53 protein-coding genes and 1 pseudogene (1 of these 54 running past the window's edge) are annotated in these 57671 nt (G+C 53.5%); 35 read left to right on the top strand and 19 right to left on the bottom strand.

Translation table 11 applies throughout. The annotated features are described in order from the left end of the window. The 15 genes from glnS to ACX9GU_RS19480 all read left to right on the top strand — a co-directional run. Positions 1-922: the 3' portion of a glutamine--tRNA ligase gene (gene glnS / locus ACX9GU_RS19550; RefSeq protein ID WP_473192619.1), read on the top strand. 743 nt of this gene lie to the left of the window's left edge; the window shows 922 of its 1665 coding nt (coding positions 744-1665); the start codon falls outside the window, past its left edge; it ends in the stop codon at positions 920-922. Positions 923-1435: 513 nt separating this feature from the next. After that, positions 1436-1624, top strand: a complete 189-nt coding sequence (locus ACX9GU_RS19545; protein ID WP_473192618.1) for a DUF4762 family protein — start codon at positions 1436-1438, stop codon at positions 1622-1624. Between the two features lie 206 nt (positions 1625-1830). Then, positions 1831-2499: a thioredoxin domain-containing protein gene (locus ACX9GU_RS19540; RefSeq protein ID WP_473192617.1), complete on the top strand. Its 669-nt coding sequence runs from the start codon at positions 1831-1833 to the stop codon at positions 2497-2499. After that, a complete protein-coding gene (locus ACX9GU_RS19535; protein ID WP_473192616.1) occupies positions 2499-3446 on the top strand; it encodes an ABC transporter in 948 nt (315 codons plus the stop codon). Before ACX9GU_RS19540 ends, ACX9GU_RS19535 begins: the two co-directional genes overlap by 1 nt. Before the next feature lie 24 nt (positions 3447-3470). Further along, positions 3471-5603, top strand: coding sequence for a peptidase domain-containing ABC transporter (locus ACX9GU_RS19530; RefSeq protein ID WP_473192615.1), 2133 nt, complete (start codon positions 3471-3473; stop codon positions 5601-5603). Positions 5604-5611: 8 nt separating this feature from the next. Beyond that, on the top strand, positions 5612-6763 hold the full coding sequence (locus tag ACX9GU_RS19525) for an efflux RND transporter periplasmic adaptor subunit (protein ID WP_473192614.1): 1152 nt from the start codon (positions 5612-5614) through the stop codon (positions 6761-6763). Further along, positions 6756-8711: an ABC transporter permease gene (locus ACX9GU_RS19520; protein ID WP_473192613.1), complete on the top strand. Its 1956-nt coding sequence runs from the start codon at positions 6756-6758 to the stop codon at positions 8709-8711. The genes ACX9GU_RS19525 and ACX9GU_RS19520 overlap by 8 nt, the downstream gene beginning before the upstream one ends. After that, entirely contained in the window at positions 8711-10084 is a 1374-nt protein-coding gene (locus tag ACX9GU_RS19515; RefSeq protein ID WP_473195218.1) for an efflux transporter outer membrane subunit, read from the top strand. Before ACX9GU_RS19520 ends, ACX9GU_RS19515 begins: the two co-directional genes overlap by 1 nt. Positions 10085-10106: 22 nt before the next feature. Further along, the gene (locus tag ACX9GU_RS19510; RefSeq protein ID WP_473192612.1) at positions 10107-11357 is read left to right on the top strand and encodes a beta-ketoacyl-[acyl-carrier-protein] synthase family protein; all 1251 of its coding nucleotides are present in this window, start codon (positions 10107-10109) and stop codon (positions 11355-11357) included. A gap of 2 nt (positions 11358-11359) precedes the next feature. Then, positions 11360-12160, top strand: coding sequence for a hypothetical protein (locus ACX9GU_RS19505; protein WP_473192611.1), 801 nt, complete (start codon positions 11360-11362; stop codon positions 12158-12160). A gap of 17 nt (positions 12161-12177) precedes the next feature. Continuing rightward, positions 12178-12426: an acyl carrier protein gene (locus ACX9GU_RS19500; protein ID WP_473192610.1), complete on the top strand. Its 249-nt coding sequence runs from the start codon at positions 12178-12180 to the stop codon at positions 12424-12426. Between the two features lie 4 nt (positions 12427-12430). Then, positions 12431-13165, top strand: coding sequence for an SDR family oxidoreductase (locus ACX9GU_RS19495; RefSeq protein ID WP_473192609.1), 735 nt, complete (start codon positions 12431-12433; stop codon positions 13163-13165). 594 nt (positions 13166-13759) lie between these two features. Further along, positions 13760-15148 carry a chitoporin ChiP gene (gene chiP / locus ACX9GU_RS19490; RefSeq protein ID WP_473192608.1) on the top strand — a complete coding sequence of 463 codons (1389 nt, stop codon included), beginning with the start codon at positions 13760-13762 and terminating at the stop codon, positions 15146-15148. Positions 15149-15198: 50 nt separating this feature from the next. Next, positions 15199-15525 (top strand): ChiQ/YbfN family lipoprotein, encoded by a 327-nt coding sequence (chiQ, locus tag ACX9GU_RS19485; protein ID WP_071682264.1) that lies wholly within the window; start codon positions 15199-15201, stop codon positions 15523-15525. 18 nt (positions 15526-15543) lie between these two features. Then, complete coding sequence (locus ACX9GU_RS19480) at positions 15544-18207, top strand: beta-N-acetylhexosaminidase (RefSeq protein ID WP_473192607.1); 2664 nt, start codon at positions 15544-15546, stop codon at positions 18205-18207. Between the two features lie 182 nt (positions 18208-18389). Here the strand turns inward: ACX9GU_RS19480 and fur are convergent, their stop codons facing one another. From fur to ybfF, 4 genes are all read right to left on the bottom strand, one after another. Then, positions 18390-18836, bottom strand: coding sequence for a ferric iron uptake transcriptional regulator (gene fur / locus ACX9GU_RS19475; RefSeq protein WP_021805300.1), 447 nt, complete (start codon positions 18834-18836; stop codon positions 18390-18392). A 325-nt stretch (positions 18837-19161) separates the two neighbouring features. Beyond that, positions 19162-19701: a flavodoxin FldA gene (fldA, locus tag ACX9GU_RS19470; RefSeq protein WP_021805299.1), complete on the bottom strand. Its 540-nt coding sequence runs from the start codon at positions 19699-19701 to the stop codon at positions 19162-19164. Positions 19702-19904: 203 nt separating this feature from the next. Beyond that, a complete protein-coding gene (gene ybfE / locus ACX9GU_RS19465) occupies positions 19905-20192 on the bottom strand; it encodes a LexA regulated protein (protein ID WP_021805298.1) in 288 nt (95 codons plus the stop codon). A 247-nt stretch (positions 20193-20439) separates the two neighbouring features. Next, a complete protein-coding gene (gene ybfF, locus ACX9GU_RS19460; RefSeq protein ID WP_261457069.1) occupies positions 20440-21222 on the bottom strand; it encodes an esterase in 783 nt (260 codons plus the stop codon). Between the two features lie 240 nt (positions 21223-21462). On the opposite strand from ybfF, the gene seqA reads away from it, so the two are divergent. Together seqA and pgm are read left to right on the top strand one after the other, a co-directional pair. Beyond that, positions 21463-22005 (top strand): replication initiation negative regulator SeqA, encoded by a 543-nt coding sequence (gene seqA, locus ACX9GU_RS19455; RefSeq protein WP_021805296.1) that lies wholly within the window; start codon positions 21463-21465, stop codon positions 22003-22005. A 77-nt stretch (positions 22006-22082) separates the two neighbouring features. Then, positions 22083-23726, top strand: coding sequence for a phosphoglucomutase (alpha-D-glucose-1,6-bisphosphate-dependent) (gene pgm / locus ACX9GU_RS19450; protein WP_071682262.1), 1644 nt, complete (start codon positions 22083-22085; stop codon positions 23724-23726). Between the two features lie 81 nt (positions 23727-23807). Here pgm and ACX9GU_RS19445 read toward each other — a convergent pair whose 3' ends face one another. The 6 genes from ACX9GU_RS19445 to ACX9GU_RS19420 form a co-directional block, all read right to left on the bottom strand. Beyond that, positions 23808-24617, bottom strand: coding sequence for a methyltransferase domain-containing protein (locus tag ACX9GU_RS19445; RefSeq protein ID WP_473192606.1), 810 nt, complete (start codon positions 24615-24617; stop codon positions 23808-23810). A gap of 64 nt (positions 24618-24681) precedes the next feature. Further along, entirely contained in the window at positions 24682-25380 is a 699-nt protein-coding gene (locus ACX9GU_RS19440) for an AAA family ATPase (RefSeq protein ID WP_473192605.1), read from the bottom strand. A gap of 24 nt (positions 25381-25404) precedes the next feature. Next, positions 25405-26400 carry an AvrD family protein gene (locus ACX9GU_RS19435; protein ID WP_473192604.1) on the bottom strand — a complete coding sequence of 332 codons (996 nt, stop codon included), beginning with the start codon at positions 26398-26400 and terminating at the stop codon, positions 25405-25407. Positions 26401-26403: 3 nt separating this feature from the next. Then, positions 26404-26667: a hypothetical protein gene (locus tag ACX9GU_RS19430; RefSeq protein WP_473192603.1), complete on the bottom strand. Its 264-nt coding sequence runs from the start codon at positions 26665-26667 to the stop codon at positions 26404-26406. Then, on the bottom strand, positions 26661-27401 hold the full coding sequence (locus ACX9GU_RS19425) for an SDR family NAD(P)-dependent oxidoreductase (protein WP_473192602.1): 741 nt from the start codon (positions 27399-27401) through the stop codon (positions 26661-26663). Before ACX9GU_RS19425 ends, ACX9GU_RS19430 begins: the two co-directional genes overlap by 7 nt. Continuing rightward, positions 27398-28771, bottom strand: a complete 1374-nt coding sequence (locus ACX9GU_RS19420; RefSeq protein WP_473192601.1) for a class I adenylate-forming enzyme family protein — start codon at positions 28769-28771, stop codon at positions 27398-27400. The genes ACX9GU_RS19425 and ACX9GU_RS19420 overlap by 4 nt, the downstream gene beginning before the upstream one ends. 342 nt (positions 28772-29113) lie before the next feature. Here ACX9GU_RS19420 and ACX9GU_RS19415 point away from each other — a divergent pair, with 342 nt between their 5' ends. The 6 genes from ACX9GU_RS19415 (at position 29114) to ACX9GU_RS19390 (ending at position 37083) form a co-directional block, all read left to right on the top strand. Further along, positions 29114-30331, top strand: a complete 1218-nt coding sequence (locus ACX9GU_RS19415) for an MFS transporter (RefSeq protein ID WP_473192600.1) — start codon at positions 29114-29116, stop codon at positions 30329-30331. A 60-nt stretch (positions 30332-30391) separates the two neighbouring features. Then, positions 30392-31588: a helix-turn-helix transcriptional regulator gene (locus tag ACX9GU_RS19410; protein WP_473192599.1), complete on the top strand. Its 1197-nt coding sequence runs from the start codon at positions 30392-30394 to the stop codon at positions 31586-31588. A gap of 139 nt (positions 31589-31727) precedes the next feature. Further along, positions 31728-32867, top strand: a complete 1140-nt coding sequence (locus ACX9GU_RS19405; protein ID WP_473192598.1) for an efflux RND transporter periplasmic adaptor subunit — start codon at positions 31728-31730, stop codon at positions 32865-32867. Positions 32868-32869: 2 nt separating this feature from the next. Beyond that, positions 32870-35914 carry an efflux RND transporter permease subunit gene (locus ACX9GU_RS19400; RefSeq protein ID WP_473192597.1) on the top strand — a complete coding sequence of 1015 codons (3045 nt, stop codon included), beginning with the start codon at positions 32870-32872 and terminating at the stop codon, positions 35912-35914. A 207-nt stretch (positions 35915-36121) separates the two neighbouring features. Then, complete coding sequence (locus ACX9GU_RS19395) at positions 36122-36775, top strand: PadR family transcriptional regulator (RefSeq protein WP_473195217.1); 654 nt, start codon at positions 36122-36124, stop codon at positions 36773-36775. Next, positions 36775-37083 carry a DUF3861 domain-containing protein gene (locus ACX9GU_RS19390; RefSeq protein ID WP_021805293.1) on the top strand — a complete coding sequence of 103 codons (309 nt, stop codon included), beginning with the start codon at positions 36775-36777 and terminating at the stop codon, positions 37081-37083. The genes ACX9GU_RS19395 and ACX9GU_RS19390 overlap by 1 nt, the downstream gene beginning before the upstream one ends. On the opposite strand, the gene kdpE is transcribed toward ACX9GU_RS19390, so the two are convergent. The 6 genes from kdpE to ACX9GU_RS19360 all read right to left on the bottom strand — a co-directional run bounded on the left by kdpE (position 37080) and on the right by ACX9GU_RS19360 (position 45141). Further along, the gene (kdpE, locus tag ACX9GU_RS19385; RefSeq protein WP_024529329.1) at positions 37080-37769 is read right to left on the bottom strand and encodes a two-component system response regulator KdpE; all 690 of its coding nucleotides are present in this window, start codon (positions 37767-37769) and stop codon (positions 37080-37082) included. The two genes, ACX9GU_RS19390 and kdpE, sit on opposite strands and share 4 nt — an antisense overlap. A gap of 18 nt (positions 37770-37787) precedes the next feature. Beyond that, positions 37788-40481, bottom strand: a complete 2694-nt coding sequence (gene kdpD, locus ACX9GU_RS19380; RefSeq protein ID WP_473192596.1) for a two-component system sensor histidine kinase KdpD — start codon at positions 40479-40481, stop codon at positions 37788-37790. Positions 40482-40680: 199 nt separating this feature from the next. Continuing rightward, positions 40681-41250 carry a potassium-transporting ATPase subunit KdpC gene (gene kdpC / locus ACX9GU_RS19375; protein WP_473195216.1) on the bottom strand — a complete coding sequence of 190 codons (570 nt, stop codon included), beginning with the start codon at positions 41248-41250 and terminating at the stop codon, positions 40681-40683. Positions 41251-41268: 18 nt separating this feature from the next. Continuing rightward, the gene (kdpB, locus tag ACX9GU_RS19370; RefSeq protein WP_473192595.1) at positions 41269-43338 is read right to left on the bottom strand and encodes a potassium-transporting ATPase subunit KdpB; all 2070 of its coding nucleotides are present in this window, start codon (positions 43336-43338) and stop codon (positions 41269-41271) included. Positions 43339-43363: 25 nt separating this feature from the next. After that, positions 43364-45052 (bottom strand): potassium-transporting ATPase subunit KdpA, encoded by a 1689-nt coding sequence (gene kdpA / locus ACX9GU_RS19365; RefSeq protein ID WP_473192594.1) that lies wholly within the window; start codon positions 45050-45052, stop codon positions 43364-43366. Continuing rightward, a complete protein-coding gene (locus ACX9GU_RS19360) occupies positions 45052-45141 on the bottom strand; it encodes a K(+)-transporting ATPase subunit F (RefSeq protein ID WP_037375124.1) in 90 nt (29 codons plus the stop codon). The genes kdpA and ACX9GU_RS19360 overlap by 1 nt, the downstream gene beginning before the upstream one ends. A gap of 430 nt (positions 45142-45571) precedes the next feature. On the opposite strand from ACX9GU_RS19360, the gene ACX9GU_RS19355 reads away from it, so the two are divergent. From ACX9GU_RS19355 to nei, 12 genes and pseudogenes are all read left to right on the top strand, one after another. After that, the gene (locus tag ACX9GU_RS19355) at positions 45572-45778 is read left to right on the top strand and encodes a YbfA family protein (protein ID WP_024529334.1); all 207 of its coding nucleotides are present in this window, start codon (positions 45572-45574) and stop codon (positions 45776-45778) included. 128 nt (positions 45779-45906) lie between these two features. Then, positions 45907-46074: pseudogene (locus tag ACX9GU_RS19350) on the top strand (DUF1722 domain-containing protein); the annotation flags it as partial. A 15-nt stretch (positions 46075-46089) separates the two neighbouring features. Further along, positions 46090-47514, top strand: a complete 1425-nt coding sequence (gene phrB, locus ACX9GU_RS19345) for a deoxyribodipyrimidine photo-lyase (RefSeq protein WP_473192593.1) — start codon at positions 46090-46092, stop codon at positions 47512-47514. A gap of 22 nt (positions 47515-47536) precedes the next feature. Further along, positions 47537-48517 carry an MBL fold metallo-hydrolase gene (locus ACX9GU_RS19340; RefSeq protein WP_059200164.1) on the top strand — a complete coding sequence of 327 codons (981 nt, stop codon included), beginning with the start codon at positions 47537-47539 and terminating at the stop codon, positions 48515-48517. A gap of 17 nt (positions 48518-48534) precedes the next feature. Beyond that, the gene (locus ACX9GU_RS19335; protein ID WP_059201989.1) at positions 48535-49278 is read left to right on the top strand and encodes a type 2 GTP cyclohydrolase I; all 744 of its coding nucleotides are present in this window, start codon (positions 48535-48537) and stop codon (positions 49276-49278) included. Between the two features lie 224 nt (positions 49279-49502). After that, the gene (gene pxpB, locus ACX9GU_RS19330; RefSeq protein WP_473192592.1) at positions 49503-50159 is read left to right on the top strand and encodes a 5-oxoprolinase subunit PxpB; all 657 of its coding nucleotides are present in this window, start codon (positions 49503-49505) and stop codon (positions 50157-50159) included. Continuing rightward, on the top strand, positions 50153-51079 hold the full coding sequence (gene pxpC / locus ACX9GU_RS19325) for a 5-oxoprolinase subunit PxpC (RefSeq protein WP_024529340.1): 927 nt from the start codon (positions 50153-50155) through the stop codon (positions 51077-51079). Before pxpB ends, pxpC begins: the two co-directional genes overlap by 7 nt. After that, positions 51076-51813 carry a 5-oxoprolinase subunit PxpA gene (pxpA, locus tag ACX9GU_RS19320; protein WP_473192591.1) on the top strand — a complete coding sequence of 246 codons (738 nt, stop codon included), beginning with the start codon at positions 51076-51078 and terminating at the stop codon, positions 51811-51813. Before pxpC ends, pxpA begins: the two co-directional genes overlap by 4 nt. A 66-nt stretch (positions 51814-51879) precedes the next feature. Next, the gene (locus ACX9GU_RS19315; protein WP_021805279.1) at positions 51880-52611 is read left to right on the top strand and encodes a DUF969 domain-containing protein; all 732 of its coding nucleotides are present in this window, start codon (positions 51880-51882) and stop codon (positions 52609-52611) included. Beyond that, on the top strand, positions 52608-53615 hold the full coding sequence (locus ACX9GU_RS19310) for a DUF979 domain-containing protein (RefSeq protein WP_473192590.1): 1008 nt from the start codon (positions 52608-52610) through the stop codon (positions 53613-53615). Before ACX9GU_RS19315 ends, ACX9GU_RS19310 begins: the two co-directional genes overlap by 4 nt. A gap of 8 nt (positions 53616-53623) precedes the next feature. After that, positions 53624-54268 carry a pyroglutamyl-peptidase I gene (gene pcp / locus ACX9GU_RS19305; RefSeq protein ID WP_473192589.1) on the top strand — a complete coding sequence of 215 codons (645 nt, stop codon included), beginning with the start codon at positions 53624-53626 and terminating at the stop codon, positions 54266-54268. Between the two features lie 72 nt (positions 54269-54340). Next, positions 54341-55132 carry an endonuclease VIII gene (gene nei, locus ACX9GU_RS19300; RefSeq protein WP_473192588.1) on the top strand — a complete coding sequence of 264 codons (792 nt, stop codon included), beginning with the start codon at positions 54341-54343 and terminating at the stop codon, positions 55130-55132. Positions 55133-55155: 23 nt separating this feature from the next. On the opposite strand, the gene ACX9GU_RS19295 is transcribed toward nei, so the two are convergent. The 3 genes from ACX9GU_RS19295 to ACX9GU_RS19285 all read right to left on the bottom strand — a co-directional run bounded on the left by ACX9GU_RS19295 (position 55156) and on the right by ACX9GU_RS19285 (position 57601). Further along, positions 55156-55638 (bottom strand): GNAT family N-acetyltransferase, encoded by a 483-nt coding sequence (locus ACX9GU_RS19295; protein WP_473192587.1) that lies wholly within the window; start codon positions 55636-55638, stop codon positions 55156-55158. Next, positions 55629-55913 (bottom strand): type II toxin-antitoxin system TacA family antitoxin, encoded by a 285-nt coding sequence (locus ACX9GU_RS19290; protein ID WP_071683113.1) that lies wholly within the window; start codon positions 55911-55913, stop codon positions 55629-55631. The genes ACX9GU_RS19295 and ACX9GU_RS19290 overlap by 10 nt, the downstream gene beginning before the upstream one ends. Positions 55914-56311: 398 nt before the next feature. After that, entirely contained in the window at positions 56312-57601 is a 1290-nt protein-coding gene (locus ACX9GU_RS19285; RefSeq protein WP_021805275.1) for a citrate synthase, read from the bottom strand. Positions 57602-57671 lie beyond the last annotated feature (70 nt).

Genomic DNA, 57671 nt, shown 5'->3' with positions numbered 1-57671 from the left:
CACCATCCCTTGCCATCCGCGTCAGTACGAGTTCTCACGCCTGAATCTCGAATACGCCATCATGTCCAAGCGTAAGCTGAGCCAACTGGTGACCGAGAAGATCGTTGAAGGCTGGGATGACCCACGTATGCCAACCGTGTCCGGCCTGCGTCGTCGTGGCTATACGGCCGCCTCCATTCGCGAGTTCTGCCAGCGTATCGGCGTCACCAAACAGGACAATAACGTCGAGATGATGGCGCTGGAGTCCTGTATTCGTGACGATCTGAATGAGCACGCACCGCGCGCCATGGCCGTGCTGGATCCGGTGAAGGTGATCATCGAGAACATGTCGCAAGACGTGGAAATGGTGACCATGCCTAACCACCCGAACCAGCCGGAAATGGGCAGCCGTGAAGTGCCTTTCAGCCGCGAAGTGTATATCGATCGTGCAGACTTCCGTGAAGAAGCCAACAAGCAGTACAAACGCCTGGTGCTGGGCAAAGAAGTGCGCCTGCGTAATGCGTATGTGATCAAGGCTGAACGCGTGGAGAAGGATGCAGAAGGTGAAATCACCACCATTTTCTGCACCTACGATCCTGAGACGCTGAGCAAAGATCCTGCCGATGGTCGCAAGGTGAAAGGCGTGATCCACTGGGTATCTGCGGCACACGCCTTACCGGCAGAAATTCGCCTGTACGATCGTCTGTTCAGCGTGGCTAACCCGGCGGCGGCAGAGGACTTCCTCGCCACCATCAACCCGGAATCGCTGATTGTCAAGCAAGGCTTTGTTGAGCCAAGCCTGGCAGCTGCCCAGCCGGAAAAAGCCTACCAGTTCGAGCGTGAAGGCTATTTCTGCGCCGACAGCCGCTATTCTACGGCCGATCGCCTGGTGTTTAACCGCACCGTAGGTCTGCGTGATACCTGGGCCAAGATTGGCGCTTAAGCTTAGCCAAGCCTAGAGCGTTTCCTTGCCTGTTTGTCTCTTGATCGGATCTTCTGGTCAAGAGACATCCCAGTTTTGCTTTGAATGCTACCCTCATGTCGTTCCCTCCCCCTTACTGTCCCTGATTTTGGCCATTAGGCCAGCGTTCCGTTAACTAAAACCATAAGTCCATAATAAAGCCGGGGTAATAAACCTGCCTGATTTATCTGGCCTGCATTTTATTTTGCTTAAATTTTGAGTCGCTTAACTTGGCTTATTCCTATTACTAAATATCGAAATAAGTGGGGGTTGCGACCACTTATACTTATATTTTGGCGCTCTGCGTATTAGCCATAAACTTATTGATCTGCGTTAGTTGATCGGCTATTCTTGCCCGAAATACAGGGTGGTAAATAATAATCAGCATGCTTTAATAAAGGCATATTTTATTGTGCCTTTATACTAAGCATGGTTTTTTCTATCAAGATAGATAATGCCAAGGCTGATTTATACTCACTATATAAGGATTATGTTGTGAAAAAGCTTACTGTTTCTCAAGCCAACTCAATCGTCGGCGGTACCTGTAAAACCTGTACGACCAAATATGTCGCCTCTGGTTTCAAGTGCAATATGGTAACAACCTGTACCGATAAAACCGGTAAAATCATCAGCCAGGATTCTAAACCTAGCGCTTTGGCCAATTGCGGTATTATTGAGAAGTAATACTGAATAATTTTATCCTGTTGCCCCGTCCTTACTACCCTTGAATAGAGGGTTATTGAGTCCGAGTTAAACTCAAGCCTGTGTCCAGTAAGGGCGGGTAAACATGGACCCTTATTCAGCGTTTATTTCAGTGCTGATACGATTTTTCGTGTCAGCCTGTTTCGCAACGATAAAGCTAATTGCAGGCCTTTTAGGACGAGTTTTTTATGTTCAGAACCCCTCTGTTTATTACCCTGTATACGTTAGTGGTTATTATTGTATCATCACTTATGACGACAGCCTATTTTCACTATTTTGTATTGAACACTAATGACGATCAACAAAGCCTGTTCGCTTTCGATAATAATAATGTTAACAATAGCCCGATCAAAGAAGGCAATACCCTTATCGAACTCTTCTCTTATGGCTGCCACTACTGCGCCCTGAATGAAGAAAATCTGGATAAGCTGGAGGCGCGTATGCCTGCCGGGAGCAAGTTGATCCGTTTGCATATCAATAACGAGCAGATGAATGGTTTGGCCAGTTTTTCCCCGTTGTTTGCGACGTTAACGATGATGGGCATTGAACCGCAGCACCGTCAGAGCGCCTATGACGCGATTATCCGGGACAAGGTCGATCTGAGTAACCCTAAAAATCGTGATATCTGGCTTCAGGAGCAAAATATCGATCTCGCGGAGTACGCCCGTGTTAGCCAGACCCCGCAGGTGAAAGACTTGCTGAGCTATATGACCGAGGTCTCCCGCTATTACAACATAGACGCAACGCCGAGCTTTATCGTCAACAGGAAATGGCTGGCACTGCAGGATCGTGAGTTCCCCGAGTTTGCTGACCACTTGTTGTCGTTGTTACAGCATGACAAACCGCTGGAGCCCTAATGCGTTTCTTTGCTGTATGGGCCTATCTGGCATGGCGAAATAGCCTGGCAACGCTGATGCGTAGTCTGGCGCCCCTGCGCAAAGCACAGAGAAGCGCCGCCTGTTGGCTATTGCAGCACGGTGATTATCGTTGGTTTCTTGTGCTGGCGGCGTGGGGCAGAAGGTTGCGGCTGGGAGACCGAGGCGAGCGTAGGCGTGCTTTTGTGGCCGCCGCCAATAAGCAGTGCTTGCTTGGCGATGGCCGTAAATTGGATTTTGCCGGGATGAGCTATCGTCGGCGGCTATTGGATCTGGCCGCTACCTATGGGCAAAGCCCACAGATACAGGATCAGATGGAGCGTTGTAAAGCCCAGTTGAATGCCGTGGTGGAGCCTTTGCATCAAGCCGGTTCGCCGGTGGTGCTAGCTCCATTGCATATGGTGTCCGATGTGTTGGCCGGGATGGTTGGGGGAGCGGCTTTCCCTGGTCAGGCAACGGTGATCGTTTCCAGCAGTGTGGAAATCTATCAGGAAAAAGTCCGCCAGCTAGGGAAGGTCAATCTTGCTTATTGTTCGATCCATGACGATAGCCGGGAAATTGCCGGCAACCTGATGGCGGCGATCATGGAGGCAGCGGATCATCAGCGGAACATCATGATCTTCCCTGATATCACCCCCGATTACACCGTCAATGCCAATACGGCAGCAACGGCAAAACTACCTTGTCGGCTTTTTGATCGCCCTGCCAATCTGCATAGCGGAGTGATACGCATTGCCCGGGCGTTATCGGCACAGGTGGTTTTTTATTACCTGTATTACGACCAGGAAATAAAAATCCATATTGAGCCGCCGGTGCAGGCTCGCAGCCTGAAAGCCAGGCTGCCGGAAATCATTGAAACGTCGATAGCCCGGCATCCTGAAGACTGGCTGTTATGGCACTCGCATTCGTTATTTTTTATCAATGAATAATCTGGAAATTGAAGAAGTCAGATCATGGAAAAGATAATCCCGACGCAGGTTTTTCAAGGTGAAACCAATGAGTGTGGGTTGGCCTGTATCGCCATGCTGGCGCAGACGCAGGGCATCGATGCCCCGCTGGAGAACCTGCGTGAACGCTATCCTGCGTCGCAGCATGGCACCTCGTTGACCACGTTATGTACCATTCTCTCTGAGCTGGCCATACCCGCTTACCCGGTGATTTTCGACCATGGGGAGCTGGCGGAGCTGCCGTTGCCTGCCATTTTACATTATGGTGCCAGCCACTATGTGCTGTTGGCGTACCGCCAAGGCAACTATGTTTGCGTGATGAACCCGGCGATAGGTCAGCAGCTGTTGCCCATCGATGCATTAAAACTGGAAATCAGCGGCTACGCGCTGGTGCTGGATAGTGAAAGACAAACCGACCCACAGGCTGATAAAAAGCGCAGTACGGGTTTCAAAGCCCTGGAGTGCATGAGCCTGAAAGAGACCGCCAGGATGCCGGGTATCTATCGGCTGATGGTGCTGGCCTTTCTGATTTCTTTAACCCTGTTCATCATGCCGACGATGGTGGGCAGCGCCATCAATCAGGTTTACTCCTCGGCGGGTGACGCCGACTTCCCGTATTTCTATTTCCTGCTGGCGTTTTTTGTTTCAACCCTGCTGGCCTTCGCCGTGCGTTGGGTTACGGAGCGGTTTATTAAACGCTTTGTGGTGGTCAACAGCGTTGCCGGATTCTCGCGGTTACTCGGTAATTCGCTCAACTTCTTTGCCAAACGCGCACCGGGCGACGTGTTCAGCCGCTTTTCCAACTGGCAGCTGGCGTCCGGCATCAAGATCGAGCTGGATAACGGCCTGCGTACCGATTGGATTATCGGCGCTATCGCGTTAGGCGTTATGTGTTACATGAGCCCGCTGCTGGCGATGGTCTCTGGCGTTGGCGTTACGCTAATGGGGTTGATCAGCATCTGGGCCATCTATCGCGATCGCTATTACACCCAGCAGTTGCAGGTAAAAACGGCGGAGCAAAGCGACTTTATTCTGGAAAGCATTCAGGGTTTTTCCACCATCAAATCCGCTGGGCTGGACAGCCAGCGCAAAAGCGTATTTGCCCGCTACGCGTTATCCCTGTTTACCTGCCAGCAACAGCAGAGGATCTATGAGCAGGTAAAAAGCAGCCTGTATCAGCTGATCGGTAGCCTGGAGATGGTGTTTTTCATGCTGCTGGCGTTGCCATTGTTGAAAAAGGGGGTCCTGACGCTGGGGGAGTTTTTTGCCTACAGTTTTGTGCGGGAGATTTTCACCTCGTATATCACCAAAATATTCTACGCCATTTTGCAAAAGAACCAGCTGCACGTCATTGATACCCGTGCGCGGGATCTGTTTCCTTCCAGTTCAGAGCATGAAGCGGCACCTAAAACGCTCCCGCAGTTCAGCTCTCGGTTGAGTTTTCGCCATATTGTCTTTGCCTACGATGCCCAGTTGCCGGTGCTGCATGATTTGTCGATATCGCTGCAACCCGGCCAACGGATTGCCATTGTCGGTGAGTCGGGGACGGGCAAAAGCACGCTGCTGAAAGTGATGACCGGCCTGATGGCCCCGCAGCAAGGTGAGGTGGTGGTCGATGGTCAGCCGGTAGATTATCGGCAGATACACAGCTTGTTCTTCCTGCAAAGTCAGGAAGATATTCTGTTCAATGCCTCGGTGCTAGAGAACATCACGTTGTTTGATGAGAACGTGGACGAGCATCAACACCAGCGGATTAAACGTTCCCTTGAGGGGCTGAATCTGCACTCGGTCGTTGAAAAACTGCCGGGTGGCCTCAACGCCCTGATCCGTGAAAGCCATGCCGGGTTGTCCCTGGGGCAGCGCCAACGCCTGTTATTGGCACGGGCAATGTACAGCAACTGCCCGGTGCTGGTGCTGGATGAGCCCACGGCCAACCTGGATGAAAATACGGCGCATCAGGTGATGACGACCTTGCTTGCCCATTGCCGTGAACATCAAAAAACGCTGATCACCGTGACACACAGCGAAAGCGTGCTGTCGATGTTTGATCGGGTTTATCGCATGGACAATGGGGGTATGGCGCAGGTTGATACCCTGTTCGCACCGCAACCTGACCTGACAGCGGCAGCATACTCATGAAGATTAAAATGACAGGGACGAAGTTGCTGATGGTGGTGCTGGCATTGGCCGCATTGAGCGGTGCGATTGCCTGGTATGCCATGACGCCAACATCAGATGGCACCCTCAATACTGCCGAAATTACCCGCGGTGATATTGAAAAAACGGTGCTGGCTACCGGGGTACTTAAACCGTTGCTGCAAGTCAGCGTCGGGGCGCAGGTCAACGGGCAACTGCAAAAGCTGTATGTGAAACAGGGGGATCGAGTCACTCGCGGGCAACTGTTGGCGGAGATTGATCCTACGTTGCAGCAGAATGCGCTGCGTAAATCAGAAGCGGCATTACAAAGCGCGCAGGCGCAGAAACAGGTCACTCAGACGATGCTCAAACAGTATCAGCAGGAACTGACCCGGCAGCGCAGAATGGATCGCGAAGGCTCCGGCATAAAAAGTGAGTTGCAGAAAGCCCAGGCCCAGCTCCAGACGCAGGTCGCCCAGCTAAAGGTGAATGATGCCCAAATCGTTCAGGCGCAGATGGAGCTGGAAACGGCCCGCGCCAACCTGGGCTTTACCCGCATTGTCGCGCCGATTGATGGTGAAGTGTTGGGGATTGTCACCAAAGAAGGGCAAACCATTGTCTCTTCTCAAACCGTACCCACCATTTTGGTACTGGCGGATGTCGATACCATGTCAGTGCATACCCGCATTTCTGAAACGGACATCCTCAAGGTTCGCGTTGGGCAGCCACTGTGGTTTTACGTGGTTGCCGATCCGAAAAAGCGCTATGAGAGTGTGATGGGTTCGATCCAGGAAGCGCCTGGCGAGGCCTTGCTGGACGACAGCCTTGCGACTTCCTCCAGCCAGCAAGCCTCTGCGGTGTATTACAACGGCGTATTTGTGATCGCCAACGCCCAGCGTTTGCTACGAACCTCAATGACTGCCCAGGTGTTTATCATCACCGAACAGGCCAGGAATATCCTGCGAGTGCCGGTTGCCGCCTTTGGCGCACAGCGGGATGCAGACCGCTATCAGGTGCAGGTGATGAATGGCAAGCAGCTTGAGCAACGCTGGGTCCGTATTGGGCTTAATGACCGGCAGTTTGCCGAAGTTAAAGAAGGGCTCAACGAGGGAGATCGCGTGGTGCTGAGTTCCTCGGTGACGGGAAGCGATCATCATGGCTAAACATAATGAGCCTTTGATCGCTCTGCGCGGCGTATCCCGCCATTTTGTGTCCGGATTGCAGACGGTGGCGGTGTTGAAATCTATCTCACTCACCATTCAGCGGGGGGAAATGGTGGCGATCATTGGCGCTTCCGGATCGGGGAAATCCACGCTGATGAATATCATCGGCTGCCTGGATAAGCCGACGCAGGGGGAGATGTCCATCAAGGGAATTCCCACCCCCCAGGCCAGTAGCGAACAGTTGGCTCAATTACGCAGCCAGTACATTGGATTTATTTTCCAGCGCTATCATCTGATGCCGTACCTCAGCGCCGCTGAAAACGTCTCCATCCCGGCTCTGTATACGGCGATGCCGACGGCTGAACGTCAGCAGCGGGCCGAGTATTTACTGGCCCGGCTTGGGTTGCAGCAGCGTATCCATTACAAACCGGCCCAGCTTTCCGGTGGGCAGCAACAGCGGGTCAGTATCGCCCGGGCACTGATGAACGGGGCGGAAATCATTCTGGCTGACGAACCGACGGGGGCGCTCGATCGTGCCAGCGGCCAGGAGTTAATGGGGATCCTGCACGCGCTGCACCAGGCAGGACACACTCTGATTATCGTGACCCATGATCGTGATATCGCCAATCAGGCACAGCGCATCATTGAAATCAGCGACGGCGAGATTATTTCCGATCAGGCCAATCATGCCGTCGCGCCGTTGGAGACCCCGCCAGCGCTGCCGGTTGCTGTGGCTACTGGCCGCACAAGGTTTTGGCAAAGCGTAAAAGAGGCCGTCAAGATGGCCTGGCGGGCCTTGTTGGGGCACCGCGCCCGGGCCTTTCTGTCGATGCTGGGTATCATCATCGGTATCTCTTCGGTGGTGTCATCCATGGCGGTCGGGGAAGGGGCTAGGCAAAGTATTCTGAATGAAATCAGCCAGCTGGGCACCAGTACGCTGGAGATCCGTCCGGGGCTGGGCTGGGATAATCTCCGCCCCGACTTTGCGCGGGCGCTCACGGTGTCCGATGTCGAACTGCTGGCGGAGCAACCTTATGTCGATAGCGTGTCGCCGTTGGTCAGCAATACGGTAAAAGCGGTACGTGGAGGCAAGCAGGCTATGGTGTCGATTTCCGGCATCAGCAACGCATATTTTCGCGTGCAGGGCCTGCATTTCCTCTCCGGCAACGGCTTTACCGGGCGTGATCTGGACGAGCGTGAACCGGTGGTGATCATCGATCCAGAACTGCGCGCCACGCTGTTTGAACCGGATGAGGAGCCCGAGGGGGAGATCATCCAGTTGGCGGGTACGCCATACCGGGTGATCGGTATTGCCGAGCGTAAGGGCGGCAAGTTCAGCGGCATGATGCTTGGCGCGTGGATGCCTTACACCGCGTTGCTGGAGCGTATGTCCGGCAATATGCCGATCGAATCGATAACCCTGCGGGTCAACGACGGCATTTCATTACGTGAGGTGCAAGGCCGGGTAGAAGCATTACTGGAGCAGGCTCATGGCCAGCGTGACTTTTTCACCCAGACCAATGATCAGATGACGCAGGCCATCCGCAAGGCGTCGGATTCCATGACGCTGCTAATTACCGCCATCGCCGGAATTTCCCTGCTGGTGGGGGGCGTTGGCGTGATGAATATCATGCTGGTATCCGTGACAGAACGAACCCATGAGATCGGCATCCGCCTGTCGGTTGGGGCGCGTCCTGCGGATATTATGCGCCAGTTCCTGATCGAAGCGATGGTGATCTGCTCGCTGGGTGGGCTGATTGGCATTATCGGTGCCGGGCTGGCCGGGGTGATTTTCTCCTGGGTCACGCAGGAGTTTTCCATGATCTTTACCTGGCCACCGATGGTGCTGGCCTGCGGATTCTCGGCGCTGATCGGCCTTGGGTTTGGCTTTTTCCCTGCGCGTAATGCAGCGCGCCTTCACCCTACGGAGGCGCTGGCACGCGAATGATGATGGGCAAACTTTCCTGGACACTGCTATTCCCCTTATTGCTGACGGGGTGTGGCTCATTAGTCAAAAGCGACTATCAGCAACCCATGCTTTCTGTGCCCTCCGAATGGCGGCAGCAGGAGAGCGGGGCGGGTTATTTACAGCACAGCCAACGCTGGTGGGACAGCTTTGACGATCCACAACTCTCGACACTGATTGGTCGGGTGCTGACCAGTAACAACGATCTGGCGATTGCCGGATTGCAGCTACAGCAGGCGCGGCTGGCGGCGGGGTTAACGGATACCAACCTGACACCGGACGTGGCGGTTAGCGGCGGCGCGAGCAATGAAAAAAACCTGCGCAGCAATACCACCCCGACGGAGTCTTACCGCACTTCGCTGGATCTGAGCTATGAACTGGATTTGTGGGGCAAGCTGGCGCGGGCCAGAGAGCAGGCTCAGTGGCAGGTTGAGGCCTCGGAGCAGGATCGGCAAAACACCGCGCTGATATTGATCGGTGATACCGCGCGCTATTACTGGCAGATCGCCAGCTTCAATCAGCAGATCACGCAACAGCAAACCGGGCTGGAAATCAGTAAGCAGACGCTCGACATGGTGCAGTCCCGCTACGCAGCAGGCGCGGCTGGGCAACTTGATGTATTGCAGGCGCAGCAATCGGTGATCGAGCGTGAAAACCGGCTGCGCCTGTTGCAACAACAGCGCGAGGAGGCCCGCAACGCGTTGGCCATCCTGTTCAACCGTTCGCCCACCGATCGTCAGGTAGAGCGATCTTCTCTGGACACCCACCAGGATGTACCGATAGCCAAGATGCTGCCGGTTGAGGTTATCGCCCGCCGCCCGGATGTGAAAGCGGCGGAAAGCCAGCTGCGCGCGGCGTTGGCAGGTTCGGATGTGGCCCGCCTTGGCTTTTATCCGACGCTTTCGCTGAGTGCCTCACTCGGGGCTGCCAGTCATGTTTTCCAGCAGTGGTTCAGTAACCCGGCCAGAACAGTGGGCGCTAATGCTGCCTTACCGTTTGTGGAATGGAACACCGTACAACTTACCATCGAAAAGTCGGATCTGGATGTCAGGCAGGCGGCGATTGTGTTTCGCAGCACGGTCTACAGCGCCTTGTCCGATGTGGATAACGCCATGACGCAGCGGCTTGGCTATCAGCAGCAAAGGAAAAACCAGCAGCAGAATCTGCAGCTAGGCCAGCAGCGTTTAGCGCTGGCGACTAGCCAATACCAGGCGGGAGCCGTTTCTTTCCAGACTCTGCTGGATGCAGAAGATGCCCTGCTGACCATTGAAAATAATCTGGTGGATCTGCAGTACGGCTACCTCAATGCCACCATGCAACTCTGGCTGGCACTGGGCGGTGGTGTGGCAAAATAAAATGATAGGGAAAGGGGAAATCATGAATAAAGATTTAATGCCGCGCCGAGTGGTGGTCACCGGTTACGGGGCGGTGACACCGCTGGGAATGAACGCAGCGCAAAGCTGGGCGGCGATCATGGATTATCAGCTAGGTTACCGTTATTGCGATAAATCCAGCGTGGGGATCCAGTCGCGTTTTCTGGGGTTGATCGACGAGGAGCCTAGCTTGAAAGGGGTTCCTGCGGCGATCCGTCGCCGTCTGCCGCGTTTTGCCCGGCTGGTGTTGGCCGCGGCCCGTGAGGCTATGGGCATGGCGTTTCAGGGCGACAGCCCGGCGGCCCATTACGATCTGCTGGAGTGCGGCACGATTATGGGCAGCGGCTGGGCGGGGCAGGATGAAACCCATATGAATTATGAAGGCTATCTGCGCACGGGCTTGGGCTCACCGTTTGGCTGTTTCCTGTCGATGCCGAATGCGGCTACGGCGGCGTGCAGCCTGTTCTGGGGCCTGCGCGGTTATCAAAACAGCCCGATTGCGGCCTGTGCGACCGGGACCATCGCCATCGGTGATGCTTTTGAGGTGATCCGCAGTGGTCGCGCCTCCATGATGCTTGCCGGGGCCGGGGAGTCGCTGCGTACCGATGCCGCAGTATGGAACATCGACATCCTTCGAGCGTTGGCGAGCGAGCAGGAAGATATCCGCAAGGCCTGCTGCCCGTTCAGCCTGGATCGCAACGGTTTTGTGCTATCCGAAGGGGCGGCCGTTTTGTGCCTGGAGGAGCGGGAAGCCGCGCTGGCTCGCGGGGCAACTATCCTTGGCGAAATCAAAGGTTACGGTAATTATTCCGATGCCGTCGATTTTACTGCCCCAGCCGAAGACAAGCTTGCCCGGGTCAAGACTATCGCGCGAGCATTGGATCAGGCGGGATTGGCGGCTGCGGATATCGACTATATCAATGCGCATGGCACTTCTACGCCGCTCAACGATCTGAACGAAACGCAGGCCATCAAACTGGCCTTCGGTGAAGCCGCTTTTAGCACACCGCTTTCCAGTACCAAATCTTATTCCGGGCATCTGATTGCGGCGGCGGGCAGTTTTGAATCCATTATTTGCCTGCAAGCCATGCAGCATCAGGTGATGCCTGCGACCTGCCACCTGACGAATGCCGATCCACAATGCGATCTGGATTACATCGGTGAGGGGCATCGTTCTGCAGCGTTACAAAATACGCTGAATCTGAGCTTTGGCTTTGGCGGTGCCAATGCGGCCTTGGTAATTGGGCAGGCATGAGTATGGATCTTACTTATACCGTGCAAGATGCTGAAGCCTGGGGCGCATTTTCTGGCGATTACAATCCGATCCATTTTGACCTGCAACAGGCGCGCAAGATCGGTGTGGCGCAGCTGAGCGTGCATGGGATGCGTGCGATGCTGGATATGAAACGCCACCTGAGCACAGCCCTGCTGGCTGCAGCGCCGGATCAGGATGGCTGTACCTTCCGCGCACGTTTGCGCCAGCCAGTGTTGTGCCAGACGTCCTATCAGTTGCAGATAGCCAGCAAGGGAAGCTCGGTGACCGGTACGCTGCTGGACAGTACCACACAGGAACGCTGTTTTAGCAGCACGCTGACTTCGGCCCCACTCTTGCCATCGAGTGTTGGCGTGAAGGAACACTCGCTGACGATGGCTGAAGTGATGGTACTAGCCCGCCGATTTCCGGGTGAGGTCTCTGATATTACTCAGACTTGGGGGTTCTTTGATGCGCTGTTATTTCAGCTGTTGGTGCAATCCCCGGCAACGCTGGCGACGCTGAGCGCAGCGTTTCCCGAACTGGCTGCCGAGACGCTGCTCGACGTGTTCGCGCAGATCCCGGTGGTGCAGACACACCATGAAACCCACTTTAGCGCCCGGCTTTTTACCCCCGATCCCCATTTTCACCTTGCCGAGCGGCTGTACTACCAGATTTCGCCAATGTTGATCATGGGGGATAAACACAGCGGCTGGGTGTTACGGGCGGAGATCCAGGCTAACACGCTGTCGCAACCGCTGATAACAACGGCAGTCACCTTGAAAACCTGGCCGTTGGCCAGTTAAAAACATAAGGACATACCATGGAAAAGTACCAACAAATTTACTTCACCGTCAGCGAAATGATCTGTGACGCCAAAGATCTCGAGATGGACGACCTCTCGCCAGAGATGCCCTTGCATCAGCTAAAACTCGATAGCCTGGATTACGTCGAACTGATGGTTCTGGCCAAGCGTGAATTTGGTGCCACGTTGAGTGCCGAAATGTTTATCGATAAACCCAATATGACATTGGGTGAACTGTGCCAATCTCTGGCCGAACAGCATAAATAAGCCTATGACCAGACAATGGGTATTAGTGACCGGTGGTAGCCGGGGGATTGGCCGCGCGCTGGTGGAAGAGTTGGCCAAACGGTGGAACGTGGTGTTGACCTGCCGTAGCGATCAATCGCCCTCAGCCGAGGTGATTGAGGCCTGTGCCGGTTTGCCTGGCTGGGTGGAAAGCGTTGTTTGCGATGGCAGTGATGAGCAGGCGGTGAACCTTGCAGCACCGGAGCTATTGGCCCGCCTCGGAGCGCCTGTGGCTGTGATCCATAATGCGGGGATCACCCATGACAGTTTGCATATCCAACAAACGAGCGAGCGCTGGCGGCAGGTGATCGACACTAACCTCAATGCCGTATTCTACTGGAACCGGCACCTGCTGCCAGCCATGATGGGGCAGGGGGAAGGAGCTATCGTACTGATGTCTTCGGTAACGGGGATCAAGGGCAATGTGGGGCAGACGGCATACGCTACCAGTAAATCGGCGATGATAGGCCTGGCCAAGTCGCTGGCGTTGGAGGTGGCTCGCTTTAACATCCGGGTGAATTGCCTGCTGCCGGGGATCATTCACAGCGAGATGACAGATGCGATCCCACCGGAGGCGCTGAAAGCGCTGCGCAAACAAATCCCGCTGCGGCGTTTGGGCAAGGCCAGCGAAGTCGCCAGGGCCGCGGTATTTCTGATCGGTGATGACAGCCGTTATATGACAGGACAGAGCCTGATCCTCGACGGAGGGTTAACTGCCTGATCCACTTGGGACGAACATGTTCGTCCCCTACAAATCTCCGCACCTAACCCGTACACATGCTGCGTCCTTTTCGGCTTTTTTTATCCCTAAAACCAACCCTCCCTTGCGCTGTTGTTAGCGGTGATCACGCTTGTTTTTTCCTAAGAATTAACTTGGTTGTCACTGCGTATCTTTTTTCATCATCTCGACTTATATATTCGCGATGCGAATTAATATCATTTGTGGAGCGCTCTCATTTTTAGCGCCAATCGGCGTTTTTCGCTTGCTGAAACCTTTCAATCCACAGGGGATTAGCTTTTTTAAGCTTTTATTATATGATTTTATTGTAAATTATTTATAAATAGTGACCTTGCTCATTATTGTAACGAATTATCATCAATGTGTGCACCTTGTCATACTTTGACAAATCTCTCTCACTTTTCATTTGATAATTCGCGTCGCGAAAAATAGTCTAGCTACAGTATCAAGGCCGAGGTGAATTTTATCACCCGGCACAATTTTACCCGATTAGGGTTTTTATATTAGCGACCGTGCAGGGCAGTGGTGAACGCAGGCGGGCGCACTTTAAAGTCAAAGTCAAAGAGGAATTTTCTTATGGGTACGCACGGTGCTCAGCGTAAAACGCTGGCGCTCGCAGTCGCGGGTGCACTATTAGGAAGCGGATTCGTTATGGCCCCAGAAGCGCAAGCGGAAGGGTTTATCGACGATTCTACGCTGACCGGTGGGGTCTATTACTGGCAACGTCAACGCGATCGTAAAGACGTTGAAACCGGTGATTTTAAAACCAACCTCTCTCACTCTACCTGGAACGCCAACCTGGATTTCACCTCCGGCTATGCGGCGGACATGTTTGGTATCGATGTGGCGGCGTTCACCGCCATCGAAATGGCCGAATCCAGCGAGAGTGGCCACCCGAACGAAATCGCGTTCTCCAGCCGTAACCGTACCTATGATGAAGATTACTCCGGCGATAAAAGCGGTATCAGCCTGTATAAAGCGGCCGGTAAGTTCAAGTATGGCCCGGTCTGGGCGCGTGCCGGTTATATCCAGCCAACCGGGCAAACGTTGCTGGCCCCGCACTGGAGCTTTATGCCGGGTACCTACCAGGGTGCTGAAGCCGGTGCCAACTTTGACTATGGCGATTCAGGTGCGTTGAGTTTCTCCTATATGTGGACCAACAAGTACAAAGCGCCTTGGCACATCGAGATGGACGACTTCCGTCAGAACGATCGCAAGACCGACGTTTCCTACCTGCACTCGCTGGGTGCCAAATACGATTTCAAAAACGACCTGGTGCTGGAAGCCGCGTTTGGCCAGGCGCAAGGCTACGTGAATCAGTATTTCACCAAGGCGTCTTACAAGTTTGACCTGGCCGGCAACCCAATGACCACCAGCTACCAGTTCTACGGCGCAGAAGACCGCATCGGTGATAATAGCGATCCGAACAGCATCTATGATGGTCTGGCATGGTTGCAGGCGCTGACCTTCGGTTATACCACCGGCCAGTTCAACTGGCGCCTGGAAGGCACCATGGTCAAGGCGGAAGGTAACCAAGGCTTCTTCCTGCAGCGTATGACCCCGACCTACGCCTCCTCAAACGGCCGCCTCGATATCTGGTGGGATAACCGCTCCGACTTTAACGCCAACGGCGAAAAAGCCGTGTTCGGTGGCGTGATGTATGACCTGAGCAACTGGAACCTGCCTGGCATGGCCGTCGGCGCTTCCTACGTTTACGCCTGGGACGCCAAGCCAAGCACCAACCCGATTTACGATCAGAGCCAGCGCCTGAGAGAGAGCGCTTACAGCCTGGATGCGATGTACACCATGCAGGACGGACGTGCCAAAGGCACCCTGTTCAAACTGCACTTCACGCAGTATGACAACCATTCCGATATCCCAAGCTGGGGCGGCGGTTACGGCAACATCTTCCAGGATGAGAAAGACGTCAAATTCATCGTTATCGCACCGTTCACCATCTTCTAATGCGCTCCCCGGTGGCCAGGCTGCCGGGGAAATGCCACAGGACTTTAACCATGAAAAAACTGATGCTGATTATCGCTGCGGTTGCCGGGCTTAGCGCCTGCTCGCAATCCGTCGCGCCACCGGAAGATGTCAAGCTGCGCCAGGCCTACAGCGCCTGTATCAATACCGCGGAAGGTTCACCAGAGAAATTGCAGGCCTGCCAGGCGGTGCTGAACGTGTTGAAGCAAGAGAAACAGCACCAACAGTTCGCTGAGCAGGAAACCGTGCGGGTGCTGGATTACCAAAGCTGCATCCAGGCCGCCCATACCGGCAATGGCCAGGCGTATGACGCCAAATGCGGCAAGATTTGGAAAGAAATTCGCGCTAACAACAACTGATTACGCAAGAGGTTGCAGATGAACAAGTTTAAGATGAGTGCTCTCGCCGCCCTGACGGCTACCGTTGGGCTATTGGGCAGCGTGGGTTCTGCCATGGCCAACCAGCAGGTGGTTGATCAACTCAGCCAGTTGCAGGTCAATCTGAAAATGTTGGACAACCGTGCTGCCGAGAACGGCGTGGACTGTGCCAAGCTGGGTGCCGACTGGGCGTCCTGCCACAAGGTGCTGATCACCTTGACCAACGGCAATCAGGAAATCAAAGATAAAGACTGGGCGATCTATTTCCACAGCCCGCGCCAGACGCTGAAGGTCGATAACGACCAGTTCAAAATCACCCACATCACCGGCGATCTGTATAAGCTGGAACCGACGGACAAATTCACCAGCTTCCCGGCCAATCAGGCGGTGGAAATCCCGATTATCGCTGAATACTGGCAGCTGTTCCGCACCGACTTCCTGCCGCGCTGGTATGCCACTTCCGGCGATGCTCAGCCGAAGATCCTGTCGAATACCGATACCGAAGATGTTCACCAGTTTGTTGCCCCGTTCACCGGTGACCAGTGGAAGCGTACCAAGGATGACAACAACATTCTGATGGTGCCGGAAAGCCGCTTCACCAAGAACCAGGATCTGAAAGTGTTGCCGATGGCATCGCTGCGTGGGCAAATCATCCCAACCCCGATGGAAGTTAAAGTCCATGCGAAGGATATTGACCTGAGCAAAGGCGTGGCGCTGGAACTGAGCGCCTTGACCAAGCCAGCGGCAGATGCCGCAGCCGAGCGCTTTGCACTGCTGGGCATTGAGAGCCAGGCGAACGGTTATCCAATCAAGACGGATATCAAGCCAGCTGCATTCAAAGGCGATCAGGCCGTGCCTGGTGCCTACCAGCTGAAGATTGGCGAGAAAGGTGCCGAGATCGTCGGTTTCGATCAGACTGGGGTGTTCTATGGTCTGCAATCCATCCTGTCGTTAATCCCTTCGGATGGCAGCAAGAAGATCGCGACGCTGGATGCCAAAGATGCACCGCGCTTCCAATACCGCGGCATCTTCCTGGACGTGGCGCGTAACTTCCACCAAAAAGACGCCGTATTGCGCCTGCTGGATCAAATGGCAGCCTACAAGCTGAATAAATTCCACTTCCACCTGACGGATGACGAAGGTTGGCGCATTGAGATCCCTGGCCTGCCAGAGTTGACCGAAGTGGGCGGCCAGCGTTGTCATGACCTGAGCGAGACCACCTGCCTGATGCCACAATACGGCTCTGGCCCGGCACCACACGGCGGCTTCTTCTCCCGTCAGGACTATATCGATATCGTTAAATATGCTCAGGCACGCCAGATTGAAGTGATCCCTGAGATCGACATGCCGGCGCACGCCCGTGCGGCGATTACTTCTATGGAAGCTCGCTACAAGAAACTGCTTGCCGAAGGGAAAGAGAAAGAGGCTAACGAGTTCCGCCTGGTGGATCCGACCGATACCTCCAACACCACCTCGGTGCAATACTTCAACCGCCAGAGCTACCTGAATCCATGCCTGGATTCGTCCAAGAACTTCGTGGACAAAGTGATTGGTGAAGTGGCCCAGATGCACAAAGAGGCCGGTCAACCGCTGAAAACCTGGCACTTTGGTGGGGACGAAGCGAAGAACATCCGTCTGGGCGCTGGCTATACCGACGTGAAAAACCCGGAAGCGGGCAAGGGCATCCTTGATCTGAGCAAAGAAGACAAGCCGTGGGCCAAGTCGCAGGTTTGCCAGGCCATCATCAAAGACGGCAAAGTGGAAGATATGGAACACTTGCCGAGCTACTTCGGTCTGGAAGTCAGCCAGTTGGTGAAAGCGCACGGTATTGACAGAATGCAGGCGTGGCAAGATGGCCTGAAAGATGCCAAAGACTCGAAGGCCTTCGCGACCAACCATGTGGCGGTGAACTTCTGGGATACCCTGTACTGGGGTGGCTTCGACTCGGCTAACGACTGGGCGAACAAGGGTTATGACGTGGTGATCTCTAACCCGGACTACGTCTATATGGACTTCCCGTATGAAGTCAGCCCGGACGAGCACGGTTACTACTGGGGCACCCGTTTCAGCGACGAGCAGAAGATCTTCAGCTTTGCGCCGAACAACCTGCCGCAGAACGCCGAAACCTCGGTTGACCGTGACGGTAACCACTTCACCGCCAAGAGCGACAAACCATGGCCGGGCGCCTATGGTCTTTCCGCCCAACTGTGGAGCGAAGTGGTGCGTACCGACCAGCAGATGGAATACATGATTTACCCACGTGCCGTGTCGCTTGCAGAACGTGCATGGCACCGCGCCAGCTGGGAGCAGGATTATAAAGCTGGCCGTGAGTACAAAGGCGGCGAAACCCATCAGGTCGATACCAAAACCCTTGATAAGGACTGGCTGCGCTTTGCCAACCTGATTGGCCAACGTGAGCTGGCCAAGATGGATAAAGCGGGTGTGGGCTATCGCCTGCCGGTCCCAGGTGCACGCATCATCGGTGGCAAGTTGGAGGCAAATATTGCTCTGCCGGGCCTGGGAATTGAATATTCCACCGACGGCGGCAAACAGTGGCAGCGTTATGACGATAAAGCGCGCCCTGCGGTAGCGGGTGATGTGCAAATCCGCGCGATTAGCCCGGATGGCAAACGCTTCAGCCGTGCCGAGCCAGTGAAAGCGTAAGTGAGAACTCCGCCCGCCTACGTGTCGGTAGATGGGCGGAGATAGTGCTAGGTGAGAGCAAACTGCAATTGTGATAATTGAGTGGATATTTTTCCCCGGGCCTGTCCGGGGATTTTTTTATCTGTCATTTAGGCATAAAAAAACCGCCGTGTAGGCGGTTTTCGCGTTCTGGCGGACCAGGATCAGTTCTTGTTGTGCAGCGTTTCGTTCTCGCGGCAATCACCGGTTTCACAGTGGCCGTACAGGTACAGGCTGTGGTTGGTGAGCTTGATACCGTGTTGCTTGGCGATATCGCGCTGACGCACTTCGATGGATTCGTCGCTGAACTCGATCACTTTGCCGCAGTCCAGGCAAATCAGGTGATCGTGGTGGTGCTGCTGAGTCAGTTCGAAAACCGACTTGCCACCTTCAAAATTGTGGCGGGTCACAATACCTGCGTCGTCAAACTGGTTCAGCACGCGGTATACCGTGGCCAGGCCAATTTCTTCGCCCATATCTATCAGTTTTTTGTACAGATCTTCCGCACTGACGTGATGGCATGCCGGATCCTGCAAGACTTCCAGGATTTTGAGTCGCGGAAGAGTGACTTTTAAGCCAGCCTTCTTCAATGCGGAGTTGTTATCAGTCATGCGGATTCAGTCCTGTTACTATGCTAATCAAGTTGAGGCGTTCTCGCCTATGGCATCGGTTGGCACAAAGCGTTAATTGCGTCTCATTATAGAACCGGTTGCTGCAAATAGAAACCGCCGGTTGTTAACAAACCTATCTTTGCACTTTACCAGGGTAATCATGCAAAGCTTTGATGGATGGGATAAACCGATGTCTCAGTCTACCGTGGCGAGGTAGGAAGTTACAAACTTGTATCTTCTATTGCTCTAATCCGTGATGCCGATAACAGAAGGGCGCGCTATACGGCGCCCCTACCATGTGTTACGTATCCGCCGGGGCAGAGGCTTAGCCGACGATCTCGGCCAGGCTCAGCTCTTCACTGATTTGCTTGACCCAAGCGTCTACACGTTCGTTGGTCAGCTCAGGTTGACGATCTTCGTCAATGGCCAGCCCGACAAAGTGATCATCGTCTGCCAGACCCTTGGAGGCTTCAAAATGGTAGCCTTTGGTTGGCCAGTGGCCGACGATGGCCGCACCGCGTGGTTCAATGATGTCGCGGATGGTGCCCATCGCATCGCAGAAATATTCCGCGTAGTCTTCCTGATCGCCACAGCCAAACAGCGCCACCAGCTTGCCGTTAAAGTCGATGTCTTCCAGCGTCGGGAAGAAATCATCCCAGTCGCACTGGGCTTCACCATAGTACCAGGTTGGGATACCGAGCAGCAGGATATCAAACGCTGCCAGATCTTCTTTGCTGCTTTTGGCGATGTCGTGGATTTCTGCCACGTCGTTGCCGAATTTTTGCTGAAGCGTCTTTTGGATCATCTTGGCAATGTTTTCGGTATTGCCAGTGTCGCTGCCAAAGAAAATGCCTACATGAGCCATAGTAAAGATAACCTTTTAATTCAAATGAATGTGTTGCGTAAACGCGGCCTGAGGCGCTGCCAAGGGCAGGTTTGCTCAGCCGTAAATGCGTATCATGCCAGAAATTTGCCCTGAGGTTTTATCGCGTTTATGCGATGCCTCTGCGGAGGTGGAACCGATCTGGCGTCATCCTTAACGCCGTGCCGCGCGTGCGGCAGCAGAGATCAGTGTTCTGGCTGTTCTTCTGCCAGTTGGGCCAACAGCATTTGTTCGATCAATTCGCTGCGGCTGATATTGCGCTGGTCGGCCAGTTTGTTGAGAGCATCTACCGCGTCTGCGTTGATTTTCAGCTCCACACGCCGTAATCCACGCACTTTGTCCCGTCGTAGCTGATTACGCTTATTAATTCTAAGCTGTTCATCACGGGAAAGCGGGTTGGTTTTTGGGCGCCCTGGACGGCGTTCATCTGCGAACAGATCCAGCGTCGTGCGATCCGTTTGTTCTTTTGCCATTGTTGCGCTACTGCAAGGGAGTTTGCATCAAAAAGCGGTTTACGCTTCCAGACGGTTCGATTTACACAATTCGGGCCAATTAACCCTAACCCAAATTCACCCCCAGCCAAGCGCAGCTTCACACCTGGACAGGGTGGCAAAATTATAGCGCGCCATATTACCCCAGCAGATGGAGCGACGACAATGCCTAACTTAGCTACAAACGCGCTAAGCTATTCTCTCTAGCGCGTTTTTTCGCCACTTGAGCTCAGGGCTGGTCAATAAAGCGGTGAATTGCCCGTAATACGGCGTCCGGTTTCTCCGCATGGACCCAGTGGCCGGAGCCTGCAACCACATAGGCGCGTGCCTGCGGGAACTGGCGGGCGATGTCATCGCGGTAGCTATCCTGCACGTAAGGCGAGAGGCCACCACGGATAAACAGCGTCGGGTGTGGCCAGGGTGGAACCTCTTGCCAGCCGATAATGTTCTCATATTGCTCGATCAGCACCGGCAGGTTGAACCGCCAACTGCCAGCATGGAAAGATTTCAACAGAAACTGGATCACGCCTTCTTCATCCAGCGTGGCTCGCATGAGCTGCGCAGCCTGCTGACGCTGGGTGATACCCGCATCGGTGACGGCTTGCAGTGCGGTAAAGATCTGGTCATGGCGGCGAGTGTCGTAATCCACCGGGGCGATATCGATCGCCACCAGCCGTTCAATCCGCTCCGGGGCTAGCGCGGTCAATGCCATCGCTGCTTTGCCGCCCATTGAGTGGCCGATCACGATGGCTCGCTCGATTTGCAAGTCGTCTAACAACGTCAACAGATCCTGCGCCATTGCCGGGTAGGTCATCTCCGCTGCGCGCGGTGACAGCCCGTGATTGCGCAGATCGACCTTGATCACCGTATGCTGCTGGTTCAGATCGCGGGCCAGCACGCCCAGGTTATCCAGATTACCGAACAGACCGTGGATCAGCACGATCGGTAAGCTGGCAGGTGTGGCGGCCTCAGAGGCCAGTAATTGATAATGTAATTTCATGGTGAAGTTCATGACTTGATAACATTTAGTTAGGTTATCATGATTGCAGAGATATTGGTTTGTTCGCAGAATTTTGCCGATATTTCATGGTATGGTGAGGGGTTGGCGGCCAAGGCGGTTGGCTAAAGTCTGCTTTTGCCGTTTGGGAGAACATTGTAGTGTTCGCACCCGCGCTTTTAACCTTATAATCCCATGGCTTGAATGCACCAATTGGCTTCAGGTTCATAAGTAGAAAAAACGTACTGGATAAAGATGAAAACTATTGAAGTCGACGAAGAACTTTACCGCTATATTGCCAGCCACACGCAACATATCGGTGAAAGTGCGTCTGATATTTTACGGCGTATGTTGAAGTTTACCGCAGGCCAGCCTGTGCGCACCGCCCCTGTGGTTGCCAGTGGCCAGGCAGAGCCGTCAGCGGCTGCCGTTGCAGCACAGCGTCCACGCGATCGCGTGCGTGCGGTGCGCGAGCTGTTGCTGTCGGACGAATATGCCGAACAGAGCAAAGCTGTAAATCGTTTTATGCTGGTACTTTCCACCTTGTACACCCTCGATGCGGCGGGCTTTGCCGCGGCAACGGATTCGTTGCATGGCCGTACCCGTACCTATTTTGCTGGCGATCAGCAAACGCTGTTGGCCAACGGAACGCATACCAAGCCCAAGCATGTGCCAGGTACACCTTACTGGGTGATCACCAATACCAACACCGGCCGCAAACGCAGCATGATCGAACACATCATGCAGGCCATGCAGTTCCCTGCGGAACTGATCGAGAAAGTTTGCGGCACCGTCTAATTTAGCGAACAGCCCGTCACGGTGGCCGTAAGCGACTCATTGCCCGGCCACAGTACTGGCATTTTAGGGAGTAGTCGATGGCTAATGACCCACGTGCCGGGCAACCCGCTCAGCAAAGTGATTTGATCAACGTAGCCCAGCTGACGTCGCAGTATTATGTGCTGCAACCAGAGGCCGGTAATGCTGCACACGCGGTGAAATTCGGGACCTCAGGGCATCGCGGCAGCGCGCTTCGTCAGAGCTTTAACGAAGCACATATCCTGGCGATCGCTCAGGCCATTGCCGAAGTGCGTCGTCAACAGGGCACCACAGGCCCTTGCTACGTGGGTAAAGACACCCATGCGCTGTCCGAACCCGCCTTTATTTCCGTGCTGGAAGTACTGACCGCCAACGGCGTTGACGTGGTGGTGCAGGAAAACAACGGCTTTACGCCAACCCCTGCCGTGTCACACGCTATCTTGTGCTTCAACCGTAAAGGGGGCGCGCAGGCAGACGGCATCGTGATTACCCCTTCGCATAACCCACCTGAAGACGGCGGCATCAAATATAACCCGCCAAACGGTGGCCCAGCCGATACCAACCTGACTTCCGTGATTGAAAAGCGTGCCAACGAACTGCTGAGCCTCAAGCTGCAGGGCGTGCAGCGTCAATCGCTGGATAAAGCCTGGACTGGCGGCCATCTGCATGCGCAGGATCTGGTGCAGCCTTACGTGGCAGGGCTGGTGGACATTGTCGATATGCCAGCCATTCAGCGTGCGGGCCTGAAGCTGGGCGTCGACCCGCTTGGCGGTTCCGGCATTGCCTACTGGCAGCGCATTGCCGAGCATTATAAGCTGGATCTGACGCTGGTGAATGACTCCATCGATCAGACCTTCCGCTTTATGCACCTCGACCATGACGGCATCATCCGTATGGACTGCTCGTCCGAATCGGCAATGGCTGGCCTGCTGGCCCTGCGCGACAAGTTCGATCTGGCATTTGCCAACGATCCGGACTATGACCGCCACGGTATCGTCACGCCTGCGGGCCTGATGAACCCGAACCACTACCTGGCCGTTGCCATCAATTACCTGTTCCAGCATCGCCCGCAATGGGGTGCCAACGTTGCCGTCGGTAAAACGCTGGTTTCCAGCGCGATGATTGACCGCGTAGTGGCCGATCTGGGCCGCAAGCTGGTGGAAGTGCCGGTCGGTTTCAAATGGTTTGTTGACGGCCTGTTCGACGGTAGCTTCGGCTTCGGCGGCGAAGAGAGCGCCGGGGCTTCATTCCTGCGCTTCGATGGTACGCCTTGGTCTACCGATAAAGACGGCATCATCATGTGCCTGTTGGCGGCAGAGATCACCGCGGTCACCGGTGAAAACCCGCAGCATCACTATAACGATCTGGCCAAACGCTTCGGTGCACCAAGCTACAACCGTATCCAGGCTCCGGCAACCTCCGCACAGAAAGCGGCGTTGTCCAAGCTGTCACCGGAAATGGTCAAGGCCAGCACCTTGGCGGGCGATCCTATCACCGCGCGTCTGACGGCAGCACCGGGTAACGGCGCATCTATCGGCGGCCTGAAAGTGATGACCGACAACGGCTGGTTTGCCGCTCGTCCTTCGGGTACCGAAGAGGCTTACAAGATCTACTGCGAAAGCTTCCTGGGTGCCGAGCACCGTGAAAAGATCGAGCATGAAGCGGTCGAGATCGTCAGTGAAGTGTTAGCTTCAGCAAAATAATATCTACCTGTCGTTTTCCAGTTTCAGCCCAGTCATTTACATAAGTAACTGACTGGGCTAGTTGGTTAAAACAGCAGAACCTCACTTTGTTCCAACGACTAGAAAACCAGGAAATGATGCAAAAAAATGGCCTCTTTCTTGGCTGCACGCCAACTCTTCCCACCACACTTGTTCCTCACTAGCAAGTTCACTTATATCATCCTGTCCTAAAAACATGGATCGAAGTAACTCGAATGTGAGGTTGACACTGATGGCTTCAACAGCCACATTAACAAGCCTATGTTGCAAGAATCTGCGGAACAACTGGCGGCCACTCCAATTGTTCTTGGCTTTATTTGAAAATCTCTCCACTATAAGTCGAGTAAGTGGCTGATTATAATGGTCGATCAAAAGTCCATCGAAGTCGTGATCGAAAACCGCAATCTTTCCATTTGGTTTTACAACACGAATAAGTTCAGTTAACGTCGCATCAATGTTTTCGCAATGCATTAACACTAACTTGGCTCTGGCACAGTCGAAGGTGTTATCGGCAAAAGCAAGCCGTTTTCCATCCCCTTGCTCATAGCGAATGCGAGAGTCATCTCCTATTCTATTATTCGCCTCTGCAATCATTGCTTCGCTTAAATCGACACCCACAACCTCGGTTATTTTTGGGTAAAGCGTCATTAAGCGGCGAACATCATTACCAGTACCACATCCTAATTCAAGGATACGCTTACAGTCCAAAGGTTCCATCACTTCAGCAAGCCGCCGATTTATTAATTCGTGCTCAGGTAGGCAATTAGCGTTATCCATAAAGTCGATAAACCATTGCGGATCACGGGTCACATCAACGGATGAAAATTGGCCTACTGAATCTATAGATCTTCTCGCTATTTTGGAGGGGGTCATTCCTGAGTCCTTTTATAATCAAATACCGAATTTCTATAAGGCAGATAACGTGAACCATTATCTATCATGCTCGTATCTTGGAGCGCTCATCTTCAAGGCGAAGGTCCTGTCTTGTGTAGTCTAGTCTGGCACGTTCAATCGCTTCGGATATAGACATCACAGGCATCAGATTCATATGCTCGCAGATCTGTGTAACCCTTTGTTCGACACTCCCACTTACTACTAAATATGGAACCTTAATTTCTTTCAGTATTTCCAACAAACGTCTATCAACTAAATCTCGGAAGTCGGTATTCATCGGGCGATGACCATCATTAGTAAGAGGCAGTTCATGTTTGAGATGAAAAAATATGTCATATGTCTTGGCAACATGAGATTTTAGAGAACGGCCAACCTCCGTCAGGGTCCGCGCAAAAAATGGAATATCGGCCGCGTATTGGTTATTATCTTCAGCACCAATCGATGGATTAATTCCATGTACTAGCCGGGCTTCGCCATAAATAAATTCCTGTAATGAAGAGCCATCCGAAATGTAGCTGGAACCTTGCCTAAGTTCATATTCCACTCGACCAATATGACGAGCAATCATTAAATGCAGAAATTCTTCAGGTGATACATCTGCAAGGCGTTTCCCCGGCATCAGCCTAGGCATTATTTCCCTGATTGCTTTTGAAAGAAGACGAGGTATACCTGTATAATAGGCCAGAACCATCGCAGTTAAAGTTTTTCCAGATGAGTAAGTGCCTGATAATCCAATTTTCATAGTTCCATCCATTTTAATTTCCGCTCAGTAAAATGCTGAAGGTAAAGCATGTGCGAATGTTATCCGAACGTCTTTATTGCCAAGCGTCCCTATGATGTTTGCGTTACGCCATTTTCTTCCATTTAACTCTATTATTTTACTTTCTGAAATAAACGCTTTCGATTTCATTTCATGATTAACACTTTCGGACCCTTCGGAAAAGTGAGACCTGATCATCCAAAGCGTCGAAGTTTCATTGCGTGTAAGCCCATCAAGGGAATATAAAAGCGTCTGGGCTAATTGTGCGCATGTTACAAATACATCAATGTAACTAGCTGCCTGAGGTAATGTGATATAAGAAGCATCATCACCATTGGCTAGAACTTCTACATCGGCATTTGCGGTTAAATTAGTAAGATCTAAAATAATATTTGAAAGGATATGTTTTTGCTTTTTATACCCAGTGGTATAATAGCGGTTCTGCATGTTTACAACAGCATCATCAATACTGCGATATCTCAGTTCTTTTGGCTTTTTACTCCCTGATGGCGGATGCTCAACCTGACATACCGCTCGCATAAGTCCAACTCGACATTCATAGGTCGATATGAATCGATAAGGATCATTATGTTTTGGTTCACTGCGCCGCAGCGTGGCAGTAATAGGTATATCATTCAAATTCTCCTGTGGCTTCGTCCCTGCATGGATAGCAATCTCGCCAATATGAATTTTTTGTAGTTCAGTCTGGCTGAGATCGAAACAGCATGTTAGGTGAGTCTCAATCATCTGTATTGCGATAACTAGCATATCTATAGTGCTTAGATGTGGTGTCACATCCATCCCAATATTTTTGACTGACCAATCGCGAGGGTAGGAAAGTGAAACAACTGCTTCAAGGCAGTGCTGTTTTTCTTCTGTATTTGCACGTAAAACCAGATTGGAAATATGATGTTCGGAACGTCTATATCCAGAGGAAAAAAATCTATTCTCCGAAGGGCCAAGAATTTCGTCGATCGATGAGAACGTTTGAATTGATGACATAACCTACCTCGATAGCAAAGTTTGATTTTTTACATAAATATTAATGATATCTTTTATATTTTTTATGTCAGATAATAAGGTTTTACCTTCACTGAAAGGGTCGTGTTTAAAAATTTTCTCTAGTTCTATTAACAGCATTGCCAAGCTTAATGAATCAAGTCCAATCTGATCAAATGCGGAGAAAACATCTATATCATCTACATCGAGTGACATTAAAAATGATATTTTATTGAGAATAATTTCATTTATTTCATTTTGCGTTAACATGTGAGACCTCCATCTACGATGATTGACTGACCAGTAATAAACTTGCTAAGAGGCGATATGAGAAAGGACACTGCGCCTAGTATATCGACAAGATCTGCATATTTTCCTAGAGGTGTACGCTTCGTAATCTTATTGCGATTGATATCTGAGACATTAGCAGAAAGTACAGAGTCGAAAAGACCAGGTACAATAGAGTTAACACGGATATTTAGAGGGCCTAACTCTCGTGCCAAACTCCGCATGAACCCATCCAGACCAGCCTTGGTCGCGGAATAAACTGCGGTTCCTCGATAACCCCTGATCGCTCCAACGGAATATATATTGATAATATTGCCGCTCACCTTCTGTTGGGCCATTATACGAACACAAGCCCTGGTGAGTTTAATTGGGCCTAGCAAATTGATGTTGACTATTTCATCAATTATTTCAATGGGGATACTTAAAAAAAGTCCTTGGTGGAGTATCGCTCCATTGTTGATAAGAAGATGTATTGCACCAAAATGAACGACTACGGATTCGACAAATAGGGACAGTTTTCCAGGATTAATTATATCAAGTTCATGCCAATAGAATTGCCCGGGATATGTTTTCTGGTATTTTTCAATGAACTCGTTATGGTGTCGACTGAATGTCGCTACTGTCCATCCTTCCGAAATCAAATTTTCTACGATAGCTCTGCCAAGACCGCGGCTGCCACCGCTTACAATCGCAACTTGTGCCGGAACCTCGCTCATAAAATCTCTCCTGAACGGATCATTTTGAAGCGTTCCGAATGAAGGGTTGATTGTGTGATTTCGATCACAATTGGAATTTTAAAAGGATCCAACCGTGTTCTGCAATACTTGCTTACGCGATCTTTAAGTGACTCAATATCTTCATCTTCTACCAGTTTAAAAGTGGCAAGTATGACATTTCCAGTGATATGGCTTGGATATCCACTAACACGAACAGCTGCGACATTTGGCATCGTCAGAAGAATATTCTCAACTTCATTTGGATATACTTTTTCACCCCCAACATTGATAATCTCTGAGTCACGACCAAGTATCTGAACATAGTCCCCATCAATGCGAACCACGTCTTGTGTATTGAAATAGCCATTTGAATCGATAGGTGAGTCAGCATTGAGGTATCCTAGCATCGCCATATTAGATTTTATCCATAGAATATTGTCTATGATCTTATAATCGAAACCACTTCCGCCAAGTTTCATCCATAGCGATCCGTTCTCCCTTGACTTAGTTGGGACTATACCTAACTCAGTCAGGCCATATGTCTGTTTTAAGCGCACATGAGGCAAAGCCATTTTTATGCTGTCTAGCGTCTGCTGTGGCATTGGCTCAGTGCCGTATGTGATAAGCTCCAAGGAGCTGGTATCAAATTTTTCACAAACGTCGGAAAGCAAGATCATATTCAGGAAGGTTGGAGTTGTAGGAAGTACCTGTACTCGATGGTTTTGTATCGCTTCGAAAACCGTTCGTGCATTTCGCTCCGAGACTGTAACAAGGACGCCCCCAGTTGACAGAGTGTGCAATAGAGTATTGATACCGCCAATGTGATCCAGACTCAGGAAGGCTAGAATGACTTGCGCCTTCTTGCTGTTGGAATAGCGAGTGAACATCTTGTGCACGTCAAGTAAAGATGCTTTGGGACGGCCTGTTGTTCCCGAGCTAAACAGAACTAAACCCGCATGTTCGCTCTCTGTAATTTGCTTATAGAGGGGATGTGATGCGACAAACTCGGTCTGATCCATTCTACGACGTTCTAAACTGCAGGTTACTGGATGCATCGTTGCGTCAATAAGTACTGTCCACTCAACCTGTGCAATATCATAATAGTCTGATCTTTTTCCTCGAGACGTTGGGGCTATTGGAATGACAATCGCTCCACGAGAAAGTAGTGAAAGCATCGCCGTTACCATATCTAGGGAGTAGGCCCCTTCTATAGCTACGACCGATCCAGACATGATACCGTTGCTAGAAAATACGGATGTCCATTGTTGCATACCTTCAACGACATCCTGGTAAGAGAAGTGTTGTTCGTCCAGAATAATGCATTTGTCATCACCTTTCTTACGCATAAATTCAATGAATTTCTGATTCAAAGAAGCCTCCTTATATCAATATCAACCTGGCGACCTAGTTATGGCAAGGAAGCCTAGTGCTATCAAGTAGCCAGAGTTGTTCTTTAGTGTTAAGTGTTACGCTAATACAAATATCTATTCACCAACATCACCCCATGGGGTGATGTTGGTGAAAAAAAAATGATCAATATTGATTATATCTAAACGACGCTTTACGTATCATTCATCAAAAGAAAAAATTTCAGCATATCAAATTACACTGATTTTATGTGTAGGCCGTATTAACCAGAATGAAAGTATTGCGAGTTATCAGATTTTCCTTTACTTTATTTAATGCTATTTAAAATAGGGAGTGTTACAACAATGGATAATTTATCAACATCATCTCATGTGCCAAAGTTCCCTGAGGGGGGCGAGCTTTCAAAGAATCAGTTACCGTTGTTTGGTTTATTAGCTTTGTCTATGGCATGCTTCATTACAATGCTAACGGAGGCCATGCCAGCTGGGTTATTGCTCTGGATTAGTCAGGATCTTGGGGTATCGGCTAGTTATACAGGGCAATTAATAACGGTCTATGCAGCAGGATCGTTGGTCAGCGCAATTCCGTTGATTGCTTTAACCCAGGGGATGCGACGCAAGCCTTTATTATTAATAGCCATCGTTGGATTTGCGATAGTTAATACCATCACCGCACTTTCTCACAGTTACCTCCTGACGCTAATAGCACGCTTTTTGGGTGGGGTTTTCGCTGGATTAGTATGGTCTCTGGCTGCTGGCTTTGCCATTCGCATGTCGCCCCCAAATCTCGCCGGTCGTGCGATTGCAATCGCGATGCTAGGTACGCCGTTAGCCCTGACTATTGGGGTTCCTGCTGGTTCATATTTTGCTGGACTAATCGGTTGGCGCTCAGATTTTATGATTATGAGTTTACTTACGGCGGTTCTGTTTGTTTGGGTTATTGTATCGGTGCCTGATTCTCCGGGTCAAAAAAACCGGGTACGTTTTTCTCTGCTCCAGGTTACTAAAATGAATGGTGTATCCGCTGTATTGTTTGTAACCCTCACATTTATACTGGCGCATAATACACTTTTCACTTATGTGGCATCTTTTTTCACCCGCGTAGGGCTTGGTAGTCTTGACCTCGTTCTCTTGGTTTTCGGCTTGGCAGCATTGGCGGGAGTCTTGTGCGCCGGGGCCACAGTTGATCTCTGGCCTAGAAAGTCAATGATAGCAAGTATCATACTGTTTACATTATCGATCTTTACCCTGATTTTTACTGGGCAGCATTGGTCTGTTTATATCTGTATAGCTGCCTGGGGTTTTGCTTTTGGGGGATCACCCACGCTTCTGCAGGCGGCACTGGCTAAAACTGCAGGTGATGCTATCGATGTTGCCCAATCAATGATGGTAACAACCTGGAATATCGCGATTGGCGGTGGAGGGCTGCTCGGTGGAGTACTTCTTGATAAATTTGGGGTGTTATCACTCCCATACTTTGTCGTTGGTCTATTAGTCATTACGTTTGTTGCTGCGTTCAGCGCACGCAAGCATGGTTTTACAGATGCGAGCAATAACAAATGACTTTCCCAAATGCAGAAAAAATTAAATATATTGATTGAGTGTTAGTATCAGGGAATATGCTTGTCGAACTATAATGTTTTGAAAAAAACCGAAGGATCAATAGCTAAACAGGTGTCTGATATGGACTGGCGTGATATGTTTTTCTCGGCTTTACGGCCACTCTATAGTGGTAAAGATACGAAACGTTCTGTTCAAGGGGTACTTGATAACATTAACTCCTTGTTTGGCGTTTCATCCAGTTCTCTTTCGTTGACTATAAATAGTTCAGTAAAATCGATGGATTTTACTTATCATACTGGTGTCGATAAAAATTTCTCAGATTATTATGCTAATAAGCGATGCAATATAGACCCTATCTCAGATAGAGCCATTAAATATGGATTGGACGAGGGGTTTACTATGGCAGATTTATGCTATCAATATCCCCGATGGGGTAAAATACATAAATCTTACTTTATGTCATTTGGATATAAAGATGCCTTGCTCGTTAACTTTTATTCTCAACAAGGTGATAGGGGAGTTTTAGTGTTACGAAGCGATCTTAATCGCGGCGAGTTTAAAAAATCCGACACTCATTCTATCTCACTATTATCTCCACTTCTTCGGATGGCACTTCAAGAACATTTTTTATTATGTGACCAGGCTCCAACTGATTTTAGTATATTGAATGCATTCGATAACTCGGCAACTGCAATATTCTATTTATCAAAGACTCGCCGACTCATTCAGGCTAACGCTGAAGGATATGGAATCCTCAATAGATGCGATGGTATGTCACTGCATAATAATAATTTAAAACTACATGATAGCTACAGTGATGTTCAGTTAAAAAAATTATTGGTGGATATTTTTTCCACACCCCAACCTACAACAGAGTTAATGAAAATACAACGAGAGCAAGAGCGATTTTACGTGGCTCGTATTGTTGCAGCTAATGCCAATGAGTTACGTGATAATGAAGCGGTGTTAATTTTACGCGATCCATTTAGAGATATTCGAAGTGAATCCCTATTATGTGCACTTTTCGATTTAACCTCTCGGGAGGCAAGTGTCGCAACCCATTTGGGCAATGGTGAGAAGCTTGGCCATATCGCTATTAAGAATGGTGTTTCGATCAATACTGTAAAGAGTCAACGCAATATCATTTATGGAAAAATGGGCATCAATAACCAAATGCAATTGGTTAGAATAATATGTTCTCTAGGAGTGTTAATGGAATCAAATATTCAAATATTCAAATATACAGATGCTCAATGATAATCTCTGGGCGTTGTCCTCTTTACGGGTTTCGTTTTTTCCGTATAAAAATAAACCATTAATAAATTACAGATTAATGGCTGGATATAGCGAGTATCCAGGCGAATAGCCCCACCCACTGAATCCTGGAGCAAACACCATGAATGAACCTGTGCGCGCACTACTCCAAAACCCCATTCAGACAGAAAAACCCTGGCGAGCGATCATGATTGTCATCATCGCCCTAGTGTTAGTCATCTCCTTATTGTGGCTTTGGCGTGCCAGTCGCAGCAATAGCCCCGGCTACACCCCGCCCGGCCCCGTGGATGTTGTGGTCACGGAGTTGAAGTTACAGCCAGCACCAGTGCAACTGCAAGCCATAGGCAACCTGCGAGCCGAACGAGAGGTGGCCTTGTCTAGTGAGGTAGCCGGACGCATCTCCGTAATTGCGTTCGAACCAGGGCAGCACGTAAACGCAGATGTGCTACTGGTTAAACTTGACGATGCAATTGAACGTGCCGATCTCGCAGCAGCCAAGGCCAGCGCAGCCTTTGCTGAACAACAGTTCGAACGGGCGTCAAAGCTTGCCGCAACTGGTGCCTTAGCCAAGGAAATATTTCAGCAGAGGCGATCCGAGCGTGACCAGGCGCAAGCACTTATAGCACAACTCGAAGCCCGCATCCGACAAAAGAGCATCCTCTCCCCATTCGCCGGAGAGCTCGGGCTGCGGCAAGTGAACTTAGGTCAATATCTGAATGCTGGCGATAGCGCCGTCACTCTTACCGATCTGGATTCACTTTACGTGAACTTTGATCTGCCTCAGCAAGAGTTGTCCCGTATTAGGGTCGGCCAGCATGTCGAGGTGCATGGTGACACCTCTGAAGTCAAACACCTGCAAGCGAAGATTACTGCCCTCGATCCCCAAGTAGGCCATGAGACTCGTAATGCAACCATTCAGGCACAATTGGCAAATACTCAGCACAAGCTACGACCTGGCATGTACGTCACTGTCGCTGTGTCCCTACCTGACGAACCTGATGTCTTGCTGGTGCCGAGCTCAGCCGTTATCACATCTTCGTCCGGGGATGTAGCGATAGTGGTGCAAGGCAAAGAGGCCAGGAAGTCCGGCAAGGCAGTCGTTGTACCTATCCAGACGGGCCGACGCATCGGTGACCAGGTCATTGTCACACAGGGGCTGAAAGCTGGTGACGTGATCGTTACGGAAGGTCAGTTGCGTATCCAGCCGGGTACCGATTTGCGTGTCGTGCAAAAATCAGCCACAACGACTGGCAAGGAGTAAACATGCAGTTCACGGACATATTCATTCGCCGCCCCATCTTGTCGGTTGCGTTGAGCACGTTAATTCTACTGGCCGGTATAGTAGCGTTATCCGCGTTGCCGATGCGTGAGTACCCCAAAATGGAAAGCGCGACCATCATAGTAGAAACCAGTTTCCCCGGTGCCACGCAGAACGTAATGCAGGGTTTTGTAACTACACCGATAGCGCAGGCTATCTCCACTGCCAATGGTATTGAGTATCTAACCTCAACCTCTACGCAGGGCAATAGCCAGATAAAGGCCAAGCTGGTGCTCAATGCTGACGCTGACCGAGCCATGACAGAAATACTCGCCAAAGTACAGCAGGTGAAGTACCTGTTACCACAAAGAGCCTCCGATCCAATAATCAACAAGATCACAGATGGTGCTTCGGACGTGCAATATTTGGTGTTTATGAGTGACAAGCACTCTATCCCTGAGATCTCTGACTTCATCAGTCGTGTGGCTCAGCCCATGGTCACCTCGGTGCCGGGCGTGGCCACCACTCAAATTCGCGGCGGTCAGTCACTGGCAATGCGCCTGTGGGTTAATCCAGATAAACTTGCTGCGCGTGGTCTGACTGCTGAAGATTTAGCCAATGCATTGCGCTCCAACAACGTACAGGCGGCCCCCGGTAAGCTAATGGGAGCCGACACACAGTTCCCCATCACGGTCGTTACAGATCTACGTAGCATCCAAGACTTCCGCGACATGGTCATTAAACGCTCGGAAAACAGCATTGTGCGCCTTTCTGATGTGGCGATGGTCGAGTTGGGGGGGCAGAATTACGACAGTACATTCTTCAGCAGCGGTACTCAAGGGGTATCACTGGCTATCGAGCCAACACCCGATGGCAATCCGCTGGAGATCGTTGCTGGTGTTAACGCATTACTGCCTGACTTGCAACGCTCTGCGCCGCCGGGATTGAAACTGTTCAGTCAGTTTGACACGGCAAGCTTTGTTAATGCTTCTATCGAAGAAGTCATCCGTACGTTGCTTGAAGCTGTGGTTATCGTCGTGATCGTTATTTTCCTTTTCCTCGGTTCGATGCGGGCTGTCATCATCCCCATTATCACCATCCCGTTATCTTTAATAGGTACAGCGGCACTGATGTTGGCTTTCGGCTTCTCACTCAACCTGTTGACGTTGTTGGCAATGGTGCTGGCTATCGGGCTAGTAGTGGACGATGCCATCGTGGTGGTGGAGAACATTCATCGTCATATCGAGAGTGGACTGTCACCGCCGCTTGCCGCATTGGTAGGCGCACGTGAGATCGTATGGCCAGTGATCGGCATGACTATTACTCTGGCCGCCGTGTACGCCCCGATTGGTTTCATGGGGGGATTGACGGGGGCGCTGTTCAAGGAGTTTGCCTTCACGCTCGCCAGCGCTGTCATCGTCTCTGGAATTATCGCGCTGGTGCTATCGCCGATGATGAGTAGCTATCTGCTTAGTAGCAAGATGGCAGAAAGTCATCTTGCCAAACGTATCGAGTACGTAATGGCATCGCTGGCTAATGTCTACCGCAAGTTGCTCGGTCACACGCTACATGCCCGTTCGGCAGTGTTGATAGTCTGCGTTGTGGTTATGGCTGGCATCATAGTGTTGTTTTTAGGGGTGCAGCGTGAATTGGCCCCTCCGGAGGATAAAGGATATGTCTTCGTTCAGACCAAGGCTCCACAGTATGCCAACGTCGGCTACACCGAGCGATACTCGCATGATGTTGAGAAAATGTTCCGTGAATTGCCAGACTACGAGGCGAGTTGGTTCACCAATGGGACGGATGGTCAGAACAATGGTTTCGGTGGCGTACTGGTCAAGCCTTGGACGAAGCGTCAGCAAACAGCTGCCGAAGTGGAAGCTACCCTTAATGTTAGAGGTATGGGGATCACTGGCGTCAATGTGGCTGCATTTCAGGGGGCTCCGCTGCCGGCGGGAAGTGGCGGGTTGCCTATACAGATGGTGGTGCGTTCGCCTGACGATTTCCTTAGCCTATACCGAGCGGTAGAAGGCATCAAAAGTACGGCTAGGGACAGTAGGTTGTTCGCGTTCGTGGACAGTGACGTGGCTTTCGACAGCCCTCAGGCACGCATGACAATCAATGCGTCCAAGGCGGGGGAAATGGGCGTCACGATGAGCGCTGTAGCCGATACGTTGGCGATCTTAGTCGGTGAGAACTATATCAACCGATTCAACTGGCATGATCGCTCCTATGATGTCATCGCTCAAGTGTCACAATCCCAGCGCCTCTCGCCTGACAACCTCGGTGGCTACTATGTGCGTACACAGTCTGGAAAACTCGTACAGTTGGCGACCATCGCAGACGTGCAGATGTATCCTGAGGCTAACCGGTTGCCACAGTTCAACCAGATGAACGCGATTACAGTGTCTGCTGTGTTGATGCCTGGTGTGACAATGGGGCAGGCAGTGGACTACCTCAAGCGCCAACCGTTGCCACCCGGTGCCAAGATCGACTGGTTGTCCGACAGTCGCCAGTTCGTGGCGGAGGGCAACCAACTCACCATTTCATTTGCCTTTGCCCTGATTGTGATTTTCCTGGTGCTGGCGGCTCAATATGAAAGCTTGCGTGATCCATTGGTCATTCTGGTGACGGTGCCACTGGCGATTTGCGGTGCGCTGCTCCCATTATGGCTCGGCTATGAAACCTTGAATATCTACACACAGATCGGGCTGGTGACGCTGATCGGGTTGATTTCCAAGCATGGAATTCTGATGGTGTCCTTCGCCAACGATATCCAGAAAACGGAGCACGTCGGTCCAATTGATGCGATCTACAAGGCCGCTGTCGTGCGTATGCGCCCGGTGCTCATGACCACGGCCGCGATGGTGGCTGGCCTGGTTCCACTGCTGTTCGCCAATGGTACGGGTGCAGCTAGCCGTTTTGCTATAGGCATTGTGGTGGTTACCGGGATGCTCATGGGTACTTTGTTTACGCTGTTTGTTTTGCCGACGATATACAGCCTGTTGGCACGAGATCATCGCGTGCAGGCTGTTTCGGTACGCACATAAGAACTGTCTAGCAAGAAGATTGGCCATTAACTCCTTCGTAAAGATGTGGAAGGAGGCTGCAATCCCCAAATATAATTCCGATATATCTAAAATGGGATTACCTCTTGCGCATTTAGATATATCGATCTAGATTAGAGCCATCGACGTGGTTTAGATATATCTAAATTCACCGATGCTCATATCATCAATCAAGAGGTAACAACCATGATGTTTAATCGATTTTCACGTCACCATTCACACGGTCATCACGACCAACAGGAAGAGGGGCATTGCCACCACCGCCGTGGCGGCCGTCATCATTTTGCTGGCCGCGGGGAACACGGCCGTGGTGGTGAAGAACATGGCCGGGGCGGGCGCGGGCGTCATCGCCTGTTTGAGCACGGCGATCTGCGCCTGGTGCTGCTGGCGCTGGTCGAGCGTAAACCTAGCCACGGCTACGAGCTGATCAAGGCGATCGAAGAGGCTTCTTCCGGCCTGTATGTGCCAAGCCCAGGCGTGATTTACCCAACCCTCACGCTGTTGGAAGAGCAAGACTTCCTGGAACCCGCGGTGGCTGGCAATGGCCGTAAGAGCTACCAAATTACCGAACTCGGCAAGGAGGAGCTGCAAAAGCATCAGGCGGCCATCGAAGTGATTTTTGCTCGCCTGGCTGGCGCGGGGCGAGACCATCGCCATGAGGGCAATCTGGCCGAAGGGATCTCCGAAGTGATGAATCGCCTGCGCTATCTGCTGCGCGGCAACATGATGCGTGCGGATTTGTCTCAGGAGCAGGTCGGGCGTATCAATCAGGCACTGCTGACCGCCGTGGAAGCTATCGAAGCCGAAATGGTATCGCCAAAACAGCCACAGGAGGATAACTGATGCCAGGCCACCGTTTCCGCATTACCGTAGAAGCCCTGACAGATCGTAAAGGTGAACCCGTCGACAAGCCGGAGTTGGTGTTTGAGGTAGAAAATCACGACGATATTCTGGCCATTGTTGAGCGCATTCAAGGGCGAGAGGATCTGAACTTTGGCGAACAGAACAGCGCGGCCTTTGCCGTCGGGCTCAAGCTGTTCTCAGAAGTGATGATAGAAAACCGTAAGCATCCGCTATTTGAGCCCCTGCGTGACTCGTTTAAGGCGTTTATGATCGGACTGAAGAAAGGGCCCACATCGTCGCAGGATTAAGGCATAAACCGATAGCCGACGCCGGTCTCAGTGAGCAGATGCCTGGGCCGCGCCGGATCGGCTTCCAGCTTTTGCCGCAGATGGCCCATATAGATGCGCAGATAGTGGCTGTGTTCGACGTAATTGGGTCCCCAGACGTGGCTGAGTAGCTGCCGCTGGGTGATCACCTTACCAGAGTTGGCCAGCAGCTCGGACAGTAAACGGAACTCGATGGGCGTCAGATGCAGATCTTCACCGTTACGCAAGACGCTGCGGTTGATCAGATCGACGGTGATATCGGAGAAGCTGACCAACGGGCTTTCCTGTTGGCTATTGGCGTGGCGGCGTAGCGCAACCCGCACCCGGGCCAGCAGTTCACCAATGCCGAACGGCTTGCTGAGATAGTCATCGGCACCTGCATCCAGCGCGGCAATCTTGTCCTCTTCGGCATGGCGAGCGGAAAGGACAATCACCGGCACCGCGCTCCATTGGCGCAGATCGCGAATGTAGTCCAGCCCGTCGCCATCGGGTAACCCCAAATCAAGAATGATCAGATCCGGCTTGCGCGTGCCGGCCTCTATCAGCCCACGCTGCAAGGTTTCACTTTCAAAAACCCGTAACCCTTCGCTCTCCAGCGCGGTGCGCACGAAGCGACGGATCTCTTTCTCGTCTTCCACTATCAGAATGTTAGTCGGTGATGTGGTCACGGGGCCTCTACTCTTGGGTTACAAGTCAAAATCTGCTCCATCCAGTTCGGGTGGCTTTTCCAACGGCAGCATAAAGTGGAAGCTGGCTCCGCCTTCGGCGCGGTTCTCCGCCCAGATGCGGCCGCCGTGTACTTCAATAATGGCACGACAAATTGCTAACCCCAAGCCGACGCCGGGGATCGCCGACTCTTTATTACCACGGGAGAACTTGTCAAATATCAGTTGGGTCTGTTCCTCCGGGATACCGGGGCCATTATCCCAAACCTCCACTTCCAGCCAGTCCTTGACTGCGTGGGCGCGGATCCCGATGATAGCATCGGCACCGGCATATTTATTGGCATTTTCCACCAGGTTGGTGAACACCCGCTCTAACAGGCTGCCATCACAGTTGATCAACACCATCTCTGGCGGCAATTCCACCTTGATCTCGTGCAATACCAACAGCGGTTCCAGCATATGCAGCGATGCCCCGACGATCTCTTCCAGGGATTGCCACTCTTTGCGCAGGTTAAAACCGCCGGACTGAATGCGCGCCATATCCAGCAGATTGTTTACCAGGCGAGTGGTACTGAGCACCTGCTGGCGGATTTGGCTGGCCTGTGGGGCGTGACTGGAGCCTTCAGTGGCCAGATCCAGCGTCAGGATCTCTGCCTGACCAAACAGCACGGTAAGCGGAGTACGCAGATCGTGAGAGAGGGCGGCCAGCAGCGAGTTACGTAGCTGTTCGCGTTCGGCATCCAGCTTGGCCTCTTCGGCGCTGCGGGCCAGATGCAGGCGCTCCAGCGCGCTGGCGATCAGCACCGCAAAGGTCTGTAACAGCCGCTGTTGCTCCGGCACCATCAACTGACGCAGGTTGTTCGGTTCAATCGCCAGCAGGCCAAAGGTCTGTTTGGAGGTGCTGAGCGGCAGCAGTTGGTACGGCACGCCGGGCAGGGTGTCGGTACCGGCCCCGGCGGGTAAGCCTTTGCCATAGCTCCAGCGGGCGATGGCTTCATCCACCGACAGCAAGCCACCTTCTTCACCCACCATCTGTTGCAGGGAGCCATCCTCCTGCGGCAGCAGCAGCACGGTTTTGGCCTGGAAACTACTGGAGATAAAATGACGGCTGGTTTTGGCAATATCTTCCCTGCTCAACGCCTGGCTGAGCCCACGGGACATCTCATATAAATGGCGCGCCCGTTGTTCGCGATAGCGTGCCACACGGGCCTGATAACGCACCCCGGCGGTCAGATTACCAATGGTGATACCGACGATCAGCATCACGGCAAAGGTCAGCAGGTACTGCATATCGCTGACGGCGAACGACCATTCGGGCTGTACGAAGAACAAATCGAAGCTGGCGACGTTGATCACCGCGGCCAGCACCGAAGGCCAGCGGCCAAAGAACAGGGCGACTAGTGCCACGCCCAGCAGGTAAACCATCACCAGGTTGGCCGAGTCAATGCCCGGCAGCAGCCATTGCGACAGCAGCGTAATGATGGCGCATAAAACCACGGCAACGGCGCAACCCCGCAGCTGGAATCGCCATTTTTCGCTAAAGGCGCGGTTATCATGCTCTTTGGCTTGCGGCTGCGGCGTATCGTTTTCCAGCGCAACAATCACCAGATCGAGATCCGGCCCAAGCTGGCCAAGGCGTTCGGCAAAGCTGCCGCGCAGCTTCCAGCGCTGTTCGCTACGGCGGCCAATAATGATTTTGCCCAGGTTATGTTCCCGGGCATAGCGCAGTACCGCGCGTTCTTCAGAAGGATCGGAAAGGGTAGCGGTTTCAGCCCCTAATTCTTGCGCCAGCCGCAAGGCTCGCAGGATGGCTCGCCGTTGGTTCTCCGGCAGGCGGTGTAGCTTGGGGGTTTCGACATACACGGCATGCCAGTGGCAACCGAGGCGTGCCGCGAGCCTTGCCGCGATGCGCACCAGCTTTTCGCTACCGCTGTTATGGCCAACGCACAGCAGGATGCTGTCCCGGGTGTGCCACACCTTTTCACGCCCCTGGTTATCGCGAAAGGCCCGCATTTGGTCGTCAACGCGGTCGGCAGTGCGGCGTAGTGCCAGCTCACGCAGGGCGATCAGGTTACCTTTACGGAAGAAATGCTCGATGGCGCGTTCGGCCTGGCCGGGGATATAGACCTTGCCTTCGTTGAGCCGCTGACGCAGATCGTCAGGGGGCAGGTCCACCAACACCACTTCGGTCGCTTCATCAAACACGTGGTCAGGCACGGTTTCCCTGACGCGTACTCCGGTGATGCCGCCGACGACGTCGTTCAGGCTTTCCAGATGCTGGACGTTCACCGTGGTCAACACATCGATACCGGCATCCAGCAGTTCGTCCACATCCTGCCAGCGTTTGGGGTGGCGTGAGCCCTGGGCATTGCTGTGTGCCAGCTCATCCATCAGGATCAGGGCCGGATTGCGTGCCAAAGCGGCATCGAGGTCGAATTCCTGCACCTGGCGGCCACGATGTTGGATGCGTTTTGCTGGCAGGATCGACAACCCTTGCAGCAACGCTGCCGTTTCCTGGCGGCCATGGGTTTCCACCACGCCAATCAGCACGTCCAGCCCCTGCGCCCGTTGCCGCTGGGCCTCCTGCAACATGGCGTAGGTTTTACCTACCCCGGCGCAGGCCCCGAAGAAGACCTTCAGTTTTCCGCGTGGTTTTTCATTGGCCAACGCCAGCAGGCTGTCTGGATCGGGGCGTTGCAGTTCGTCATCCACCATCAAAGTTCCTTGTCGGTCTTAACCTGATTGCTGCACCTAATCGTGTTACAGGTGGAAGTCATGCAGATCACCGACACGCCGTGAACCCGTCCATGGGGGCTCGAATCGCGCATCCCTGCGCTCAACGGTCGGTTAACCTGCATAACTTCCACCTTCCTCAAGCTTTTGGTGTCGCGGTATTAAACACGGCTAGTTAGCCTTATTTCAACGCATCCAGCGCCATATTCAACTTCAGCACGTTAACCACCGATTCCCCCATAAAATTGGGCGTGGCGCGTTCGGTGTTTTCATCAATCAGCTTGGCAATCTGCTCCTGCGGTAGCTGACGAGCGTTGGCGACACGCGCTAACTGGTACTTGGCGGCCGCCAGTGAAATCTGTGGATCCAGGCCACTGCCGGAAGCGGTCAGCAGGTCGACCGGGATCGGCCCGCTCATCGCCGGGTTAGCCTGACGCAGCTGCGTTACCCGCTCGCCGATCGCTTTATCCAGCGCCGGGTTGGTGGCGGCCAGATTGCTGCCGCCGGATGCCAACGCATTATAAGCCGAATCGCTGGTGGCAGAAGGGCGGCCCCAGAAATACCCCGGTTGGGTGAAGTTCTGGCCAATCAACGCCGAGCCGACTGCTTTATCCTCTTGATAGAGAAGCGATCCATTGGCCGTACCGCTGAACAGCAGTTGCGACAGACCGGTGGTGAGCAAAGGGTAAGCGATACCAGTGATCATCGTCAGCAGGATCAGCATAACCAAAGAAGGACGTAAATAAGACATCATAAATTCCTCGTATTCTTAGCCGGCCATATTCAGCGCAGTTAACAGCAGGTCGATCAGCTTGATACCCACGAACGGCACCAGCAGGCCACCTACACCGTACAACCACAGGTTGCGGCGTAGCAGTGCGGCAGCGCTCATCGCCTTATAGCTCACCCCTTTCAACGCCAGTGGGATCAGGAAGACGATCACCAGAGCGTTGAAGATCACCGCCGACATAATTGCCGAGGCGGGGGAGTGCAGTTGCATCACGTTCAGCGCATTCAGCTGCGGATAGGTTGCCGCGAAGGCCGCCGGGATAATGGCAAAGTACTTCGCTACGTCGTTGGCGATACTGAAGGTGGTCAGTGAACCGCGCGTCATCAGCATCTGCTTACCGATATGCACCACTTCGATCAGCTTGGTCGGGTTGGAGTCCAGATCGACCATGTTGCCCGCTTCCTTGGCCGCCTGCGTCCCCGAGTTCATGGCAACCGCCACGTCGGCCTGTGCCAGTGCAGGGGCGTCGTTGGTGCCGTCGCCGGTCATCGCAACTAGGCGTCCTTCCGCCTGATACTGACGGATCAGCGCCAGTTTGGCCTCTGGCGTGGCTTCCGACAGGAAGTCATCCACACCGGCTTCGGCGGCAATGGCGGCGGCGGTCAGGCGGTTATCCCCGGTGATCATCACCGTCTTGATACCCATCTTGCGCAGTTCGGCAAAGCGTTCTTTAATCCCGCCTTTGACGATGTCTTTCAGCGCCACTACCCCCAGCACGCGTGGCCCTTCGGCGACTACCAACGGCGTACCGCCGGTGCGAGCGACGCTTTCCACCAACTCATCTACCGCACGTGGGAAGTGACCATTGTTGGATTCCACGTGGCGGCGAATGGCATCCACAGCTCCTTTACGGATCATCCGGTCCTGCACGTTGACGCCGCTCATGCGGGTTTGCGCAGAGAAAGGCACGAAGGTGGCATTCAACGCCTGCAAATCGCGTTCGCGCAGGTTGAAGCGCTGCTTGGCCAGCACCACGATGCTGCGGCCTTCCGGCGTTTCATCGGCTAGCGAAGAGAGTTGGGCGGCATCGGCCAGCTCTTGCTCTTTTACCCCCGGTGCCGGCAGGAATTCGGACGCCTGACGGTTACCGAGGGTGATGGTACCGGTCTTGTCCAGCAGCAATACGTCAACGTCACCGGCAGCCTCAACGGCGCGCCCGCTGGTGGCAATCACGTTGGCACCCAGCATACGGCTCATCCCGGCGACGCCGATAGCGGACAGCAGCCCACCGATGGTGGTAGGGATCAGGCAGACCAGCAAGGCCACCAACACGGTGATAGACACTATGCTGCCGCTGCCTGCGGCTTCCACGCTGTATTGCGAGTAAGGGAACAGGGTTGCGGTCGCCAGTACGAACACGATAGTCAACGCCACCAGCAAAATGGTCAGCGCCACTTCGTTTGGGGTTTTACGGCGTTTGGCACCTTCGACCATCGCGATCATGCGATCGAGGAAGGTTTCCCCCGGGTTGACGCTGCACTGCACCACCAGCCAGTCGGACAGGATACGCGTCCCGCCAGTTACAGAGGAGAAGTCACCACCGGATTCACGGATCACCGGTGCAGATTCACCGGTGATGGCGCTTTCATCGACCGAGGCGCCGCCTTCCAGCACTTCGCCATCGCAAGGAATGGTGTCACCGGCTTCCACCAGCACGATATCCCCTTTACGCAGGCTCTCGGCCGAGACTTTCTCGGTAGCGCCATCACGCTTCGGCGTGGCGAGTTTCTTCGCCCAACTGGTTTTCTTGGTGCCCTTCAGGCTTTCTGCCTGAGCCTTGCTGCGTCCTTCCGCCAGCGCCTCGGCGAAGTTGGCGAATAGCACGGTAAACCACAGCCACATGGCGATGCTGCCGGTAAAGGTCGCGCTACCTTCGGCGTTGCCTGAAAGCACCGCCAGCCAAATGACCGAAGTCAGGATACTGCCGAGGTACACCACGAACATCACCGGGTTACGCCACTGAACGCGTGGGTCCAGCTTTTTCACCGCATCGATCAGCGCGGTACGCATCAGTGCTGGTTCAAACAGTGCGCGTTGTTTGCGAGTCATCTTGTTCTTCTCTCTGTTATGACTGTTAATTGGCCAACCACAGTTGTAAGTGTTCGGCTACCGGACCTAGCGCCAGTGCAGGAACGAAGGTCAGGGCACCTACCAGCAGGATGGTACCGACCAGCAGGCCGATAAACAGTGGCCCGTAGGTTGGCAGCGTGCCGTTGCCCGCCGGTTGGCGTTTTTTGACACACAGCGAACCCGCAATGGCCAGCACCGGCAGGATCACCCCAAAGCGGCCAACGAACATCGCCAAGGCCAGCAGCAGGTTGTAGAACGGCGTGTTGACGCTCAGGCCAGCAAAGGCGCTACCGTTGTTGTTGGCTGCCGAAGAGAAGGCATACAGCACTTCACTGAAGCCATGCGCCCCTGGGTTGAGGATGCCAGCACGGCCGGTGTCGGTAGCAATCGCCAACGCAGTGCCCAGCAGTACCAAGGTCGGCGTCACCAGGATCGCCAGCGCGGTCATCTTCATGTCATAAACATCGATCTTCTTGCCGAGATATTCCGGCGTGCGGCCAATCATCAGCCCGGCGATAAATACCGTCAGCAGTACGAACAGCAGCATGCCGTACAGGCCGGAACCGACACCGCCGAACACGACCTCGCCAATCTGCATCAGCCACATCGGCACCATGCCACCCAGCGCGGTAAAGGAGTCATGCATGGCGTTGACCGCACCGCAGGAGGCCGCAGTGGTCACCACCGAGAACATGCTGCTGGCGAGAATGCCAAAGCGGGACTCTTTACCTTCCATATTGATGTTGCTGTTACTGCCCAGCGCGCTCAGGTGTGGGTTGCCAGCCAGCTCAGCATGCATCACCACGATCACCGCAACGATAAAGATCAGTGCCATGGCCCAGATCAGCGCGTGACCCTGGCGGTTTTCACCGGCGACCTGACCAAAGGCAAAGCACAGGGCGCAAGGGATCAGGAAGATCGCCAGCATCTGTACAAAGTTGGTCAATACGGTTGGGTTTTCAAACGGATGCGCCGAGTTGGCACCGAAGAAGCCGCCACCGTTGGTGCCGAGCATCTTGATTGCTTCCTGCGAGGCCACTGGCCCCATCGGTAAGGTCTGCTGTGCCCCTTCCAGCGTGGTCACATGCAGGTAAGGCAGGAAGTTCTGCAATGTCCCCTGGCTGACGAAGAACAGCGCGATCAGCAGTGACAGCGGCAACAGCACATACAGGGTAATGCGCAGGATATCGATCCAGGCGTTACCAATGGTGGTGCTGGAACGGCGTGTAAAGGCCCGGATCAGGGCAAAGGCAACGGCGATACCGGTGGCGGCAGACAGGAAGTTCTGTACCGTCAACCCGGCCATCTGGCTGAGATAGCTGAGGGTGTTTTCCCCGCTGTAGGCCTGCCAGTTGGTATTGGTGACGAAGCTGACGGCGGTATTGAACGCCAGATCCCAAGATAAACCGGGGAACCCTTGTGGGTTGAGCGGTAAGGAACCCTGTGCCATCAGCAGTACCAACAGCAGCACTAAACCGAGGATATTGAACCACAGGATCGCCAGTGCGTATTGCCACCAGGTCATCTCGGCGGTGTCATTACCGCAGCAACGCCAGACGGCTGCTTCCACATGGCGCAGGACCGGTAGTGGCTCTCCCTCGATCAGGCGAGCTATAAAGCTGCCCAGGGGACGAGCCAGCACCAGAAGCACCAGCACAAAGCTGGCGATCAACAAGAAGGCTGAAGCTGCCATCAGAAGTCCTCCGCATTAAACAGGGCATAAACCAGATAGCCCAACAGCAGCAGGACCAACAGCGCACCACCAATAACGCTGAAACTCACGGGACACCTCCAGAGGTGTTGTTTTTGATAGCCTGAGTGTAGGGAGGGCAGTAGAAAGAAGATGAAAAAATAGCGGGGCCGGGTGTAAAAAAAGTATAAAAATGATTGAAATAACGGCATAAAGTGGCGGTTTTATGTACGGAAGAGAGTTGGGTGGATGGGCTGTGGGTGTAAAAATCCGTTCAACGGCCTTCAGCAACGCCAAGAAACCATAATGTAACCAATGTTAAGTTAGTTATTAACTCATCTGTAACAAAATTACGTCGTGGAGGCTTTTTTGCGTTCTTTTTGCGCATTTTGGTGGTCGGATGAGTTGTAAAATTACAACCTATGCGGTAATATTTTGCTCAGTTTCCAATTGGCCATCATTTATCGTTTCGCATTGCGTCGGGTCCTGACAACCTGGCGCGGATGTTTTAAGGAGGTTCGTATGTCTAACTACCAAGCCTATCCGTTGCATCGGGTCCTCCTGCGCCGTAGCGCAGTGATTCTGGTCGGTGTTCTTGCCTTGCCGGTGATGCTGTTCCGTGCCGATCGCGCACGTTTTTACAGCTATTTACACCGCGTCTGGTCAAAAACCAGCAATAAACCGGTCTGGCTGCAACAGGCAGAAACGGCGTCCTGCGATTTCTATTAATCCTGGCCCGTCGCACTACTACGAACCCTCGCCCCTTTGGCGGGGGTTTTTGCGTTTTAGGCCGCAGTAACGCACTAATTCCTCTACACTTCTAGCATGAACCCGTTGGTGGGAGACAAGATATAGCGCAGGAACTGGCCAGGCTGATCGACCACTATCGCCAGGGGATGCAACCGCTGCTGGCACCGATTACGCTGTTAAAACATGACATGGCCGAATATCCTGATAGCTATCTGGCGCAACAGCGCTATTTTGAGCCCTATCCGGAGGCGCTGCGCCTGCGCTACGGCCATTAACCCGCAAGGAGTGTTATGACCACGCATCTGGTCTGGTTGCGTAACGATTTGCGCATTACGGACAATAAAGCCCTCTCAGCCGCCTGTAGCGATCCGCAAGCCAAGGTGCTGGCGGTATTTATCGCCACCCCTGCGCAATGGCGCCAGCACCATATGGCACCACGTCAGGCGGCGTTTATCCACGCCAATCTGTTGCAGGTGCAAGAGGCGCTGGCGGCTCGGGGCATTGAACTGATTTGCCATCAGGGCGACGATTTTGCCGGTTCGATTGACTGGCTGGTGGAGTTCTGCCAGCGTCAGCAGGTCACGGCCCTGTTTTATAACCGTCAGTATGAAATCAATGAGCGCCAACGTGACGCCCGCCTTGAGCAGGCGTTGGCCGGGCAGGTGAAGTGCCACAGTTTTGATGATAGCCTGCTGTTGCCCCCCGGTAGCGTGCAAACCGGCAACGGTGAGATGTACAAGGTGTATACGCCTTTTCGCAAAGCCTTTCTCCAGCGGTTGGCCGAGACCGACGTGAACTCTCTGCCAGCACCACGCCCGCGTGGGGAAGCCGTTGGTTTTACCGCCGCGGCGGCATTCGATTATCCTTTGGCTGAGGTGGGAGAGGGCTATCCCGCGGGCGAAGAGGCTGCATTGCACAGGCTGCGTGCTTTCTGCCGCGAGCAGGTGCAAGACTATGCGACACAGCGCGATTTGCCCGCCATTGCCGGCACCAGCAATCTGTCACCTTATCTGGCTATTGGCGTTATCTCCCCCCGCCAGTGCGTCAACCGTCTGCGCGTTGAGTGCCCCGATGTGCTGGAAAATCCGCAAAGCGGTGCTTTCTGTTGGCTTAATGAGCTGATCTGGCGAGAATTTTATCGTCACCTGATGGTGGCGTATCCTGCGTTATGCAAGCACCGTCCCTTTATCGCCTGGACGGATAAGGTATGCTGGCAACGCAACGACGCGGCGTTACTGGCCTGGCAACAGGGCAATACCGGTTACCCGATTGTCGATGCAGCCATGCGTCAGCTCAATCAAACCGGCTGGATGCATAATCGCCTGCGGATGATCGTGGCCAGCTTCCTGGTCAAGGATTTGCTGATCGACTGGCGCGCCGGTGAACAGTATTTCATGTCCCAATTGCTGGATGGCGATCTGGCCGCCAACAACGGTGGCTGGCAATGGGCCGCCTCTACCGGCACCGATGCCGCACCTTATTTCCGCATCTTTAACCCGACCACTCAGGGCGAACGTTTTGATCCAAAAGGCACTTTTATCCGTAAATGGTTGCCTGAACTGGCGGATGTACCGGACAATGAGCTCCATCAACCCCATCGCTGGGCGGAAAAGCAGCAGCAGGTTCTGAATTATCCGCCGCCGATAGTCCAACACCAGCAGGCTCGGCTGGAGACGTTGGCGGCTTTTGAAGCGGCCAAGCGAGGGGGACTTTAAAGTAACAGCAAGGAGCTTCCTGATGATGAAGAAACTACTGGCCCTGTGCCTGGGCGGCTATTCCGCGTTGGCCGTGGCCGGTTTTGACGTAGTGGCGCTGGGCGTCGACGGTGGCGTCAGCGACGGCAATCTGACTTCTTATCTGATCCGCAGTGATAGCCAGACGCAGTATCTGGCACTGGATGCCGGGACGCTGCTGCCGGGGATTGCCAAAGGGCTGGAAAAGGGCAGTTTTCCACAGGTCACGCCCGAACTGGCCGCTCCCTACACCCCTCAGGGCTATATTTTCCGTCAGCTGATTGGCGGTTACTTCATTAGCCACGGCCATCTGGATCACGTGGCTGGGTTGATCCTCGGTTCACCGGAAGACAGTAAGAAAACCGTTTATGCGCAGGCCGATACTGTATTGACCCTGCGCAATCATTATTTTAACTGGAAAGCCTGGCCCAATTTTACCGATGCCGGTAATGGCTCGCGGCTAGGCACTTACCGCTTGCAAACGGTGCGTCCGCTGCAGCGCGTGACCCTGGGACTGACCGGTTTGAGCGGGGTGATGTACCCACTTAGCCACGATCGCTACCCCTCTTCGATGTTGCTGGTGGCGGACCGCGAAGGGTCATTTGCCTACTTTGGCGATACCGGGCCGGATGCGCTGGAACAGTCACGCAATCTGGATGGCGCCTGGCGCGCACTGGGGCCGCTGATTGAGCAGAAGAAGCTGAAGGGCATGATTATCGAAACCTCTTACCCGAACGAGGTGGATGACAAGCATCTGTATGGTCATCTGACCCCGGCCTGGCTACTGAAGGAGCTGAAAAACCTCCAGCAGTACAGCGGCGGAGAGGGATCGTTAAAAGATCTGCCGGTGATCATCAGCCACATCAAGCCCAGCCTGAAACAGGGGGAAGATGTGCGAGCTACCATCAAGCAACAGCTGGATCAGGGCAACGATCTGGGAGTGAAATTTATCCTGATGGAACAGGGCGATCGGCAACAATTTTGAATGAGAGTGAGATGACTATGCGTAACCTCGATCTGGAACATCTGATCAACAGCGAACTCAACTGTGCGGCCTTCCAGGACTACGCGCCAAATGGCCTACAGGTGGAAGGGCGGGCGCATGTGCAGCGCATCGTGACGGGAGTGACGGCCTGCCAGGCTTTGTTGGATGCTGCGGTGGAACATCAGGCGGATGCCATAGTGGTGCATCATGGTTACTTCTGGAAAAACGAAGCACCCGCGGTGCGCGGCATGAAGCGTAACCGGCTGAAAACTCTGCTGAGCAACGATATCAACCTGTATGGCTACCACTTGCCGCTGGATGCACACCCGGAACTGGGGAATAACGCGCAGTTGGCAAAGGCGTTGGGCATCCGCGTGATCGGTGAGATCGAACCTTTGGTGCCGCACGGAGAATTTGAGCAACCGCTCAGCGCGGGTGAATTACAACAGCGTATCGAGAGCCGTCTTGGCCGAGCTGTGTTGCACTGTGGTGATAATGCACCGCAGGCAATCCGTCGGGTGGCCTGGTGTACCGGTGGCGGCCAGGGATTTATCGACAGCGCGGCGCGATTTGGCGTTGATGCGTTTATCAGCGGAGAAGTTTCTGAGCAAACTATTCATACGGCGCGGGAGATGGGTGTGCACTTTTTTGCCGCCGGCCATCACGCGACGGAACGTGGTGGGATCAAGGCGTTAGGCGAGTGGTTGGCGCAACATCACGGCTTTGACGTCACCTTTATCGATATCCCCAATCCGGCCTGATTTGCCTATGGGTTCGGTAAAACGAACCCTTTAGCGCTGCTAATCCCTTATATTCCCGAAGGTTGCTCTCTTGACAGCCGACGTTACGTCCCGCATAACTGATACGCTTTTCAAATAATAAAATACCCTGTGAACTTCAAGTTGCTACCCAGTGACCCGCTCATTCGTTCGTGAGCGGTCAGTCATGCTGCGGCTTGAAACACGACGAGTATAAGGAGATAGGGGTGCAACGAGCACAATATTACCTGCTAGGGGAACGCGCTGTAGTGCTTGAATTGGCACCCCCGGTGACGCTGCAAAGTCAGCAGCGTATCTGGGCATTGGCAGAAAAGTTAAATCACCACAGTGACGTACGGGAAGTAGTGCCGGGAATGAATAACCTGACGCTGTTGCTGTATACGCCGCAGGCCGATGCCGAGGCGATGCTGGAGCTGCTGCGTCAAGGATGGGAAGGTAACGAAAGCCTGGTGCCAGAGTCCCGCGATGTCGATATCCCGGTGATCTATGGCGGCGAATATGGTCCAGACCTGGATGAGGTGGCGCGCCATACCGGCATGACGCCGCAACAGGTGGTGGAATGCCATTCGTCCACCGCGTATGTGGTTTATTTCCTGGGCTTCCAACCTGGTTTTACCTATCTGGGGGGGATGCCGGAGCGTCTGGCCACTCCTCGCCGTGCGGAACCCCGCCTGTCTGTTGCTGCGGGTTCTGTGGGGATCGGTGGCGGCCAGACGGGGATCTATCCTCTGGTCACGCCTGGCGGTTGGCAACTGATTGGCCGCACGCCGTTGGCGCTGTTTAATCCGAATGAAATGCCGCCGACGCTGCTGCGCCCAGGCGATAACGTGCGCTTTGTACCGCAAAAGGGGGGCGTATGCTGAAGATCTTGCGAGCCGGTATTTACACCACCGTCCAGGACCTGGGGCGTAACGGTTTCCGGCGTTTGGGCATCAGCCAGGGCGGTGCTCTGGATATCCCCGCGCTGAAAATAGCCAACCTGCTGGTGGGCAATCCGGCTGAAGCAGCAGGGTTGGAGATCACGCTGGGGCAATTCAGTGCCGAATTTACCCATAATGGGTGGATTGCGCTGACCGGCGCGGGCTGCGATGCTCAGTTGGACGGCAAATCTTTGTGGACGGGCTGGCGCTATCCGGTAAAAAAAGGCCAGCAACTGACGCTGAAGATGCCTAAACGCGGGATGCGCAGCTATCTGGCGGTGTCTGGCGGCATCAACGTGCCGGAGATGCTGGGCTCACGCAGCACCGATCTGAAAGCGGGCTTTGGTGGATTAGAAGGCCGGCAGTTGAAAGAGGGCGACCTGCTGCCAGCGGGTAAGCCGCAGGCGCTGCCGACCACGGTCATCGGGGTGAAACAGCCGCTGTTCAGCAACCGGATCAGAGTGTTGACCGGGCCGGAATATGACGAGTTCAGCCAACAGGCGCAGGACGATTTCTGGCGTACCGCCTGGCAGCTCAGCCCGCAGAGTAACCGCATGGGTTATCGCCTGCACGGTGGTAGCGCCCTGACTCGCACCACTGAACGGGAAATGCTCTCCCATGGCCTGATACCTGGCGTCATCCAGGTCCCACACAACGGCCAGCCGATCGTCTTGATGGCCGATGCTCAGACTACCGGGGGTTATCCGCGAATTGCCTGCGTGATCGAGGCCGATCTGTTCCACTTGGCGCAGATCCGTCTGGGGGATGCGCTTCACTTTATCCCCTGCACCCTGGCAGAGGCGCAGCGCGCCAAGGCTGAGCAGGATCACTTTATTCAACAGATTGCCTGGGGGGTTAAATGATCGTCGATTTGAATGCCGATCTCGGTGAAGGTTGCGCCAATGACGAAGCGCTATTGCAGTTGGTCAGCTCGGCCAATATTGCCTGCGGCTTCCATGCCGGGGATGCCCAGACCATGCGTCAATCGGTGCGCTGGGCGTTGCAATACGGTGTGGCGATTGGTGCTCATCCCAGTTTCCCGGATCGGGAAAACTTCGGCCGCACCCGGATGCAGTTACCGGTAGAAACGGTGTATGCCCAAGTGGTGTATCAACTGGGGGCGCTGGCCGCCATTACCCTTGCTGAAGGCGGCGTGATGGCCCATGTGAAACCGCACGGCATGCTCTACAACCAGGCGGCGGTGGAGCCTGAACTGGCCGAAGCCATTGCTCGTGCAGTGTATGCGGTAGACCCTTCGTTACGCTTGGTGGGGTTGGCTGGCAGTGAGCTGATCCGTGCAGGTGAAAAACTGGGGTTGGCGACGCGGCAGGAAGTGTTTGCCGATCGCGGTTATCAGGCCGATGGAACATTGGTGCCTCGTGGGCAACCAGGAGCACTGATTGCCAGTGATGAACTGGCATTGCAACAGACGCTGGAAATGGTTCGCCACCAGCGTGTACGAACCGTTGAGGGGGGCTGGGCCTCCGTCAAGGCTGAAACCGTTTGCCTGCACGGCGACGGGGAACATGCACTGGCCTATGCCAGGAAGCTGAGAGAGAGCTTTGCTCAGCAGCAGATTGGCGTCAGCGCCGCATAAAAAAATAATGACTACAGCAAACACAACATTGCCTGCAAGACCGAGGGCGACAAGAGGGAAGTTAATATGGAACAAGCGGTAAACCTCTGGCCACTGATCGGCATCGCTGCCATCGTGGTTGGATTTGTATTACGTTTTAACCCGGTGCTGGTGGTGATCGCCGCCGGTATAATCACCGGGCTGGCGGCGCTGATGCCGCTGGATGTCATTTTGGAAAAGCTCGGCGAGGGCTTTCTCAATACCCGTAACCTGCCGCTGATCCTGCTGTTGCCGCTGCCGATTATCGGGCTGCTAGAGCGCCACGGTTTGAAAGAACGTGCGCAGGCGTGGATTGCCAAAATCAAAAGCGCCACCGCAGGGCGTTTGCTGATCGTCTACCTGTTTGTGCGTGAAGTGACGGCGGCAATGGGGCTAACCAGCCTGGGGGGCCAACCTCAGATGGTGCGTCCGCTGTTGGCACCGATGGCGGAGGGGGCCACGGAAAACCGCTATGGGGAACTGCCGGAACGTGTGCGCTATCGTCTGCGGGCAATGTCTGCTGCGACCGATAACGTCGGGCTGTTCTTTGGCGAAGATATTTTTGTCGCCTTTGGCGCGATCATCTTTATGCATAACTTTATGCTGGAATCCGGTGGCATTCAGACCGAACCGCTGCACATTGCGCTGTGGGGGATCCCAACGGCGATCTTTGCCTTCCTGATCCACTCGTTCCGTTTGTACCGCATGGACAAACAACTCAACGCTGAACTGAGCAAACTTAACCAGGCTGCGTTGCAGGCCAAGGGAGAAGGCCAATGATATTCCAACAACAATATCTCTATTGGCTGGCGGGGGCGGTATTACTGATCGTCGCCGCGATGTCGTTTCGCGATAAGGCCAACCCACGTCGTATTTCTACCGGCCTGTTCTGGGCCTTGTACGGATTGATCTTCCTGGTAGGGGATTGGACCTATGGGCTATTTGGCTCTGGGGCCGAAGCCAAGCATCAACTGCATATCACCGTGGGCGTGCTGGTGGTGGTAATGGCTCTGATCGCCGGTTTTGGCGGTGTGCGTCTTGGTAGCTATCATCAGCGCAGCCAGCAAGAACGCGAAACCAGTGCCAAACGTTTGGGCAACCGTCTGTTTATCCCGGCGCTGGCGATCCCGGTCGTCACGGTGATCGGCGTGCTGCTGTTCAATAACATCCCGGCCTTGCAACAGGCGGTGTTTGGCAGCGGTAACCACTCCACCTTGATTACGTTGTTCTCCATGACCCTCGGCTGTTTGCTTGGCCTGGTTATTGCAGTGAAGATGACCCGTGAGAAAGTGTCGCAGCCAGTGCAGGAAGCTCGTCGCCTATTGGACTCCATCGGCTGGGCCTTCATTCTGCCGCAGATCTTGGCTACTCTTGGCCTGCTGTTCACCGTTGCGGGCGTCGGTACTGCTATCTCCCATCTGACGCAGGAATATCTGGCGGTAGATAACCGTTTTATCGCCGTAGCGGTGTATGCCATCGGCATGGCCGTATTAACCATGATCATGGGGAACGCGTTTGCGGCTTTCCCGATTGTCACTGCGGGTATCGGTATCCCGATCCTGGTACTGCAACACGGCGGTAACCCCGCGGTGATGGCGGCTATCGGCATGTTCTCCGGCTATTGCGGCACGTTGATGACGCCAATGGCTGCTAACTTTAATATTGTACCGGCGGCGCTACTGGAGTTGCCGGACAAGAATGCGGTTATCAAGGCGCAAATACCGACCGGGGTCACGTTGCTGCTGGTTAACGTATTCCTGCTTTATTTCCTGATGTTCCTCTAGGAGAACGCATGCAGAAAGTATTGATTACCGGCTTTGAGCCGTTTGGCGGCGAGCGTGTCAATCCATCCTGGGAGGTGGTGAAGCAGCTTAACGATCTGGAGCTTGGCGGGGCGCACATTATCGCGCGCCAGCTACCTTGCGTCTTCGGTGAGGCGTTGGCGGTGCTGAATGCGGCCATTGACGAAGTTCAGCCAGCGATGGTGCTGGCGATCGGCCAGGCGGGCGGGCGCACTGACATCACGCTGGAACGAGTCGCTATTAACGTCGATGACGCGCGCATTCCCGATAATCAGGGACAGCAGCCGATCGACCAGGCCATTGTGGCAGATGGCCCAGCGGCCTATTTCAGTACCTTGCCGATCAAGGCGGTGGTGAATGCGATGCGTGAGGCTGGCATTCCGGCCTCGGTATCACAAACCGCCGGGACCTATGTCTGCAACCATGTGATGTATGGTCTGTTGTACCGCTTAAGCGGGCAGCAGGCGGTGAAGGGCGGCTTTATCCATATCCCTTACCTGCCTGAGCAGGCGGCACAGCATCCTGGTGCGCCGAGTATGGCAGCCCAGACGGTGCTGTTTGCTTTGGAAATGGCAATTTCGATCGCCTTGCAGGTAGAGCATGACTTGAAAGTGGTGGGTGGCGCCACGCACTGAGGTCATTTATGCTACCTCCATGTTAACCCTAGGGTTCGGCTTGCCGGACCCTTTTCAATCAAGGAGTTGCCCATGCCAGAAGGGCCGGAGATCCGCCGGGCGGCAGATAAGCTGGCGGCGGTGATGATCGATCAACCACTGACCGAAGTCTGGTTTGCTTTCCCGCAACTGAAACACTATCAGGCTGAGCTGGTCGGTGAACGTATCACTGCCATCGAACCGCGTGGTAAAGCCTTGTTAACCGATTTCTCCAACGGTTTGACCATGTACAGCCACAACCAGCTTTACGGCGTGTGGAAGGTGGTGCGAGCTGGCGAAACGCCAGAAACCAAGCGCGATCTGCGCGTGCGACTGGAGACGGCCGAGTGGGCGATTTTGTTGTATAGCGCTTCGGATATCACCATTGCGCCGCGCGGTGAGATCGAGCAACACCCGTTCTTAAAACGTATTGGTCCTGACGTGCTGGATATGGATTTGACCGTAGAGCAGGTGGAACAGCGGCTGTTATCGCCGGCGTTTTGTAGGCGCCAACTGGGCGGAATGCTGCTGGATCAGTCTTTTCTGGCTGGCCTGGGCAATTACTTGCGAGCCGAGATTTTGTGGCAGGCAGAACTGGCACCCAAGCATAAGCCGCAGGATCTCACCCCTGATGCGCTGCATCAGTTGGCGCAGGCGCTGTTGGATATTCCACGCATTTCATATCAGACCCGTGGTCAGGTAGATGAAAATCGCCATCACGGTACGCTGTTCAGCTTCAAGGTGTTTCATCGCAGCGGTGAGCCTTGCCCGCGCTGTGGCGCGATGATCGAGAAAACGGCGCTATCTTCGCGGCCGTTCTATTGGTGCCCGGTTTGCCAGCGGTGATAGAACTTACCGATTAACTGAGCTCAAATCTTGTAGAAGAGTGTGTTTGCAGCGATGGGAGACTGGACGAAGCCGAAGTACTCATAGAATGCTCTCGCTTGATCATCTATCGCGTGCACCATGATGGCTTTAATACCCACTTGGTCTGCCAGATTGACAACACGCCTTACAGCATCATTAAGCATCCACTTGCCAAAGCGATGGCCCTGGGTACATGCATCAACGGCCAGACGTCCCAGCAGGACGATGGGAACAGGATCTGGCATGTTTTGGCGAAGGCTACGGCCTAAATCGGCGTGACTGACGGAACCGGTTGCAATGGAGTAATAACCCACAACACGCTTGGTGCCTTCCAGACAAATAACGAAAGTGCGGGAGGCATTCAGGAGTTGGTTTCTCATGGCTCGACGGCGTAACCAGTCGCTCAACACCTCATTTCCGCAGTCGAATGGTTGGAGAATATGCTCTTCTGTCAGCAGTTCCGGCGCGGTAATGATTATTTCCATTCAGGCTTCACATCCATTAAGCGCTTGCGCCCTTCGACGTTTTGCACAGGAGCTTCAAGCTGTTCAATGAATGCCTGATAGCGCGCATCATCAAGCACGAATACCCGCTGATCCAGGATGATGTTCTGTGCTTCATGAACCGCCTTCTCAATGATGAAGTCGGTCCGGTTCTTATTGACCAGACTCGCAGCATAGTCGATGACTGCACGCTCTTCTTCGGTCGCCCGGACGTTAATCTGTTTGTCACGAGTCGGTTTACGAACGGTTTTCTGCATGGTATCCACCTTATGGTAACAAAATGCTATACGTTGATAATAGCTATAAAGGTAACGGATTGCTATACGTTAAGCGCGATGATGACAATGACGCTCGTAGAGGTAACGTGCTGTACGCCCCTCACCCCAACCCTCTCCCACAGGGAGAGGGAGCTGGTACAGTGTGGTTGTTGAATTGGTGTCGATCTGTCACCTACCGAGTCGTTCGCTATAAAAGGAGAGAGAACCGATACGATTTACTATTGGGCAAGTGTCATTATGTAGCACGTCAAATCTGAGGGAGTATTAATGGGGGGGGGGGGGCGGGTGAGAACCAGCGTTGATGTGTGGCACGGTAGATCCCCTCTCCCTGTGGGAGAGGGTTAGGGTGAGGGGCCGTATGACGCCCCTGCTAAAGCTTACTTTTTAACCTGAGACTTGAACTCACGCTCGGCATAGCCGGTATACAGCTGACGTGGACGAGCGATCTTGATGCCTTCGTCATGCATTTCGTTCCAGTGGGCAATCCAGCCAATGGTACGGGCAATCGCGAAGATCACCGTAAACATGGAAGAAGGAATACCCATCGCTTTCAGGATGATACCTGAATAGAAATCGACGTTCGGGTACAGTTTCTTCTCGATGAAGTACGGGTCGTTCAACGCGATGTGTTCCAGTTCCATCGCGACCTGCAGCAGGTTGTCGTCTTTCTTGTTCAGTTCTTTCAGCACTTCGTGACAGGTTTCACGCATCACGGTGGCGCGCGGATCGTAGTTTTTGTACACGCGGTGGCCAAAGCCCATCAGACGGAACGAGTCGTTCTTGTCTTTTGCACGTTTGATGAACTCAGGGATGTGCTCAACGGTTTTGATCTCTTCGAGCATCTTCAGTGCCGCTTCGTTGGCACCGCCGTGTGCTGGCCCCCAAAGGGAAGCGATACCGGCCGCGATACAGGCAAACGGGTTGGCACCGGATGAACCGGCGGTACGCACGGTGGAGGTGGACGCGTTCTGCTCATGGTCGGCATGCAGGATCAGAATACGATCCATGGCGCGTTCCAGCACCGGGTTCACCACGTACTCTTCGCAAGGTGTAGCAAACATCATGCGCAGGAAGTTACCGGCGTAGGACAGGTCGTTGCGTGGGTAAACAAACGGCTGGCCAAGGGAATACTTGTAACACATCGCTGCCACGGTAGGCATTTTGGACAGCAGGCGGAAAGCGGTGATCTCACGGTGACGTTCATTGTTGACGTCCAGCGCATCGTGATAGAACGCGGCCAGGGCACCTGTTACCCCGCACAGCACCGCCATTGGGTGCGAGTCACGGCGGAAACCACGGAACAGATGGGTGATCTGGTCGTGGATCATGGTGTGACGGGTTACCGTGGTTTTGAAGGTTTCGAACTCTTCAGCGCTTGGGGTTTCGCCGTACAGCAGGATGTAGCACACCTCCAGGTAGGAGGACTCTTTTGCCAACTGCTCAATCGGGAAGCCGCGGTGCAGCAGGATACCTTTGTCACCATCGATGAACGTGATTTTGGATTCACAGGAAGCGGTAGAAGTAAAGCCGGGATCAAATGTGAAATAACCTTTGGAGCCCAGGGCGCGTACGTCAATAACATCAGGGCCCAGTGAAGGGGTGAGTACGCCCAGTTCGATCGGAGCTTCGCCGTTGTTGATGCTTAGCGTCGCTTTCTTATCAGTCATTTACAGTCTCCTTAACGCCTTATTTTAAAAACCTCTAACAACTGAAATACCTTAAATCTCCGCAGGTTGC

Source organism: Serratia sp. K1WW1, from assembly GCF_055790865.1.
This window is presented reverse-complemented; position numbering and strand designations above follow the sequence as displayed.

Bases quoted from the DNA above. Each gene is read 5' to 3' on its own strand.
- ACX9GU_RS19540 (WP_473192617.1), top strand. From the start codon at position 1,831: ATGTTCAGAACCCCTCTGTTTATTACCCTGTATACGTTAGTGGTTATT.
- ACX9GU_RS19535 (WP_473192616.1), top strand. From the start codon at position 2,499: ATGCGTTTCTTTGCTGTATGGGCCTATCTGGCATGGCGAAATAGCCTG.
- ACX9GU_RS19530 (WP_473192615.1), top strand. From the start codon at position 3,471: ATGGAAAAGATAATCCCGACGCAGGTTTTTCAAGGTGAAACCAATGAG.
- ACX9GU_RS19525 (WP_473192614.1), top strand. From the start codon at position 5,612: ATGACAGGGACGAAGTTGCTGATGGTGGTGCTGGCATTGGCCGCATTG.
- ACX9GU_RS19520 (WP_473192613.1), top strand. From the start codon at position 6,756: ATGGCTAAACATAATGAGCCTTTGATCGCTCTGCGCGGCGTATCCCGC.
- ACX9GU_RS19515 (WP_473195218.1), top strand. From the start codon at position 8,711: ATGATGGGCAAACTTTCCTGGACACTGCTATTCCCCTTATTGCTGACG.
- ACX9GU_RS19510 (WP_473192612.1), top strand. From the start codon at position 10,107: ATGAATAAAGATTTAATGCCGCGCCGAGTGGTGGTCACCGGTTACGGG.
- ACX9GU_RS19505 (WP_473192611.1), top strand. From the start codon at position 11,360: ATGGATCTTACTTATACCGTGCAAGATGCTGAAGCCTGGGGCGCATTT.
- ACX9GU_RS19500 (WP_473192610.1), top strand. From the start codon at position 12,178: ATGGAAAAGTACCAACAAATTTACTTCACCGTCAGCGAAATGATCTGT.
- ACX9GU_RS19495 (WP_473192609.1), top strand. From the start codon at position 12,431: ATGACCAGACAATGGGTATTAGTGACCGGTGGTAGCCGGGGGATTGGC.
- chiP (WP_473192608.1), top strand. From the start codon at position 13,760: ATGGGTACGCACGGTGCTCAGCGTAAAACGCTGGCGCTCGCAGTCGCG.
- chiQ (WP_071682264.1), top strand. From the start codon at position 15,199: ATGAAAAAACTGATGCTGATTATCGCTGCGGTTGCCGGGCTTAGCGCC.
- ACX9GU_RS19480 (WP_473192607.1), top strand. From the start codon at position 15,544: ATGAACAAGTTTAAGATGAGTGCTCTCGCCGCCCTGACGGCTACCGTT.
- fur (WP_021805300.1), bottom strand. From the start codon at position 18,836: ATGACTGATAACAACTCCGCATTGAAGAAGGCTGGCTTAAAAGTCACT.
- fldA (WP_021805299.1), bottom strand. From the start codon at position 19,701: ATGGCTCATGTAGGCATTTTCTTTGGCAGCGACACTGGCAATACCGAA.
- ybfE (WP_021805298.1), bottom strand. From the start codon at position 20,192: ATGGCAAAAGAACAAACGGATCGCACGACGCTGGATCTGTTCGCAGAT.
- ybfF (WP_261457069.1), bottom strand. From the start codon at position 21,222: ATGAACTTCACCATGAAATTACATTATCAATTACTGGCCTCTGAGGCC.
- seqA (WP_021805296.1), top strand. From the start codon at position 21,463: ATGAAAACTATTGAAGTCGACGAAGAACTTTACCGCTATATTGCCAGC.
- pgm (WP_071682262.1), top strand. From the start codon at position 22,083: ATGGCTAATGACCCACGTGCCGGGCAACCCGCTCAGCAAAGTGATTTG.
- ACX9GU_RS19445 (WP_473192606.1), bottom strand. From the start codon at position 24,617: ATGACCCCCTCCAAAATAGCGAGAAGATCTATAGATTCAGTAGGCCAA.
- ACX9GU_RS19440 (WP_473192605.1), bottom strand. From the start codon at position 25,380: ATGAAAATTGGATTATCAGGCACTTACTCATCTGGAAAAACTTTAACT.
- ACX9GU_RS19435 (WP_473192604.1), bottom strand. From the start codon at position 26,400: ATGTCATCAATTCAAACGTTCTCATCGATCGACGAAATTCTTGGCCCT.
- ACX9GU_RS19430 (WP_473192603.1), bottom strand. From the start codon at position 26,667: ATGTTAACGCAAAATGAAATAAATGAAATTATTCTCAATAAAATATCA.
- ACX9GU_RS19425 (WP_473192602.1), bottom strand. From the start codon at position 27,401: ATGAGCGAGGTTCCGGCACAAGTTGCGATTGTAAGCGGTGGCAGCCGC.
- ACX9GU_RS19415 (WP_473192600.1), top strand. From the start codon at position 29,114: ATGGATAATTTATCAACATCATCTCATGTGCCAAAGTTCCCTGAGGGG.
- ACX9GU_RS19405 (WP_473192598.1), top strand. From the start codon at position 31,728: ATGAATGAACCTGTGCGCGCACTACTCCAAAACCCCATTCAGACAGAA.
- ACX9GU_RS19400 (WP_473192597.1), top strand. From the start codon at position 32,870: ATGCAGTTCACGGACATATTCATTCGCCGCCCCATCTTGTCGGTTGCG.
- ACX9GU_RS19395 (WP_473195217.1), top strand. From the start codon at position 36,122: ATGTTTAATCGATTTTCACGTCACCATTCACACGGTCATCACGACCAA.
- ACX9GU_RS19390 (WP_021805293.1), top strand. From the start codon at position 36,775: ATGCCAGGCCACCGTTTCCGCATTACCGTAGAAGCCCTGACAGATCGT.
- kdpD (WP_473192596.1), bottom strand. From the start codon at position 40,481: ATGGTGGATGACGAACTGCAACGCCCCGATCCAGACAGCCTGCTGGCG.
- kdpC (WP_473195216.1), bottom strand. From the start codon at position 41,250: ATGTCTTATTTACGTCCTTCTTTGGTTATGCTGATCCTGCTGACGATG.
- kdpB (WP_473192595.1), bottom strand. From the start codon at position 43,338: ATGACTCGCAAACAACGCGCACTGTTTGAACCAGCACTGATGCGTACC.
- kdpA (WP_473192594.1), bottom strand. From the start codon at position 45,052: ATGGCAGCTTCAGCCTTCTTGTTGATCGCCAGCTTTGTGCTGGTGCTT.
- ACX9GU_RS19355 (WP_024529334.1), top strand. From the start codon at position 45,572: ATGTCTAACTACCAAGCCTATCCGTTGCATCGGGTCCTCCTGCGCCGT.
- phrB (WP_473192593.1), top strand. From the start codon at position 46,090: ATGACCACGCATCTGGTCTGGTTGCGTAACGATTTGCGCATTACGGAC.
- ACX9GU_RS19340 (WP_059200164.1), top strand. From the start codon at position 47,537: ATGATGAAGAAACTACTGGCCCTGTGCCTGGGCGGCTATTCCGCGTTG.
- ACX9GU_RS19335 (WP_059201989.1), top strand. From the start codon at position 48,535: ATGCGTAACCTCGATCTGGAACATCTGATCAACAGCGAACTCAACTGT.
- pxpC (WP_024529340.1), top strand. From the start codon at position 50,153: ATGCTGAAGATCTTGCGAGCCGGTATTTACACCACCGTCCAGGACCTG.
- pxpA (WP_473192591.1), top strand. From the start codon at position 51,076: ATGATCGTCGATTTGAATGCCGATCTCGGTGAAGGTTGCGCCAATGAC.
- ACX9GU_RS19315 (WP_021805279.1), top strand. From the start codon at position 51,880: ATGGAACAAGCGGTAAACCTCTGGCCACTGATCGGCATCGCTGCCATC.
- ACX9GU_RS19310 (WP_473192590.1), top strand. From the start codon at position 52,608: ATGATATTCCAACAACAATATCTCTATTGGCTGGCGGGGGCGGTATTA.
- pcp (WP_473192589.1), top strand. From the start codon at position 53,624: ATGCAGAAAGTATTGATTACCGGCTTTGAGCCGTTTGGCGGCGAGCGT.
- nei (WP_473192588.1), top strand. From the start codon at position 54,341: ATGCCAGAAGGGCCGGAGATCCGCCGGGCGGCAGATAAGCTGGCGGCG.
- ACX9GU_RS19295 (WP_473192587.1), bottom strand. From the start codon at position 55,638: ATGGAAATAATCATTACCGCGCCGGAACTGCTGACAGAAGAGCATATT.
- ACX9GU_RS19290 (WP_071683113.1), bottom strand. From the start codon at position 55,913: ATGCAGAAAACCGTTCGTAAACCGACTCGTGACAAACAGATTAACGTC.
- ACX9GU_RS19285 (WP_021805275.1), bottom strand. From the start codon at position 57,601: ATGACTGATAAGAAAGCGACGCTAAGCATCAACAACGGCGAAGCTCCG.